We start from the raw sequence: 57671 nt of genomic DNA on the forward strand, positions 1-57671 counted from the left end.
TAAAGTAAATCGTATTATGACTTATGTACTCTCAAGAGGCAGTCCGCAATAGCCTGCAAAAACAAAAAACTGCTAAATCGACTTTCTGAGTAAGAATGCTGACTTTTAAAACAACCTGTAAAAAGAAAAAAAATGCCGATACAAACATTAGAAAATATTAAAAACTGGTTTAGAACTGGTCTAAAACCTACACAAGTACAATTCTGGGATACCTGGGATTCTTTTCGCCATAAAGAAGAAAAAGTTCCTGCAGAAGATGTTGCGGGACTTGATACATTACTCAGTACCAAAACTGACAAATCTGATTTTAAGACTATCAACGGACAAAGTATTTTAGGCCCCGGAGATGTGACCATTCAAGCACCAGCATTAGACGGGGTTTTAGCTTCCGGAAATGACGCTTTTAACAAAACCATGAGTCTGTGGAATGGTTCTGAGCAGGTGACCGGAATGGCAGGAGGAGCAACAAATTACAGTAATATCCCTTTTCAGCGAACAAGCGGTATATCATTTAATGAACTTTATTTCGAGGATTATTACAGTAAAGCTCGTTTCAGCCTGGGCATTAATGGTGAATACAATAGCAGAATTGCTGTTTCAAATACGGATGCAGCTGAAGGTGACTATTTACCATTTAGTAAAGAAACATCATTTGATTTAAAATTAGGAGACAATAAAGTAAATTTTACTCTTAATAGCAGTAACAGACCTGCCGGAACTTATGAAATAGCTACACTGAATGACCTTAGTACCAGCACAGGTTCTCCTGTTTCTGCAACAGAATCCGGTTTCGTAGATAATAGTGCCCTGCAGGAACTGGGAGGGACAGATAAAACAATTAACGGAATCAGAATTGGTAAAGGAAATGGTAATTACGAAAATAATTTAGTAATAGGCCGCAATGGTCTGGCTTCGGTTACCACCGGAAAATATAATGTAGCCATAGGTAATGGCGACGGAGAGGTAGAAGGTCCTTTACAGTATTTAACAACTGCCAATAATAATACTATGATAGGTTCTGATGCCGGGGTTAATATAGTAACCGGCGGCAATAATACCGGAATAGGAGCCGGCTCTTTATTCAGCAACACAACTGCCATCAGTAATACTGCAATAGGAGCATTTGCTTTAGCAGATAACCTGACATCGCCATATAATGTAGCTGTTGGAAGTAATGCACTGGCAAAAATGAAATCAGGACTTGGACAGTCTACCGCTATTGGATCCTACTGTATGTATGATGCCACAGGTACAGACAAAAACGCAGCTATTGGTACCTATGCTTTACGTTACAATACATCTGGTTTTTCCAATACAGCTATTGGTCATACCGCTTTAGGTTTAAATACATCCGGCCACTCCAATAATGCAGTAGGAAATTATTCTTTAGGCGCCGTTACTACAGGAGTCGCCAATACCGGTATTGGAAAATTTGCCGGAAAGCATGTAACCACAGGGAATTTCAACATTTATATTGGCTCTGAAGGACTTCCTGAAGATGCTGCAGCAGACAGTATCATTAATATCGGAAACAGATTCATTGCAAGAGGAGCTAAAATCTCTCTGGCCGGAACTCTAAATGTAGGCACCCCTCCCGTTTATGAAGACAATACTGCTGCTCTAACAGCGGGTTTAATTACCGGAGATGTTTACCGAAGCACTGCCGGAGCCTTAATGGTTGTTTACCCAAACCCTTAACCCTTAACCCTTAACCCTTAACCCTTAACCCTTAACCCTTAACTCTTAATTCTTAATTCTTAATTCTTAAAAACTATAACAAAATGAAAAACATCATGAAAAGCTGGAAAACAACCTTAACCGGGATTATTGTCGGAGGAATCGCAGCAGCAGTGGCTCTGGGCTACATTACAGCAGAAACCGGAGGACAAATAACCACTGTTTGTATTGCTTTAGGTTTAATTATAAGTAAAGATGGCAATCAAACAGGACTGGCAGATTAGATTTCAAGTCCCTGAACTATCAGAATTAATTTTCTGATAGTTCAATTAATTAATAACCCAAAAATCACATAAAAACATGGCTATACAAGCACTAGAAACTATAAAAAACTGGTTTAGGACCGGATTAAAACCTACACAAGTACAATTTTGGGATACATGGGATTCTTTTCGTCATAAAAATGAAAAAATTCCTGCAGGAGATATTGAAAACATTGATCAGTTAATTAAAGAGCAGAGAATCATTCCATCAGGGCAGTTTCTAATTTTTAAAGTTGCTCCTAATACTGCTGAAGAATTAGAGATTGGAGATAGTGTAATAGGCTATTGCGAAGGAAATTTCCTTGCTGAAGCAACTTATTATGGCGGTGACACAAATTTGATGAGCAGTTTTACCAAACCGGACAATCTGGTTGGGAAAATTATATCCTTTACTACCAGCAGTCAATATTCCCATGATGCTATTACTTATAAACTTAATGACGAAGTATTACTAAGATCCTATACCTGTGGTGCTTACAACGGGATCAATCTAAAATATAAAAGACCCGGGGAATCTGATTTTTCAAGTGCATTGCCCACAGGTAATTATCCGGAATTATGGGTAACCTGGCTGGAATTAACTCCGGGCACCATTCTTAAACTGGTGGATACTATCGGCGATCTGGAAGAATCTGAAGAGTTCACAATACCAAGTAAATAAAACATTATCTCTTTCAGGCTGTCATAGCAATGATCTATAAGTATTAAAATCAAACAAAAAAATCGAAACAAAATGGAAAATAAAGTTCCTAAAGAGCCTATACAATATATCAATAAACCGTTACAGTTAAATTCGGTGCCAAAAAGTGAATCTTCTTCAGACAATATTCTGGTACAGGGAGCTGACAAAACTGTAAAATTTATCCCAAGAGAGGAGCTTAATACCCCTCCGCAGGTCAATGCTGACTGGAATTCAAACGGAGGAATGTCTGAAATTTTAAACAAGCCCAATATTGAAGCATTAGCAAGTACATCCTATGTAAATGGACAGAATTCTGCTTTACAGAATCAAATCAATACCAAACAGAACACATTAGTTTCCGGAGTAACTATTAAAACTGTTAATGGAGAAACACTATTAGGCTCCGGTAACGTAACATTATCTTCCGGAGGAACATCAATTAATGGTACCGCCAATTATCTGCCAAAATTTAATGCGACAGGTAATAATATCATTAACAGTAATGCAATATCAAATAATAATGAATTACTAATTCAGGGTGCACCTGGAAAATCAGGGCTTAGATTTTCAAATATGCTCTCTACTGATAAATTCACAGAGACTAAAATAGATATAAGCAAATACTTTCATACACTTAGTGTTAAATGTGGAATCGATAAGAATGGAAACGCTTATTTTCAGGACAATTTGACCATGCAAATTGTTAAGGTCGCACCTGACAAAACAGTAACTCCAATCGCTTTTCATGGGAAATCATACATTTATGCCTGGTGTGCAGACAACTTAGGAAATATTTATTTTACAGCAGCTGATTTTATTCTTTACAAGATTGATGCTGACGGCACATTAACCTCTCCTCCATACGACAAAACAATTCTTCCAAAAGTTACTAAAATTGGTATAGATTCAGCTAATAATATATATTTATGTGAAAGCAGCGGCAATTCAGTTTACAAACTTAACAAATCGTTCGAAGCCTCCTTGTTTATCACATTTCCTGTAACTTTTAATTATTACATGAATAGTAATATTTTATTTGACAGCGAGGACAATTTATACATGGACGTTGGATATAATAATGCTACTTTTTACAAGATAAGCCCTGAAGGTACAATTCTGTACACTGCATTTGGTTCAAATATCTCTTATGGATTACCTTTTTATTTCCTTGATAAGGATACAATTTACATCGTTAATCGAGTTTACCCAAGCAGTCAAAACAATTCAGATTATGCTGTCAGTAAAATATCAGTAACAGGTCAGGTAACACTTATAGCAACAATTGCTGGTAATGACGAGGAAATGAATGCAGTAGAACTATTTGAAGATAATATTTACTATACCAGATATAGTGGATCTGATTTTAGTAAATTGGATTTAACTACAGGGCTTTCTAGTGTTGTATTAAATTTTTCAGAACCTGGCGCAACATTTTCATTAAATCCAAAAGGAGTATTTAATATAATTTTTGGTTCAGGTATTATTAGTATACTGGAGAAACAAAATAGAGGCAGCCGAATCTCTAAAACAGGAGAAGTTATCATGGATGATTTCTATAAATCTGACAGATTGATTCTGGATACACCTCTACAAGTTAATAATAGTCTGAATTTAAATTCACTTAAGAATCCATCCAATTACATGTATACTAAAACTGCGGAATGGAATTTAGGAATTATTAAAAATATTGTTGAAGATTCTTCAGGGAATATTTATGCCCTCGCAGCTAATGAAATTCACAAAATAAATTACAAAGGAGAATTGTCTTTATTTGCTACTGTAGGTATTACTCCATCTATCATGGTTATATCTAATGATGTTTTATATACAGCTAATTCCGGAGATGCATCGGTATCTAAAATTACACTTGATGGCGTTGTAACAACTTTTGCTACCGGAATTCCAAATTGTCGCAATATTGTATTTGATTCTCAGGGAAATTTAATATTGTTAACTGATTCCTATCCCCAAACATTGACGGGAGCACTTTATAAAATTACACCTGCCGGAGTAAAGTCTTTAATTAAATCTCTTTGGAGTGTCCATCCATACCTGGCAATCGACTCATCAGATAATATTTATACAACTTTATTAAACCCTAATAATTCTATACATAAAATCACAATGGAAGGGGTTATGACAAGAATAGGAACAGTGCAAGGCCGGGTTTTTCAGGGGCCTCTTGATTCCTATGTACGTTTCGTTAGAACCTATACGAATACAGCTTACAGGATGAATTCCTCAGGAAGTATTACGGCAGAAGTTATGAATATAAATTATAATATAAGTCCAACTTATTCTAATGGAAAAATCTATTCCTTTACAGGAAAAAAATTCAGACAGGCAAATATAGCAACTGGTCTTTATACAGGTTTAGTTAATGCTTCCGGAGATATAATAACACAGTTGGTTAGTAAAAAAGATACCATTTGGATAGCCGTAGATACCTTTCTTATGAAATACGAAAAACCATATAGCAGGTTATTGACCACAACAGAGACAGGAAACATAACTCAGTTAGATGAAGAAATTTCTCAAAAATGGATAAAGAATAATAAAATAATCGAGAATGTTCCTGTATTTGACAATAACGCTTCTGCTAAAACAGAGCTTCCTAATAATCATCTGTACAGAAACCCTGAAGGAGTGTTAATGATCACTTTTTAAACTCTAAAAAATCAGGAATACTAAAATAATACTGTAAAAAAATAACGTGTTAAAAGCTTTCTGCATTCAAAAAATCTCCTTACCATCTATAAACCGAAACATTCAAAATTAGATAATACATGTTTGGTTCTAATACGAATGTTTCGGCTGTACTTATTTTCCAAAAGAATCGGCTTATTTAAGTTTTTAGTCTGCATTATCTTAAACAGTTACAAAAAAAAACATGTAACCTACCCACCCTCATTTAAACCACTGAAAAAACAACACCTTAACATTATTTAATTGCTTTTTTCAACCGTATTTTTATAATCTCAAAATCCGGCAGATATGCCTGTTAATCAACAAGTAGAAAATATTGATTCAACAAAAAACTACAATTTAATTCAACAACCAATACCACTATATGGCAGTAAACATCAACACTATTTTAGGCTGGTTTAAAACCGGACAAAAACCAACTCAGGATCAATTTTGGAGTGCATGGCAAAGTTTTTGGCATAAAAACGAATCCATTCCGCAAAACAGTATCACTAATTTAACCAGTACCTTAGAAACGAAAGCTGATAAACTGCAATTCGAAGTACATAAAAACGATAAAACGGCTCATAATGCATTGTTTAATGCTAAAGAAGACAAAGATCAGAAAGGTACAGCCAACGGTTATGCCCCTCTAAACAGTTTTGCAAAACTAGCCGGTCAATATCTGGATATTGTTAACAATTTGGTTTCAGGAGGTGCTGCCTCACTTCTTAGCGCTGAACAGGGAGTGGTTCTGCAAAATCAAATTAACAGTATTAATGTACTGCTGACCTCTGATAATATTGATCTTAATTCTATTCAAAAAATTACAGATGCTATTGAAACTATCCAAATTTCATTAAATAGTTTACTTGTAAATGATCTTACCAGCGGCGGTACTCAAAAAGCACTGACCGCTCAGATGGGGAAACAGCTTCAGGATAATAAAGTAAATAAAGCAGCTGGTAAAAGTCTGCTTTTAGATACCGAAATCGAGCGTCTTTCGACACTTTCCAACTATACTCATCCTAACAGCCATTCTCCTGCTATTATTTCTCAGGATTCCGAAAACAGATTTGTAACAGATGCCGAAAAAGCCTCCTGGAATGCTAAGCAGGATTCACTTGGATTTACTCCTGAAAACCTAAACAATAAAAACGTCCCAAACGGATATGCCGGTCTTGGAGCTGACGGAAAATTGATTTCTTCTCAACTGCCTTCCATTACAATTAACGATACTTTTATTGTCGATTCTCAAACTGCAATGCTGGCTTTAACTGCGGAAACGGGAGATATTGCGGTAAGATCTGATTTGAGTAAATCTTTTATTTTAAAAGGTGCTGATCCTGCTTCTACAGAAGACTGGCAGGAACTCCTTACTCCTACTAGTGATGTTACAACTGTTTTTGGCCGCAGCGGAACCATAACAGCTCAGGCTGGCGATTATACGACTGATCAGATTTCAGAAACCGAAACAAGAAAATTTCAATCTGCACAACAACACGCTTTTAATGATGCCACTTCCAGTATTCAGACGCAGTTAAACTCGAAGATTTCTAATGCTTCACATACAGGCGATGCTGTTGGTGATACTACATTAACTGTACAGGGAATCAACGGAACACTGCTTTCACAGCTGCCAACCGGTCTTTTAAAAAATACGACATCTACAGGGGTTCCGGTTATAGCACAAGTGAGAACAGATTATGCAGAACCTACTGCTTCTCTTCCAACTGGTATTTTAAAAAACACCACAGCTACAGGGGCTCACACTATTGCCGTGGCTGATGATTTTCCAATATTGAACCAAAATACAACCGGAACAGCCAATAATGCTGTAAATCTTAACGGAATGCCGTCAACCTATTACGCTGCGATTAATTCGCCCGCTTTTCAGGGAATACCAACTGCTGCAACTGCTGCAGCAGGAACAGCTTCAGGTCAATTGGCAACAACTGCTTTTGTTACCAATTCGATTTCATCATCAGACTTAGAAAATGTAAAAAAAACCGGAAACCAGACAATAAGCGGTAATAAGATCTTCAATAATTTTGTTCAATTAGACTATGGCGCTTTATTTATAAAACAGCCTTCTTCGTCAGCATATAATCAGTTAAACTCATTAGATGATGGAATAATGCTGACTCAAAACTCTAATGGAAACTTTCGAACCGAAATGAACTCCCATGGAATAAAATTTGGAAGAACAATTGTTCAGGCACAACTTAATACAGATAATCTAACAGCTTCCAGAACTTATTCGATGCCTGATCTGGATGGTACCGTAGCACTAAAGGGAGATTTTTTAACTACACCATCCGGTAATACTGTAAGCCCTTCTCTGGTAATCCCAAACGGATATTTAACTACTACTCCCAAGGATGGTGCCATAGAACGTGACTTAAATGGAACCCTATGGGAAACCCATAACGGCGTAAGGGATAAATTAAGTGTTGCCGACGTTCCCTATAAAAGTATTACAAATTTAAACACGCTGTTCTCCAGTTACAGAAGAAGTTCTGTTAACACCTGTCAGGTCAATTATCAGAGTACTTATTCTCCTGACACCTCTCCTTCATGGGGAATAGTAACAAGTTGTAAAACAGATGATGCAGGCGAATACGGAACTCAAACTTATATCTCTATGGGAGAAGTACCCAATACCTATGTTAGAAACTGCAGCAACGGAACGTGGTCTGCGTGGGTAAAATTAAATTAGACTGCGAATAATAAAAGTTTTTTTTCCCAAATAAGTAAAAACATTAAGGTAAATCAGAGAATCCAAATTCTTCCATATACCTTAATGTTTTTTTATTGAAAAAAGCTCAGCTGATCACGTATATCATTCATTATCACAAGTTGTCGCGCATTCAAACAAAACACTATATATCAACAACTTAAAATAAAAAATTTCTACTGAAACTACTGAAAGCAAAGACCTGATTATTCTTTTTTCAGCATCTTATAGTCTACTTTTACATTCTCTAACAACAACTGTCAGAACCCTCAAAAAAGTTTAAACATCGTATACTATAACCATCAGAATATTTCCGGAGGTCAGTGCTTCTATTGTTTAAACTATCCGATAATATAGTAATAATTAAACAGTAAACCTATCATGAATTTTACATCCAAAGATTTAGGTGAAATACCTTCGACACCAGACATGGGCAATTTAAAAAAAACATCGGCACAGCAGCCGGAGAACAGTATTATTATAGAAAATTTCATTATTAGTCCGCTGTATATCGCTGAAAAAAAAGAAAGTATTTCTGAAGCTGTAAAAAAAGAAAGCCGCGACAGCTCTATTTAACATTAAAGCAGTTAAAACTCCTTTCGAATACAATAACAACTTAAAATCTTAAACAATGTTAGACGAAACAGCTATAGAAAAACTAAAAGAAAAATACGGTTCTGTATTAAAACTCACTTCAGATGATCAGGAAACAACTGCTTATTTCAAAAAACCATCCTTTACAGCATTTTTAGAGTACAAAAAAAGATATGAGGATAATCCCTACGAAGCAATCTTATATTTATTTAAAGAATGTGTACTTGATAAACAAGACTATAATGAAGATTTTATGCTTTCTGCTGGAAACGCTATTATCGAAATGATCAAAAAAGACAGTGAATTCAATATCAATCCGACACCACAGAAAGATGAATCCAAAAAATCTGCCGCTATCATTCGACACGCTTTTCAGGTTGATCCTTACAAACTGTCTATCGATGAGTTTTACAAGTTACTCGAAGAAGCGCTCTGGCTTCAAAAACATCATGAGACCCGAATGGAAAATACATTTATAACCGCTTTTTCCAAAACATTTTCAAATTAAAAAATACAGATCCTTATGAAATTCAATTTTAATGTAAACGAAATTTTAGAAACCAAAGACATCGATTATTCCGGTATTAATTATAACGAATCCGAATCCAAAGATTTTATTATAGACAAAACGGGAGGCGAATTTAACCTGAGGGTTTTTGCCCCTCTTGTTTTTGAACCTCTGGTAAAAAACGACCTCAACCTTGCCAGTTTAAGAGTTGATGCTGTTACCGTGAATCTGAGCCGTTCCAAAATCATCAAAAAAGAAGGAATAGAAGGCCGTGATTCTACCATCAAAGAGCATATTACCAATGGTGATTTTAGTATTTCAATTGAAGGACTTATTGCCAATGAAACCGGAGACGAATATCCAAAAGAAAAATTGTTCCTGCTGAAACAGTTCTTAAACGCTCCTTATGCCTTAAGAGTGACCCATGCCATTTTGAACCGGTTTGGTATTTATGAAATCGTAATCGACTCCTACTCTATCCCGTCTATTTCGGGAACTAAAAACATCCAGAAATTTACGGCCAGTGCCACCTCAGACGAAACTGTAGAACTAATAATCAGAGACAATGCTTAAACTCAATGCCAAAATTAAAGTATACGAAACTGTCAGGCTTATTCCTACTCCAAAATTTTATGAATTTACGTATGTAAAAAATGTGGAGATAAACAGTTCGTATAAATCCCTTACCGACACGGCCACTATTGTGATGCCGCAAAAGGTATATACCGATACAAAGGGTTTTGACCAAAACTTGTTTACAGATCCAAGCGGTACAGAAAAAACGATTCATGATTTTTTTAAACTGGAAAACTATATCGAGATTTTCTTAGGATATGACGGCGATTACAAGCCGGCTTTTAGAGGGTATATCACCGGAGTTCAAACCGATATAAATGCCGTAATTACCTGCGAGGACATTATGTATTCCTTAAAAAAAATAAAAGCCGTAAAAGACGATAATGTACAGAGCCCGGATGACACATTCAACATTGTAGCTGTAAATCCAACTGCCAATATTGAAAATTTTAACCCAAAAACCTTCTTTGAAAAGAGAATTAAGGAACTTAATCTGCCCATCAAAATAAATGCTCTCGACGAAGATCTGGGGAATACCATGATCAGTAGGAACCATACGCTGGCACAGGTTTTTGAAATGCTTAAAAACAAAGGTATTTACGCCTATTTTAAAATCGAAGAAGACGGCCCTGTTCTTATTATTACTAATAATCCGCAGCAGCATACCGCGGCCGAATTAGGAAGTTTTATAGACCGCAATTTTATTAAAAGTCCGTTAGCCGGAACACTGGTAAAAAAACTAATCAATCAGGGACTCAATTTACTAAGTTCTCAGTTAAACAAAGCCTCTCAATTGGTTTCCGGAATTTTTCCCGGAAAAGTCAAATTCAGGTTTCGTTATAATATCATCGAAGACCGGTTAGTTGTGGTCAAAGAGTCAGCCAAAAATACCCGTATCAGAATAGAGAAGTATTTCAAAAATTCAAATACTCCGGTTTACATCGAATTAGGTGATCCCAACGGACAACTTATAAAAACGCATATCATTCACAGCGATCAGGAAGAACTGCCCAAAGAACCGGGTGCTTTTGAAAAAGCAGCAACCGAAGCAGCTTCAAAATTGTATCAATATGCTGCGTTTCGTGCTATGGAATCAAAGCCAAGCGGTTTTGAAGGGTATTTCCTGACGTTTGGAGAACCTTTTGTACGTCCTACCGACAAGGTTATTCTGGAAAATGCCAAGGACAAAGAAAAAAACGGAACCTTTCAGGTCGAAAAAGTAGAGCGGACTTTTGGCGAAAATGGCTACCGCCAAAAAATTTATATAGGACGAAGAATAGAAGTATAATAAAGAACAACATGGGAAATATAACCGATTTAATAAAAGATGTCGTCTGCAAAAACAAAATTATTGAAACTTTTGCGGCAAAAGTCATCGAAATAAACAAAGAAGAAACATCCTCTCATAATACAGAAGATGCCTATACCGTAAATGTAATGCGTGCCGATGGTGCCATTATTAAAAATGTACGCCTAAAAGCCTCTATTCAGGATGTGGAACAGGGAATTATTATGATTCCTAAAATAGACAGCTGGGTTTTGGCTACTGTTATTGACGGAGTTGAAACCAGGGCGTTTATTTCGCAGTATTCTGAAATCGAACGAACTTTTATCCGCTTCAAAAACAATGCGGATCAATATCTCGAAATAGATACCAATGTCGATCAGTTTAAAATGGTATTCAAAGAAAAAGAATCTGAAGAAAGCAGCACTTCATCAGTCACAAATCCCACTTATAAAAACATTGCACAATTAGAGTTTTACGGAAGAAAGCCAAACATCAGTGTTTCTTTTTATGATGAAAATGGTAAAACAATATCCAGAAACAATTTTAACAGCAACGGACAGTACATTAGTATTAACGAAGGGAATACCTATTTCAGTCTTCAGGACAAAGAAGCCAGAATAAGCATAAAAGAGGGATTTGAAGCTATAATTTCTGACTCTAAAACGTCATTCAAAAAAGACGATTTAACATTTGAAATGGACAATAGGTTTAAAATTGATGTCGGTGGAAAATCTTTAAAATCGAAACTGGAAGAACTAATTGATGAAATTGGAAAAATTACCGTCACTACACCAGTTGGCCCATCAGGTCCACCAATCAATTTACCCCAGTTAACCTCTATAAAAGCAAAACTTACCGAACTATTAAAATAATCTATTTATGGCTTTAAATACTATCGGATTAAAAGAAGACATTAAATCACTTCTAAATCAGGAAAAAGAAAAAACGGATAATAGTTCATCTATTGACAATATTGCATCTCAACTTGCTGCGGCGATCGAAAAATATGTAAAAACAGGTACCGTGACTACTACCGTAACTACAACAGGCAGTGCCTCGGCACAAACCGGAACAGGAACAGGAAGTATTTCCTGATCTGCTTCAAAATTTAAATCGAAAAAGCCTCTTGTTTATTTAAATCAAGAGGCTTTTTTAGTTTAATGCGAACCGTTTAGAAAAAATAAACTGAGTTTTTTTCAGGGTTTCTTCCGGTTCATAATATTTACTTTCTGGCACCTATAACTGAGTTTTATGTCCACAAATTGGACTTTAGATTATAATCAAAATAATAAATCTGACGATGACCGCTTTCAAAAACTATTTTCAAAACCTTTGAATAATCGAAAACTAAGCATAAGAACTATAAATAGATTTTTTTGTCATAACTTTTCTCTTATTTTTAGCAGAATTAAAATCTAAAACCGCAATTATTAAAACTGCTGATTCATCAGTCTAAAGCACAAGTAAATGAAATCACAAAAAACACTTAGCGTATTGATCTTATTGCTTGTATTTGTAAGCAATGCACAAAATAACAAAACATCACAATCTAAAAACTACAGTTCTGAGAAGACAAATAGTCTAAATTTTAATCTTTCGCAACGCCTTAATTCTTATCCGTTTAATAAATCTTCCCAAATAAAAATTATTGCTTACAACCTGGATTTTGACAGGGGAGATCAAATTATTACCCTGTCTGCTGACACTTTAAAACAAAATCACGAGAGTAAAATGACAGTCCTGGAATATAAAGTTCCTTTTGAACTGCCCAGAAAACATCTGGATTCTCTGTCTTTAAAAAATGCTGGTCAGATAAAAACACTGACAATGCCGCAAATTGAAAAATTAACCGACATCCTGTACAACACTTGTTCCAAATTAAATACCGGCTGCTCAGAAATCATAAGAGGCTGTTACATCCCCAGAAATGCTATTCTTTTCTTTGATGACAATAACAAAATATTTGAATATTTAGAGATCTGCTTTGAATGTAAAACAAAGGAAACTTTTGGAAAAATTGAAAACTTAGATTGGAGTGACAGCATGTTCAAACGTTTAGAAAATTATTTTAATACAATTGGAATTAAAACGAAATACACGTCAACATCAAAATAACTCCCGATTTAAAAACAAAAAGAGAAAATCTTATAATTGAAGATTTTCTCTTTTTGTTTTATATACATCTTTTATTCAAAATCAATTTTAACTTCTTAATTGAGTTTCTTTTTTAAAGTCTCTTCCAGTTCATAATATTTACTTTCTAGATCGTGAATCTTTTCATAAATATTAATAGGGTCCGGCATTTGTCTGGAAGCATACATGCTTGCGTACCAAACCTCAAGTATATCTTCGGCATAAATAGAATACATTGGGTAATTTCCGTCTCTGTTATCTGATTTCAGGATTAATTTTCCGCTTTCCCTGATTCTGTTTAAAACCCTTTTTACTACTACTCCATCATTTTTGCTGACAATAACATAAATTCTTCCGTCTAAAATATCGTCAAAATTGTCTACATATTTTCCAAAAAGATAATCCCCGTCGTGTATCGTAGTAGACATTGAGTTTCCTTTAATTTCAAAACAGCGGTAGGTTCCATTTTTTAACATCGGCATACTAAACGAAGGCAGGTTTTCCATATATTCCGGATCAGCGTAACCATCCAGATAACCGGCACGGGCTTTTACACCAACGAAATTAATATTTTCCTCTCCTTCTTCATTGACCGTGATAATTTTAGGCACATGCAGACTCACTGCATTACTGGATTTATTGACAAAAATTTCTTCGCTGTCACCAAAAAAATATTCTGGGTTAACACTGCAATGTGTAATAATACTCTGAAGAAGATCAAACCCAGGCTTGGTTCTTTTTCTGTCACCCTCTGTTTGTAATCTTCCAATAGTAATACTATCGATAGTAGTACTCGTAACACCTATTAATTTTGCGAATGAATTATTATTTAATTTCAATTCATCTATTATACGTTTTATCTTATCGTGTATTTCCATCTTGCAACTCTTATTTATTATGTAATATGTTTTACTTAAAGCAAAACTTCAAGTATATGTTGCAAATCTACATAATATATGATAAATAACAATATTTATTCTAAAATATTTCAAAAATACTTGATTATCAAGGTCTTTAATTATAATAAATTATGAAATTTCGTATACATTCACAATCAATCAATTAAAACATATTACTGAAACAACTGCGTTTTTATCCCAAATATGTTTGCAAAATCAAAACATATGTTTTAAATTTGCTTAAAAATAATCCAACATATGATCCTAAGAGACTTTTATAATGAAAAGAAAAATGCCGTTACAGCTGAGTTCAGTTCGTCTGCATTAAAAGTACAGCTTTTTAGTGATGCTGTTTTTAAAACCACTTTAGAAGAACCAACAGTAATGTTCAAATATGACACTATTACCTGGACAACTTCTTCCGAAAAAAACTATAAAGCCGATGTATCATTCTGCCTGTACATTGCCCTTCCAATTGACACCGTTTCTTCAACCAGCTATGAGGACGTTTTCGAAATCGCACAACGTATAGACAAAGTAATACTATCCGGAAACAGCAGCAATGCACTTATTGACACTAATTCAACCTTTAAAGTAAAAGAAAGACAGTATAGTAACGAAGAAGTATACTGGAACAAAAACGATTACTTTATCTGGGAGATTACCTACAAAACCACCTTAATTGAGAACACCTTAAAAAAGAAGTACATTCTCTTTAATAATGGTTTAAGCAATAAACAACTGGAAGAACTGGGATATAATCTAACATCTGATATAATAGAAATAAACCCAAATCAACTTGAAGGAAGCATTGATTTAGATACGATTTAAAAAATTATCTCTTAATAAGTCCACAAAAATTCCCCAATACTTTTAATCCTTACAAACATATGAGAAGAAGCAGAACATTATTAGAAAAAAGAAGAGATTATGTTATCAATTATCTTAACACCAATCAGGCAAAACAGATGAAAGTAGTTGTAGCCGAACTTTCTGACACTCTGTTCCTTACAGAGCGTACTATTTACACCATCATAAACGAAGGACTTGCTACAGAAGCCAAAGCCTGAAACACTGAAACTACTGGTTTTGAACGTCAAAAAAATTGAAAAAATCAATCATGAGACTTAAATTTGTACTCACAAAATACAAAGCCAGACTATTGGTTATCTAAGATCAAATCACAATAAAAAAAGCCGTTTTTAAGGTGATCTCAAAACATTCTCTTTTGAATCCCTGAATTACCCGCACTTTTAAAAAATAAACCATCAAAAATAACAGATTTTTAAATCTGTTACAGACCTCTTTTTGCCCTATCCCAAGCAAAAAACAAAATTATAAACAATTAAAAACAATTATATTATGAGTACATTAAACAATGTAGTGATCAACAAACTATCTGGCGGATTAGGAAGAAGAAATCCGGAGCAGGACATGGTTTCAGGATTACTTTTTAACGGAGCAGGAACTGACAAGCTTGAAATCGACAAATTAGAAAGACTGGCTTCACTGGAAGATGCTGAAGCTCTGGAAATCACAAAAGACTATGATCGAGACGGACAATCCGCTTATTATCAAATTCAGCAGTACTTCAGAATGAATCCTTCCGGTGATCTTTACATCATGGCTGTCGAGGCAGATTCTTATGAAGCAACAGTAACAAAAGCAATGGATATGCAGGAAAAAGCAGATGGAAACATTCGTCAAATGGCCATCATTTATTCCGGATCAACCACATTTTCGCAGACTCAGGAGGCGGTACAAACAGCCCAATCTCAGGCCGATCTTGCTTATGCCGATTATATGCCTTTTGAAATTATTCTGGAGGGGAAAAGCTTTAATGCCAGTACAGCTCCTTCTTTAGTTGGCCTGGCATCAGAAAACGTATCGGTTGTAGTGGCAATGGATGCCGAAAAAACAACTGTTTATCCAAATAGTGCCGCAGTTGGGCTAGTTTTAGGAGCCGTATCTAAAGCCAAAGTTTCTGAAAACATTGCCTGGATCGAAAAATTCAATCTTGCAGGAGAAGGTTTTTCAAAACCGGCTTTTGTAGGCGGGCAGGAAATCAAAACTCAGGGAACTTTAACACAATTAAATGACAAAAGATACATTTTCACACAGACTCACACTGGTTTAGCGGGTATCTATTTTAATGACAGTCACACCTCTACAGCCGGCACTTCAGACTTTGCTTATATCGAAAACAACCGCACCATCAACAAAGCTACCCGTTTATTACGTACCGCTTTACTGCCAAAACTGGCTTCTCCGGTTTTAGTAGATATTGATGGTAAATTACCACAGTCTGTATCTAAAAGTTTTGAAGACTTATGCAGAAGCGCTTTGGAAGGAATGATTGCTAATCAGGAAGTATCTTCTTTTGATGTGTATGTTGATCCTAAACAAAACATTCTGGCTACGTCAGAATTAAAAGTAAAAGCTGAGATCACTCCAATTGGGACAGCCCGTAAAATTACTGTCGACTTAGGATTCAAAAATCCATTTGGAATCGATAAAGCCTAATTTTTCAGCCCTGCTTTTACAAGCTATACAAACTTAATCAATTCTATCACTACGAAGTGATAGTTATTGAACGTTATTCACGATCATTAAAACAAACTAAAGCTACCTATGAACAAATTACCCTTAATTAACGGACAACAACACAGCTGGTCATCAATCGAAGTAAGCATTGCAGGAAATATCGTTACCGGTATTACTGCTGTAAACTACAGTGACTCTGTATCTAAAGAAAACCATTATGGAGCCGGAGACATGCCGGTGCACAGAGGAAGAGGAAAATACGAAGCCAAAGCTTCTCTCACTTTATACAATTATGAAGTAGAAGCCATCCTGGCCGCTTTACCAAAAGGACAAAGATTACAGGATATTAATCCTTTCAGCATCATCGTAAGTTACTTAGACGACAGCAACGAAGTAATTACACATACTGTCAGAAACTGTGAATTCAACTCAAACAGCAGAGGAATCAGCCAGGGAGATACTAAAATTGCGGTTTCTTTTGACCTGATCTGCTCGCATATTGAGTGGAATTAATCCCTACAAAACATTTCTAACCCTAAACCTGGCTAAAACCGGCACAAAGAGAAAACGAGGACACAAAGCGTTACGCAGAAAAGAAGTTCAATGCAGCATGATTTCTGCATGCAAATCATTCTAAATAGCTCTTAGTCTGCCCGTTTTAGCAGGTTATCTACTTTCCGGGCTGTCCGGATATTTTCGGCCTGAAAACTCCGGACAGCCTTATTCTTAGCACTATAAAGAAAACAGTTTACCTAATCCCATTATCCTTTTTAAAATGGAAATAATTCAATCTAATACGGCAGATGTTCTTGACGGAAATATTACACAAGCTCAATTGAACCAATGGAAATACAAACATAAAAAAGTAGTCAAGCTTACCATTAAAGATGATGACGATACTGCTCTTTTTGCTTATTTTAAAAAACCGGACATGAGTATTCGCGCCGCTGTATTACAGGCTTCCAAAATGGACGAATTTAAAGCTCTTGAAGTCCTTTTTAAAAACTGTTATCTGGGCGGCGATGCCAGAATCGAGCAGGAAGACGACCTGCGTCTTAACATCACTACCGCGTTTTCAGATCATATCCAGCCCAAACCTGTCAAAATAGAAGTTTTGTAATCAGAATACTGTTTCCTAATTAAATTCCTGTTTCCATGAATATTAAAAACCATAAAATAATACTGCGAGATACCAGCGATTCCGAAATGGCCCGTTTCAGGCAGTTTATGCTTTCGATTTGGCGTCAGCAGATTGAGGATGAAAAAAATGCTGCTGAACTCAGTATTCAAAATAAACACAAAATTTCCAAGCCTGCTCCCAAAAAAACTATTACAGCTGCTAAAGTTAAACCAATCGACAATATTGTATTTATTAATGGTCATTTTTATAATGAAAACGGAACTTTTGAAGGAAAAGTAAACGAACCGGAAAACATAGGAAATGTTCAGGATGTGTATCTGTGTAAAAGTAAGTCTGTCCAAAAAGGTAAAAACGGAAAAGATGTAATGACTTATAACGATATTGAATCATTACAGATACAAAATGAAGTATTACTTCGAATAGCAGGTCTGGCTTATTCTGAATCCGGATTTTCAACAGAAGTAATAAAAAGAATCCCATTTATCATTATAAACCATCATAAACAGTTAGTCACTTCTAAAGTAAAAAAATACAAAAACAGCTGGTTTCTAAATGATACCTTGATCAAAATGAGAAACAAATGGGATGATAAAACCTATGCTCATACATTTCATTACGGAGCACAAGGAAATCCGGCATTTAGGAAGTTTTTAAATATTAAACTAAATGAAACGGTTAATTATGATAAAAACGGGACAGGAAGAAACAGTGATTCGAAAATGAAAACGGCTATTGAATATACTATAAAAGCAATTCGATATTTTAACAATGGATATATTGGCACAGATTATTCAGATGGAGGAATTGGCTGGCAGGGAGCAGATATCCTTACTAATAAAAATTGGAAAAAGTGGTTGTTCATACATGAAAGCCACAAAAAAAATGCTTTCAAAAACTGGTCTAATTCTCATACTCTGAAAGAATCGATATTTGAATCAGCAGGGGTTTTCAAAGGAGATTTTGGTACTACTATTATCTATAAATCAACTGCATCGAGTTTTAAAAACAGCACAACCGGCAACCTGTAAAAAAATATTCTAATAATTTCTTCCCTTCAAAGTGTTCTTCATAAAATGGAGTTATTATTCTGTATCGTTTTACATCTGTTCTAATTGTAATTAAAGATAAAACCGTTTTTAAACCAGGTATATTACAACTGAATACATTTATTTCTACTTTTTAACATTAGAAAAAAAACATTTTACACCCGTTTTCTAAAACCAGAAAAACGGGTATTTTTTTATTTATTTTCTGATCACAGACCTCAAAAACTAAACTGTAAAAAAGCAGAAACTTCAACTGAAACTACTGATTTACAAAGTCGTATTATTTTAAAAACAACGCATTTCGGCGTATTTTTACAGCATGATTAAAACCCTTCATTTTTCCTGAATACGGATATAAAAAGAGAACTTTCTCGGCATTTATTTCTTCTTGTTTCACTTAAAATAGATTCTGAAACACAAAATTTTATCTACTGGTTAGTATCGTGATTGTTTTTCAAACAATCAGAATGGGATTTTTATTCTTTATACCTGAAATCATTAATAAATATAAATATGGATCAAACGACAAAAAAACACATCGATCTGCTTCATCCTTCGGTCAGGGAAGAAGTTACTCAAATTATCGAAGAATGTGATCTTGCTCTCACCGGACGAGCAAAAGTACGCATTACGCAAGGCCTCAGAACTTTTCAGGAACAAGAAGATCTTTATGCTTTTGGCAGAACCAAGCCGGGAAAGAAAGTAACCAATGCCAAAGGCGGGCAGTCTATTCATAATTATGGGTTTGCAGTAGACATCTGCCTTATTATTGATGGTAAAACGGCTTCCTGGGACACAGCAAAAGACTGGGATGATGACCAGGTTTCGGACTGGCAGGAATGCGTAGAAATCTTCAAAAAACACGGCTGGAACTGGGGCGGAGACTGGAAAACTTTCAAAGATCTTCCACACTTTGACAAAAAGGGATACGATGACTGGAAAGTCCTCAGCAAGCTCAAAAGAGATAAAAAAAACTATGTAATCTTATATAAATAACAAATGAAACATTTTAAAATCAGGCACTTTACATTTCTACTAATTCTATCTATTTCAATTGTTTCCTGCAACTCTGTACGAACAGCATTATTTGATCAGTATTCGTATGAAAAAATGATAGAGCTGAAAGTCGAAACCGCCAACTTAATGAGCAAGGCCAGTACTCCTTATTCCGTAAATAAAAAAGAAATAGAAAGCCTTTTTCTTGACATTGAAAAACTCATTGAATACGAAAAAAACAAACCAGATAATGAGATCACTTTTAAAATGTGGCAAATACTCAATGACAGAGAGAAAAATCTTCTGGCCGGTTTTTTCCAACAGTGGCAAACAAAAGAAACAGTATCAGGCCCTTTTATAGAGGAGTCACAAAAGCAAATCCTGGAAGCCTTTGATTTAATCATTCAGTATGAATTAAAAAAAGACAAAGAATCAAAAGACGGACTTTTAAATTTAATTAACCTCAACATTTAAAAATGGATAAAGAAAAATTAATAGAAACTTTAAAAACGGAATTAAAAGTAATTATAGCTAAAAACTATAAAGACATTCAGTCGCAGCTGGAAAAAGATCTTCACTTTTTTTTGGAAGTCTCTAACGAAAAACTGGAGCGCTGGATTATTTTGTACTCATCCGGCAATGTAACAAAAGAAGAATTTGAATGGCTTTTAAAAAGTCAGCTGGACTTAACTGTACTGCAGGCTTTACAGACAGCCGGAATATCCAAAATCAGACTGAATACTATTAAAAACAATATTATTCAAATGATTTTCAAAATCATTTCTGAGATGATTTTACCTCTTATTAAATAAATTTTTGAGAGTCGAAAAACTCCAAAAAAAAACGTCACTCAGAACTTACTGAAACTACTGATTACAAAGCCCTAAAACCTTGATCAAAGCATAAACATGGCGTATTTTTACAGTATTATTCACCCTTTTTGTAATAACAATAAACCCAAAATATGAAGGATTTTATAATCGAAGAAGACCTGTTAATTAACAATGGCGATTTTGCCCTTAAAGAAGCAGACCAGCAAAACTTAGAACATTTACTTCTAACACAAAAAGGAAGCTATAAAGAGTTTCCCATTCTTGGTGTAGGAATCGAAAAATACATAAACAGTCCGGATGCTACCTCCAGGCTGAGATTAGAAAACGAAATAGACAAACAATTATCGTATGACAAGTTTCATTTAAAAACACTTGATGTCAACGATTTGCAAAACATTAAAATCGATGGAAACTATTAAACCTCAGCAAAACCAAAACATTTTTGACATCTCTCTGCAAGAATACGGCAGTATAGAAAAAGTATTTGATCTTTTAGAAGACAATGACAGATTTGACCTTACAGAAGATCTTTCTGTTTACGAAGAATTAAAAGTAGGCAGAGAAGCCTTTAAAAAAGACATTGTAGAATATTACAATTCCAGAAATCTAAAACCGGCCACTTCTATTAGTGAAGAAGAGCAATATTTACTGGACAATTTCTCCGGTATCGACTATATGATTATTGAAGATGATTTTATTATCTATTAATAAACAGCAGTTCCTTTAAAACACAAAATTTCTTCTTTTAGAAATCCCTAAACACAAAACTGCTTCTGGCAGTATCCACACAAACATTTTAAACGCTGTCTATAAGCATAGTACCTATGTCTTACAGGCTAAACTATATCTAAAAACTATTATATGGCACGAACAATTGCTGAAATACAGAATGAAATTCTGGATGAAAAAGAAAAGCAGGCCTCCTTAAAAGGGCTTACAGAATCCAAGACCAGTATCTGGAGACTTTGGGTAAATATTGTGGCTACCGCTATCTGGGTCCACGAAAAAATAGTCGAAAAAAATGCCCTGATATCCAGGCCCCATACGTTAAACTGGTATCGGGACCAGGCATTAAATTTTCATTACGGAGTACCTCTTACACCGGAATCAAGCAACAGTATGTCGCTGATCTGGAAAGATGGTTCGTATCAGTTTGATACTACCGATCTTACAGAGGATGAAATCGAAAATTCAAAAATAATAAAACACTGTGCTGTAAGTGAAATTGACCTGGAAACAGTGCTTAAGCCTGAAAGAAAAATTGAAGAAATTTTTTCTGACTATTTTCATAATAAAGTCGGTGTTGTCTTTATAAAAGTGGCTACTGTAATTGGAGATAAAATTTCAAGAATTGATGTTCCAAATGAACTTTTTGCCTTTAAAGAATACATTGCCAAAATTAAGGACGCAGGAAATCAGGTTTACATCACTTCTGATGACGGGGATATCCTGAAATTAAACCTGAATGTATACATTGATCCGTTAAGTATTTACATCAATCCTAAGGATATTGAATATTATCAGTTAAAAAGTTTAAACAGGGAATTAACCCAGGAAGAATCTGTTAAACTGGCTGGTTATGGTGAAAACTACGAACCAGATACAACAAACGGCTCTCTTATATTAGAAAAAAACATTTTCCCTGTTCTCGATGCTGTTAAAGAGCATTTAAAAAATATTGAATTTAATGGTGCTTTCGTAAAAACTTACTTAATTGATGCCATACAAAAAGCCCAGGGAATTAAAATTCCAATATTGAGTAAAGTTCAGACTTCTACAGCTAAAAATCTCAATGATAGTGAAGATCCTGAATTAATTGATACCAGCAATATCGAATATTTCATTCCGCAAGCCGGCTATTTTGATTTGGACAGCTTAACCATTCAGGTCAACTATATCCCTTACACATTCTATCGAGACCAACAATAGTCAAATACATTTACAATGAATAAATTCACCATTTTAAAGTGGGAAACGCTGCTGCTGTGGCTCGTTCCTCCTATTCTCAGAAAAAAAACACATGTTAACTGGCTGAACATTCTGCTTACACCCCTTCACAATCTGTATGAAGATATTCTCTATCAAATGCAGCATACCGGACAGGTTATTTATCTGGAAAAAGTACTTAACGATGCGTTTAATCCAGTTAAAAAATACAATCCTAATTTAAGTACGGAGCAAAAAAGACAGGAAGCATTAATTTATATCGACGAATCGGTAAAACCTTCATTACAGTATCTGTATCTGCATAAGGAATATTACGAACCGGATAAAACTTTACCTGACGGCACTGTTGTAAAAGGCATTTTGAGACTGCCATTGTTAAAAATTTTCAGCCATGAAGAGTACAAAAACAGAAATAACAAACCTGTTTACCTTGCTCATCGTCAAGATTACACCACGATTGCTTATGCTAATTTCAGAGTATTCATACCCGAAAGCTTAACAACAAACGGAACTTTAATTATAGAACCTAAAAAAGACAGCAGCTCCCAGCAAACAGAAGCGGTTACTGTTGCCAATACAGACTATCATAATCTGCTTAACTTCTACAAACTGGCTGGTAAAAGTTATGAAAGCTATACTTATTCTGCAGAAAATTTAGTCTAAAACCAAAATAAAAAATAACCTACATTTAAATAGATAAAAAATGAAACAAGTAAATTTTAGTCATCCGGGAGGATTTCCGCTTGAGCAGGAAACTTTAGAAAGACTTCAGACAGCCTATCGAACAGAACTCTATGGCGCTTTGAAAAGACATTTAAGCATTAAATCAGATAAAAACTATATCATTGCTCCTGCAACAGCTGAATTAGCAGGTTGGGCCGTTATCAACAAGGATCAGAATGGTGCCGACATTCCGGGAATTTTATATCCTATCAAAGAAGGTCAGGATACCGGATATCTAAAAACGACAAGAACCGGCACAAGTTTAATATACGGAACCGGAACATCACAAACGGCTTATTTTGATTATGAAGCGGTTTATATTGAACTTTCGGAGTATGTAAATCGTCCTTCAGCTCCTCAAAATACAGATGCTATAGCCGAAAACTATTACGATTTAAGAAATTTCGTAATTGTAAAAGACCTTCAGAAAATTGAAGAAATTATGCAGGAAACAAAAGACAGAGTTTCTGCTGCAGAACAAAACATTAACGCAATTGAAGCCAATATTGACACCATTGAAGCAGATATAGCTTTAATTAATCAATCTTACCTTCCTCTTAACGGATCTAAAGCCATGCAGGGAGATTTAGATTTGGGAATTTATCATTTATCAAAATTAGACACACTTGAAAACTTTGTCGCAAATGTACGATCTGCTGATTTTAAATTTGGCTCTGAACAAAGAAGAGGACAGTTACATCCTGAGGATTGTTTAGGAAGAGCATTGGTAGACAGCAGTGATTCAACTAAAACAAATCTTACTTTAAATCATGCTTCAGATTGGCAGAATACCACCATTGGAGGAAACCTGTATTTTGACAATTTAAATACCAGTACCGAAGATTTTACAGATTCTGAAAGTTCTGTAAATTCCTTGCTTCTAATGGATAATGCCAATCAGATCCTTAAGAGCAATAACCTCCTCAATTCATTACTTAAAAGAATTTCTAAGCTAGAATCACAACCTGCTACTGCTGTGCCAATCGGAATGGTAGCAATTTGGGGAAAACCGGCACCATTTCCGGAAGGCTGGGAAGAATATGTGCCTCTGCAGGGACGAATGCCTGTAGGGGTTTACAATCCTACCCCGGAAATACGAACCGTAGAATTTGGTCAAAGAAACTACTATCAGGATCTGACTTTTTACAATAACAACGGAACGATGACCTGGCCTTTTGACACCTTAGGAAATGCCGGAGGTAAAGTCGCTAAAAGTCTAAGCATAGACGAAATGCCGGAACATGATCATAGTTTACCTACAGATGGCGCAGGAAACAGCGATATTCAAACAATAACCAATACTGCCAACTCAGACGAAGGATACTCTGTAAACAACAGAACAGGTAAAACCGGAAGAGGTGACTCCTTCCCTCTTATGAGTCCATACAGAGTAGTTCATTTCATAGAGTATACCGGACGTCCAAGTGATACAACAGCACCAACAAAACCAACCAATTTACAGGTTACCAATATTGGCAATAACAATGTAACTTTAAGCTGGAATGCATCAAGCGATGAATTTGGTGTTACAAATTACCAGGTTTATGTGAATGACAACTTATTTGCTACATTAGGAAATGTACTTTCCTATAATGTTACCGGATTATCTCCGGGAACACCGTACAATTTTCAAATTGTGGCAAAGGATGCAGCAGGAAACGGTTCTGCACCTAGTGACAAGGTTAATGCAACAACAACTATTGTTGATACCATTGCACCAACAGCACCATCATTTATTGACTGCTATCTGACAGGCACTAATCAGGTAACTGTTGAGTGGGGAATGTCAACTGATAATATAGCGGTTACCCGCTATGAAGTACACAGGAGAACTTTTAGCGGAATTTATGAATTATTGCTAACCACAGAACATCCGGTAACTACCTTCACGATATCAGGTATACCAAATACTTTTTACTATTTTAAAGTAAGAGCAAGAGATGCTGCCGGAAACTTTTCTCCTTTTGTGGAAACCTCAATCACGATGGGACCCGAACCAACCTGTTTTGATGTAGAATCTTTGGTAACAATGGCTTCCGGAAAATCTAAAAAACTTAAAAACATAGCAATTGGAGATAAACTTCAGGGATTCTCTTTCCCTAATGAAATTGATGCTTCTGAGGGAGATTATATGTTATGGAATGGAAAATTAAATGAAGCGGTAAAAACTGAGGTAACGGTCGTAAATAAGAAGACAAGTACACAGTCTAATTATTACGAAATTACAACATCCGACTCTATTATTAAAGTCACCGCAGAACATCCTTTATTAGTTAGTGAGGATGGTGAGAATGTGAAGTGGATTACGGTAAAAAATATTGCATCCGGTATGTTTCTTATTGATAAAACTGGTAAAACAAAAGTTATTGAATCTATCATTTTAAAAGACGAACCATTAGAGGTCGCTTCACTGGATGTAGAGACAGTCGATAATTATATTATTTCGGGAATTGTCGCTCATAATAAAGAAGTTGAGCCTTACGACCCTGTATAATAAACAGTAAAAACAAGTTGCTATTTTGGGGTATTAACCCCAAAATAGCAACTCTTTAAAATCACAAATAAGCGATAAAAACAAAAAAAAGCAATGATGCAGAAAATTTCAGAATATGCAAATGAACTAAAACTACTATTGTACGCTATTTTTATTTACTTAGAAATGGATACAGGAATTGTAAAAGTGTTGTTTTACTTAATGATAATGGACACTTTTCTGGGCATTATCAAAACCATAGTATTAGGCAATCTTTTTAGTTTCAAAAAACTGGCTGTAGGATTTGTGTCCAAACTGGCCGTTTTGTTAATTCCAACAGCTTTGGCACTAATGAGCATAGGACTCAACTATAATTTTAAATGGTTTGTAACCGTAGTGATGGACTTACTTATTGTAAGCGACGGCATTTCTATTATCAGTAACATTATAGCAATAAAAACCAGAAAAGAAGTCGAAAACTTTGACGCTATGACTCTGATTCTTAAATCCGTACGAAATGGCCTGATACAGCTGTTCAAAAGACTGTTACATACCATTGATCCTAAACTTCATATAGAAAAATAGATTCGCAGCTTTAGAAGATAATATCAGTAATCCTATCCAAAAAACAATTAAATTTGGTGACCTTAAATCACCTAATTTATTATGAATTCAAAAAGAAATTCTTATCTATCCGCCCTGGTCATGATGCTTCTGTTCGCATCCTTCTCTTATGCTCAGACGGCTGCGCCTAAAGCCGAAAACAAGTCTAAGTTATTTGAAGATACCACAACCGACAGCGACTATCTTACCTCTATTGAAAAAGCCGGAGATGTACTCGAATCAGCGGCCAATGATGCTGAATTTGAAGGGAACACTTTTCATTTGTTTGGAGAAATCAAAAGAACCGAAAGCAAACTGGACCTGATACTGGCCAGTTTAAAAGGGGCGAATCCAAATGCGCGGAACCAGCAGATGTACCGTATTGTTTTAAAAGAAATCGAACAGGAATTAAACGAGCAGAATACAGCTATTAATTCGCGTAATGCCAATCTTGAAAAAATCAAAAACAGAATTATTGACCTGCGTAAAGACAAAACCTTATTTACACTTATAAAAGATACCACTCTGAGAAAACGATTCAAAACCGAATTGACCAATCTCAGAAAAAGATACAAGAAAACCGATAGTCTCATGACTAAAAATCAGGAGATTTTAAACAACAAAAAAAGACTGACAGTCGAACACAAAATTGCGGTTTCGAATGCTTTGATGAACGTAGAAACCAAACTGGAAAAATCGGGCATCAGCATTCTTAAAAAAGAATATCCGTCGTTATGGAGCAGTGATACGACTTCTAAAAAGGCCGCTACCCAAAACATCAAAGCCAAGATCATTATAGAAGAAAAAGTCGCCGAATATTATTCCGGTTACAAAGCGGGAGGCTTACTTACTTTGTTCTTTTTTATGGGGCTGCTGGGCTGGTATATTTTTAGAAATTTAAAATACCTGAAAACCAACGGCCATATCGAAAACCTGGATACATTTAACTTTAAATACCTGAACAGAGGTGTTATTTTACCTGTCGCCGTAATTGGTTTAAATATAGCCGTAGTAAGTAATTTGTATGCTCCTGCCCTCTTTTTAGAATTACTTCATCTGGCTTTATTAGCGGTTCTGAGCATCATTTTTAAGAATCAATGGACCAGCGTTTCAATGCGAAACTGGTTATGGCTTTTAGGATTATTTTTTGCGCTCTGTTTCCTTGACTTGTTTATTGGTGTTGGACTATTACAGCGCTGCTCTTTCATTGCTATTAATGTTTTGGGAATCCGGTATGGTTTTGCCCAGATCAAAAGTTTAAAAGACCAGTTGTATATCAAAGGATTTTTTAAATGGGCCAGTATTATTTTTATCGGTCTTAACATCCTTTCTGTACTTTATAATCTTTTTGGCAGGGTTTCACTTTCTAATATGCTGAGTTTAACTGCTTTTATTTCGCTTACACAGATTGTTGCCTTAAGCGTTCTGCTGAAAATTATTCTGGAAATCATCCTTTTACAAATTTATACGACAAGGGTAAAACGGGGTATTGAAAAGATTTTCGATTACGAAAATTTATCTGACACCTTAAAAAAACCTTTTATCATTATCATCAGTTATATGTGGCTGGTGGTTATTGCCTCTAATTTAAACATCTGGGAATCTTTGCGTTCTTCTCTGGGTGCTTTACTCAGCCGTCCCAATACAGTAGGAAGTATAACTTTTACTCTGGGCAATATTGTATTGTTTTTTATTATTGTCTGGGCCGCTCATTTACTGCAGAATTATGTAGCGTACTTTTTTGGCGAAATCGAAGATGAAAACGAAGAAAATATCGATAAAAGACAGCATTCTAAATTACTCATCACAAGACTTATTGTTTTAATTGTGGGGTATCTTCTGGCTGTGGCTGCTTCGGGCATGCCTCTGGATAAACTAAGCATTCTTTTAGGTGCTTTAGGTGTTGGTGTCGGACTTGGTCTGCAAAACGTCGTGAACAATTTTGTTTCGGGTATTATTTTGATTTTTGACAAACCTATCCAAATTGGCGATGTGGTAGATATCAGTTCAGAATCCGGGCGTGTAAAATCGATGGGGCTGCGTACTACTAAAATCAATGCACCAAATGGTGCCGAAATCATTATCCCGAATGGTAATTTACTGTCGCAGAACATTACCAACTGGACGTATACGGATAATTTTAAACTCGTAGATGTTGCTATCGAAATCAGCGGCGATGCTATGCCCGAAGATATTAATGCTGTTATTTTAACTTCTCTCGAAAATCTGCCATTGGTAAACAATACCAGAACACCTCAGATTTATTACAGTTCTATTTCTGACGGAAAATTCAAAATACAGATTAAATTCTGGTGCAGTATTTACAGAACCGAAGAAACGATCAGCACAGCCAAACAAGTTTTATTCAGTAATTTTAAAGCTAAAGGACTGACTTTTTCGACTTAATTTTTCTCTATTTGATTTTTATAAAAAGGGCAAAATCGTAATGATTCTGCCCTTTTATAGTTCTGGAAAGTTAAACATCAAATGATTGAAAAACTTTTATTTTAAAAAAACACCAAAATGAGGTTTCCCGTAAAGAAAAACGAATATAAAGGTTAATATTTACACTCAAATCTGACCTTTTCTCAACTTCAGGAGACCCAAACCTTTGATGGTCTCATTTATAATCACTACAAAAAAAACATAATCATTTAATAATAAAACAGTTAAAAAAATGTAAGTTTTTCTTTCAAATTTTATTTTTATTTAGTCTAATTTATTGTTTATTTGTATTAATAATACCCACTTAAAACTGAATATTCCAAATCTTAACAAATCTCTATGAAAAGAAAATTACCTTTTTTGTTTATCCTCTTGTTGAGCAATTATATTTTAAAAGCCCAAGATAATTATCCTAGAGAAACGCCACTATCAAGCAATAATGCTGTAGCACTTAAAAATGCAGGAGACATTCCTGTTAATCTCTTTACTGGACAAGCAAATATCAACATTCCATTAACAAAAATACAAAATGGCCCTATAGAGGTAGATGTAAGTCTAAACTATGAAAGTTCCGGAGCCAAAGTAAATTCAAAACCTACCTGGGTTGGCCTAAACTGGTATCTTATGGCTGGAGGGGTCATCAACAGAAATGAGAATGTAAAATTCGATGAATACAATTTTAAAGGATATTTGGATAAATACACTACTTTATCTCCTTCTAACTGGAATACACCAGCTTTCCTAAGTACTTTGAAGAACACAGCAATTGCAAATGAGGTAGCTCCGGATGAATTCAGTTTTAATTTTAATGGTATGTCAGGAAGTTTTTTTTTAAATCATGAGGGCAGATGGATTGTAAAATCGAAATCTGATTATAATTTTAGGATTTCACATGTTGTAACGACTAATTATGAAATTACTGCCAATAATTCAAAAACTTACAATCTAGCCAGAACTATAACATCCTTCACTATAATTGCTGACGACGGAACAAAATATATTTTTGGACAATCTGCAAATGCAATAGAATTCTCATATGGACAAACAACGATAGTTTTAAGTGATCGTGTACAACCTCAGTACCAAATACAAACTTCGGCCTGGCATCTTACTCAAATTATTGCCCCTACTGGACAAGAAATCAGCTTCAATTATAGTAAATTTTGGGAGTCCAATACTGTTTCTTCTTCTTCTATTAGTGATCCTGTTCTTATATCAGGTACCTTCCCTGTTTTAACTGATATAAATTATCCAAGAAGAATAGCAATATCCTCTTCTATCCTGGATAATATTATCTGTAACAACGGAGTATCCTGTTATTTTAATAGATCTGTTAATTCAATGTATTTGCCGCAAGGCCCTACTATACCTGCACCAGCTGTACCTCAGGGAACTTCTATGGGAACTTCTCCTGTTTTCGAAAATTATCAATTTTTCCATCTTGATGGCATACAATTAAAATATAACAATTCAATAGTCAATAATATTAGCCTCTCTTACCTAAAACAAACCGGAATAAGAAATAAACTTCAAAAAGTTTCTTTTATCTCCCCGGATGGATTAACAACTTTAGGAGAATATTCATTTGAATATAATTCCAAAACTCTTCCGGCAATTACTTCAATGTTAGAAGATCATTGGGGGTATTATAATGGTAAACGCTATTGGGATATATTTTATTCTGGTTACGCCTCTAAACCATTACCCGATGAAGCTCAATATTATCAATCACGCGAACCTGATGGAAATTTTATGGATGCAGAAATTTTACAACGAATAAAATATCCGTCAGGAGGATACAATGATTTTTTATTTGAACCAAATGAATATTCTAAGTTAATAAAGCTAAACGAAGCCTCACTTACAACAACTACACCACAACTTTTAATTGAAAATCAAGTTTCTAACAAACTTGGAAGCGGACTAAGAATCAAAAAAATTTCTACATATGAATCAGCTGGAAGCATACCAATTGTTAAAGAATATTTTTACAATACAAATTCGATAAATGGTGGAGCTGTCTCAAGTGGAGTTTTAAATATGAAACCCGACTATATGTTTAATAATTTAAACTATACCTTTTTTAATAGTAAAGCTTTTAATATTGTTAACAATCAAAGTCCTGTTACTTATAGTGAGGTTATGGAAAAAACAGGAACAGGATACACCATAAGTACTTATTCGAACCATGACAATGGATATCTAGATAAGCCTGCAACAACTACTGTTACATTAAACACTTTAAATCCCTGGTATGTGTATAGAATGTTTTCGACATTGGATTTAGAAAGGGGGTTGCTTTTAAATCAAAAAATATATGGCACTTCAAAGACTATTGTAAAAGAGATAAATAATGAGTACAATTCAGATCCAAATCGTTATAATACCTGTGTAAGAAATGTTATTGATGTTCTCTATGATAAATTCACGGCTGTTCCAATCTATACTTTTTTCCCTTACTTAAAAAAGAGTGTAGAAACAGATTATTACAGCCAAGGGTCTGTAACAAATTTAACAGAATATCAGTATGATCCTAACTACAGACTTTTAATAAGCAAAAAAGACACCTATGCTGACGGACAAATAAAAGAACGTCGTTTTCAATATCCAATAAATGTCTATTTAGGTCAAAATCAAGAAGAAGATTCTGAACTAGATGACCTACTCTACATGGTTAACAATAATGTTATTTCGAAACCAACTGAAATTATAGATTTAATCTACAAAAATGGAGTACAATATGTCATTGGAGGGAAGCTATTTTTCTATGAAAACCTTTTACCAGAAAAAACTTTTGATTTAGCCTTATCAACACAAACTCCTTTAACAAATTTTGCATCTTCTTATGGAGATTTTCTTGGGTTTCATTATAGCAACAAATATAAACTTACGAATAGTTTTTTATATGATAACAGAGGGAATCTAATAGAAGAAAAACCAAGAACAGGTCCGGTTACAAGTTATGTATGGGGATATAACAAGCAATATCAAATAGCTAAAATTGTTAATGCAACTTATCAGGAAGTTACTAACACATTGGGAGCAGTAGATTTAAAATACCTAAATGATGGATATCGCTATGTTGTTGTGCCGCCTAATCCACAATTGCAATTTAAAGCATTCACTGATGCTGAAATTAGAGATATGTTAAATCCTCTTAAAACAGGATTACCAAAATCACAAGTGACAATCCAAACCTTTGCACCACTTATAGGTCGAACAAGTGTTACAGATACAAAAGGAGATATGGAAACTTACATATATGATGATCTTAACAGATTAAAAATAACAAAAGATAAAAATCAGAATATTTTATCTGAAAATGAGTATCATAATAAAAACTAATTCAAAAAATAATGAAAAAATTAAGCTTACTGATATTTATATTGTTTCCTATTTTTCTTTTAAGCCAAACTCAGACAGAAAATTATATCAAAACTACCATATATAAAAAACCAAGTACATCAACAACCATAAACCTGTCCAATCCCTCAGATGCCAAAATAACTGTAAATTATTATGATGGTTTAAATCGCCTTGTTCAGAAAGTTGAAAATAAAAAATCCTCATCAGAAAAAGATATTGTTACTTTGATAGGATATGATGTTTACGGCCGTGAAGAAAAAGAATACCTTCCTTATGTCCCGACAGATGGTACATCCTTAAATTATAAAAACAATGCTTACTCAGAAGTAGAAACTTTTTATAACACAGCTAAATACGAAAATACAACGAATCCATATTCTCAACAAGAATATGATTCTTCACCTTTAAACTTAATATCGAGAAAAGCATCGCCAGGAAATGATTGGAAAATGAATAATGGTCATGAAATTAGATTTGAGTACCAAACCAATACAAATACTGATCAAGTAAGAAATTTTAAAGTATCTTTTATTTCAGGTGACAAAGAAAGTCCTAAGCTGGAAAATGACAGTTTCTATGGTCCTGGTCAATTATTTAAAACAGTTACTAAAAATGAAAACTGGCAGGCAAATCAGACAGACATTAATAATAATACTGTTCAGGAATTTACTGATAGCGAAGGACGCTTAATACTAAAAAGAACTTTTGGAACCGTAGGTAATGGTGCTTCTACTGAAAGATATGACACTTATTACGTATATGATGATTTTGGTAACCTAACTTTTGTAATCCCTCCCAAGGCAGCTGACCTTATTGTAAATAGTACTGCAAATGTTCAAGCAGATATAACTTCTACTATCACAGTAACATCCGCAAGTCCTGCTTTAAATTTGACCGCTACAAAATCTATTCTTCTTTCACCTGGGTTTAATGCCCAGTTGGGCAGTACTTTTACTGCTAAAATTGTTCTGAGCATCCAAAGTATTTTAGATGATTTATGCTACCAATATAAATATGATTATCTAGACAGACTTGTTGAAAAAAAATTACCTGGTAAACAATGGGAATATATGATATATGATAAATTAGACAGGCTGATAGCAACAGGCCCCGCTAATTCTCCTTTCAATAATTTAACTTCAACTGGATGGTTAATAACTAAATATGATGTTTTCAACCGAGCTATATTAACTGGATGGATATCTAACACTACAAATTCAAGCACTCGAAAAACAATACAAGAGACTCAGAATAATTTAGAAGGAAGTGCAAACGAAACTAAAATTGATACTAATGTAAATACTACAATTCCTTCAAGTATGGGGGTACCCTTCCGATATACAAATTTAGTCTGGCCAACCTCAGATTATCACATACTAACAGTTAATTATTATGATGATTATAATTTTCCTAATGCCCCTATAATTCCGACTACTGTAGCTGATGGAACCCAAGATGTATATTACAACACTTCTGTAAAGCCAAAAGGTTTACCAACAGGAAGTTGGGTACGTGTTTTAGAAAGCAGTACGGCATATCGAAATGAGCAGACCTATATCTTATACGACAGTAAAGCAAGACCTATTCGCAGCTATACTAAAAACTTCTTAGGCGGGTATACTTATGTTGACAGTTACATTGACTCTTTTTCAGGACGATTGGAAAATACAATTACAACACATAAAAGACTTCCTGAAGATATCAACGAGTTTAAAACAGCCGAAATTTATACCTATACAGAGCAAGATAGGCTTTTAACGAAAGCTCACTATATTTACGGAATGCAGGTACCTGAACTACTGGCGAGCTACACATATGATGAACTAGGACAATTAATCTCAAAAAAAACAGGTAACGATATTCAAAACATTAATTATACATATAATATTAGGGGATGGCTAACAGAAATAAACGATATAACTTCCCTAACAAAAGCTGGTGATCCTAAAGATTTATTTGCCTTTAAAATAAACTATAACAATCTAAGTGCAGGTATATCAGGAGCAAATCCTTCATATAATGGCAGTATTTCTGAAACACTCTGGAATTCAATATCAGATGGAGCTTCAACCACAAGAGCTTACGCATACCAATACGATACTGTAGATCGTTTAAAAAATGCTATTTATCAAAAGAAAGTTAATAATTCTATTGTAACTGATAGCTATACAGAAAGAATAAGCTACGATAAAAATGGAAATATTTTAACATTAGCACGTAATGGAAATTCAGATTCAGCTGTTCAGCAAATTGATAATTTAGTATACTCTTATAAAAATGGAAATAATTCCAACCAATTAAGCAAGGTATCAGATGCTGCCCCAACAGCTTACAAAGATTATGGATTCGTTGACGGAATAAACTCCGATGATGATTATTCTTACGACTCATCTGGAAACATGACTATTGATAAAAATAAGGGAATAATCAATGGAAGTTCAAATGCCATTATTTATAATCATCTTAATCTTCCTACTAAGATATTTTTTGAAGCAAAAGGGAGTATTATTTATATTTATAATGCTCTGGGACAAAAATTACAAAAAGAAGTCACTCACATTTCTCCTTCTAATACAATCACTACTGAATATTTAGAAGGATATCAATATGAAAACGGTATTCTCAAATTTTTTCCAACAGCAGAAGGCTATGCAGAGCCATCTGGAAGTTCTTACCGATATATTTATCAATATAAAGATCATGCAGGCAATATTCGTTTAAGTTATACCAAAAATAACACAACAGGAACTTTGGATATTCTTGATGAAAATCATTATTATCCTTTTGGTTTAAAACAAACAGGATACGGAGCTCCCATAGTAAGTTCCAGTTATAAATACAAATACAGCGGAAAAGAATTTCAAGATGAGCTAGGCCTGAGCTTCTATGATTTTCAAGCCAGAAATTATGATCCATCTCTTGGTCGCTGGATGAATATGGATCCTGCTTCTGAATATCTTTATGAATTTTCTCCCTATACCTACGCTTTTAATGATCCATTAAATTTTGTAGACAATGATGGTGAATTTCCAGGACCTACAGGTGCAGTTATTGGAATTTTAGCTGATTATATAGGACAAGTTGGTGCCAATTATTTTTTCGGAGATAAAACAAGATTTAATCTTTTTGACTCAATGACTACTAATATAAATTGGTACTCAATTGGTATTTCTGGAATTACAGGTGCTGCAACTGGAGGAATAGATTCTTTAAAAAATGTTTTAACTAGTGGTGTAGGTAAACCTATAGCTCAAAAAATGATTAATCACGGTATTGATATTTTAGTTAATACTATAGGAACGGTTGCTGCTGATTATCTAAACAAGGATAATAAAACAGAAAAATACGACTTTTGGAAGTCTCTTACCGGAGGATTAATATCAGCAAGTTTAGAGAAGGTTATTCCTGCAAAATATGTTGACAAACTTGAACAAAAACTATTTAGAAAAATGAAGGTCAATGCAAATAAAATGGCTGAAATTAAAAACAAGCTTCCTAACCTGACAAGAAAAAAGACTATTCGAAAATGGACAAATAAACTTAATCAGGTTACTGAAAAATATAAAAATTACAGAGATGCGTGGGCTGGTGTTAAAACAGTGAACGATAGCTATAAAAAACTAGGGGCAAGTGCGTTAACAAACACTACACTATATTTATTAGACAACAATAAATCAAAAAGCACGGTTGAGGTCAATAACATATCTGAAGGAAAAATACTGCATGAAGACTAAAGTTTATACAAAAAATCAAATTTATATAATTGCTATCATTTTATTTGGGCTACTATACTCTACCTTTTCATCTATACAATATGAAAAAAGTATTAGAAATGGAGTTCTAGTACAGAAACTTATAATAGGTCACAGTTGTAAGCCATTTACTAAACTTGCTTCAAGCATAATGATAAAAGAAGGTAATAAAAAATATAATATTCACTTAGATTATGAATATTGCATTAAATACTCAGTAAATGATAAAATAAAACTTATATATGATAAAAAGAGAGATATTTTCATTTATCCTGTTAGGTCTCCAATTTATGCCAATACCTATTTTTTAGGTATTACATTCCTAATTTCATTAATTCCTTGGTGGTACTTAATTAATCGATTAATAAAAAACTATAATATATAATTTAGTTAAAAATTCAAAAAACAAATCATTTAATACTAATATAAAAACAGGCCAAATAGCCTGTTTTTTTTTAAATTGTCTTTTTCTACAATGTCTAAAAGTAACTTTTTTATTTATTACATCTGCTTTAATAGTAATATTCATTAAATTTAAATCTTAACGGAAACGAATGCTTAATTGGATAGTAAAGTAATCCCTGTACCTTAATTATTATCGGATCTCAAATAGAGCTAAATGCAGAAGACCGCATGATAATCAAAAGAAAAAAAATATCTCAGGCTCTTTCTCTTTTCAAAAATCTTCTGACGGAAAATTCAAAATACAGATTAAATTCTGGTGCAGTATTTACAGAACCGAAGAAACGATCAGCACAGCCAAACAAGTTTTATTCAGTAATTTTAAAACTAAAGGACTGACTTTTTCGACTTAATTTTTCTCTATTTGATTTTTATAAAAAGGGCAAAATCGTAATGATTCTGCCCTTTTATAGTTCTGGAAAGTTAAACATCAAGTGATTGAAATACTTTTTATAAAAAAAAATACACCAAATGAGGTTTCCCGTAAAGAAAAATGAATATAAAGGTTAATATTTGTATAGTTTAAAAATTTTTAAGAAGAATTTCTTTAAAATTTAATCTAATAAAACATAAATATCAGTAAATAAGACAATTACAAGAACAAAAAAGAATAATACATATCTTACTAAATTAACATCAAATTAATTACTTTTGTTAAAATTATCCTAAGAAACAAAAATGAAAAAAATGCCTTTGTATGCTGCGGGTCTCGCAGTACTTTTAAGTATTATCGCAATCTATTTTGCAAAATCAAGTTCCGAATTAGTTTATGTAGATGTAAACAAATTAATTACCGGATACAGTAAAACAAAAGTAGCTAAAGCTGAGTTTGACAAAAAAGCAGCTCTAATGAAAGCCAATGTTGACTCTTTGATCAGTAATTGGCAGAATGAACTCAAAAACTACGAAAAAGAAAGAACTTCTCTCTCTCCTAAAGAATTAAAATTAAAACAGGAACTATTATCCAACAAACAGCAGCAGATTAATGGTTACCAGGAAGCTATCCAGAAAAAGATTGAAGAAGAAGACAAAAAAGTAACCCAGACCGTAATCAATGATATTAACGATTATATCAAAGAATATGGAAAAGACCATAACTATAAAATCATATTTGGTGCCAGCGGCGGCGGAAACATTATGTATGCCGACGAATCTACCGACCTTACCGAAGAAGTATTAAAAGGCCTTAATGCTGAATATGATAAAAAATAAATTTTTACTATTTCTTTTGCTGCTATTCATTTCCTCCTGTAACAAGTCATTTGATACACCAGAGGAAATGAATACGTATATACAGGAAGAAGACAACGGCTACCTCTACAAAAAAACGATAGCCGGTGTTGATTATGTTTTACAATACCGTCCAACCGATTTATTAGTAAAACAGGAACTGGGAGATAAAACGGATCCGGCACAAATAGAAAAGTTCAGACAGCAGTACAATAAGTATATGTATTTCAATCTTTCTATGTCAAAAAACAATCAGGAACTATTAAACGGAGTTGTGCAGGATAAAGCCAGATTTGGACAAATGGTCAACGAACTGGCTTTTGGAATGGAAGAAAAACTGCATGTATACACCCCCGCAAAAGACACCCTTGCCCTAACCGATTTTATTTATCCCCGAATGTATGGGATGAGCAGCTCTACCTCTATTATGATTGTATATCCCCGTGACGAAAAATACCTCAAACAGGAATACCTGAATTTTGTAATCGAAGATTTAGGACTCGAAACCGGAGATGTAAAGTTTAAACTCAATACCAAATCCTTAATAAACGAACCAAAATTAGCTTTTTAAACCCAAAAACTATGATCCAATACCGTAAACGTCATCGTATTATTGCTACTTTTTTTCTGTTGGTATTTTTTCCGACATTATTACCTAATAATTTATTTGCTTCTAATAATGGGCCACTCGCTCCGGAAGCTGCCAGTTTTGAACCTGTTGATGCTACTGATATGGTTAACCTGGCAACTGGAGATATGTCATATGTGCTGCCATTATTGAATGTACCAAGCCCTGAAGGAGGCTATCCTTTGGCTTTATCATATCATGCAGGTATTGCTATGGATCAGGAAGCATCCTGGGTTGGTTTAGGATGGAACTTAAATCCAGGTGCTATAAATAGAAATATCAATAACACTCCTGATGATTGGAATAATGGAAAAAGCATAAATTTTGCTTATTCCAATTTAGGAAAACAAGAAGCAATTTCTATTGGGGTTGGTGTCAATTATAAAATGTTTAATCTAGGATTAGATTATACTTTTATAAATGGTAAAGCAAAAGGAGGTATTGTATCATTTGGAGTTGGTGATTCAAATTTTGGACTAACTCAGGGTATCGGTTTTGGTTCATATTCAGGCGACTATACAACAAGTTTAACTTCCAGCGGAGTCACTCTCTCGGCTTCTGGTGAAGGTGTTGGAGTATCTGTAATGGGACTCCCTGGCATATCACTTAAGATGAAATCTCAGGGTGTATCTTTTCAAGCAGGGTCTAACAGCTTAAATATAGGAGCACTAGGGGTTGGTTACTCTCAAACTAATTCAACAAACCCACACGGGGTTAATTCAGTAAGCAGCTCATTTAACCTGGCATTACCAATAACAAATATTTTTCAAGTAAGGTTTAGATTCTCTAAAAATGAGTATTCGATGCTTGATTCGCAAACATGTAACATTAATGGTGTCTTATATTTAAAAGATTCATACAAAATTTTAAATTCCACTACAAAAGAAAACTATAAAAATGATTATATGGATGCCAATAGTATTTCATTGTACTTTAAACATAAAACCGACTCAAGAAACGGAGGCGTCAAATTTTCGGCCCCAACACCAAGTTATGACCAATATAATGTATCGGCACAAGGATTAATTCAAAATATTCAGCCTTTGCTATTAGATAGTAAAACATTAATATTAAACTCTGAACAGCAAAATTCTTATTGTACTGATGATTACTGTTCTGCAGGTATTAAAGACAGACATCACATTGGAGAAATGTTTTCAACGAAATTTATGGAACAACAAAATATCGAAGAAAATAAAATTCATTTTTACCCGTTGAACACGAGTTCATCTTACATTGATAAAAAATTTGGTGACTGGACAATAAGTAATAGCACTTTTAATGACATTACAAATATTACAAATTCAGAAATAGTAAATTCTACAATAAGTGAGGGTTCAGAGGCCTATTCTAATTATAACAACTTAAAAAACAGGCTAAAAAAAGAAAGCTTCACAGAGTGTTATACAAATGAACAAATTAAAAACAACCCTAGTTTAATAATCGAAGCTAGTAATTTTAACAGAAATAATGCTTCAAATTTTGCTCCCAAAGGTATAGGAGCTTTTAAAATTACAGCGGTGGATGGGAAAGTTTACCACTATTCACTTCCTGTTTATAATTTTGAAACTATTATTAGAAGTTACAAAACAACAAGTGGAGAAGATAACAGTTTTATTGAAAAAATCGATACTCAGCCATATGCAACCAATTGGTTATTAACTGCAATAACAGGTCCCGACTATATTGATGTTAATTCCAATGGCAAAGTAGATGATGCCGACTATGGATATTGGGTTGATTTTTCATATGGAAAGTGGAGTGATGGATATCTTTGGAAAAGAGAATCTGTTAATGATAAAGAAATTAGTACTTCTGTCACTCGCAGAGCTTATTGTACAGAGTCTTCAAATGCAAATACAACTTCAAGAGCAATCGGTGTTAAGCAACTATATTATTTAAATTCAATAAGTACACGTACTAATAAAGCCTTATTCATAAAAAGCGAAAGAACAGACGATATAGGAAATTCAATAACAAAATCAAATACCTTTAATGATGTCGAAAGTGCTGTTGTTTATAATTCACAATATGCAACTGGTATATATTTCACAGAAACCAAATACAACTATAATGTAAATATTACGGGGAACTTTAAAAGTTTAAAATTGGACCGAATAGTTTTGATAAATAAAAGAGATGAAAACTTATTCCCATTAACACCTCAAGAATCACCTGAAAACCAAACAACTAACAGTGTAAACTTCAAAACCATAGCTCAACAATCAAATATTCTAGGACAAAATTTAGGAACAACTGAAGTCGTTTTACATCAAAGAAACTGGATTGGAGGTACATACAGTAATAATGTATATTTAACAAAAAACGCAAATTTATCTCTTCTTGAGTCAAAATCGATAAAAACTTTTGAATTTAATTATGATAATTCTTTAGGCAAAAAGAATAATATTGGTAAATTATCATTAAAATCATTAGCAAGCTATGGAAAAAATCATGTTGCGGTATCTCCCCCATATTATTTTGACTATTATATAAATCGTGATTTCAATAAAGATAATTATGATTTATGGGGGTATGATAAAGATTTCCCCTTTAATTATAGCCTAAAAACCATTAAAACACCGTTAGGAAGTTCAATTGGCATCGAATACGAAAAAGATGACTTTAGTGCTGTATTAAACAATTTCAATACTAATGTTTCTTACAATCCTATAGCTAAAAATTTTGTACGTACTAATAATGGGTACAATGGAACTATAGAAGTACAATGGCAAAACCCCTGTTACACAGTTGGACAAATTTATAAATGCCTAAATCCCGGAAATCAGATTAGCGTAACTTTAAGCAAAGATAGTTACACTCCATTTACAACTACAGCAACAGTTAATAGTGTCGCAAACAACGTTGTATACTTAACCTTTAGCTCTCAAGTTCCTAGTTATTATACTGGTGACTTTTATTGTCCCCCAAATAGAAGAACTGGGGCAGGAAATTCTTATGGTGCTGAAATTAATGTAAGTAATTGTGATATACAAGATGAGTTAATTGGAAGATGTAATGATTCCAGAGGAGGAATCAGAGTGAAAAATATAGATGTAATTGACAATAATAAAAAAACAACTACTTCTTACGCATACAACAAACCTAACTCAACGATATCATCAGGAGTTACTGCTTCAACGCCATATGTAAAAAATGATTTTAGTACTTTTTTCTCAAATGGAGTTGTTTATGAAACCGTTACCGTTACTTCAAAAGATAATGACAATACTATTCGTGAAAAAAATATTTTTCAATTTAATGTATTAAAACCAAATAATGATTATACACTTGATGGAAGTAATGGTGAAAATCAAGTTGGTAATTTCGAAGCATCAGTAACAGCAACTTATGGAGATTTTTTACAAATAAATTCTAATGAAAAAATAAGAGCCTTAGATATTCTGGCAGATAATTCGGGTTCATATAACTATATAGCCAAGACAGCTATTACAAAAACTTCAATTATAGATAATACTTCTAAGATTGGCGAGTTACTTTCAATAACCAAGTTAAATTCAAAGGATCAAGTTTTAAGTAAAGAAACTTTCCAATATTCAAATCCATTCAATGACACCTTTGGGACTTATGGCGAGGCCTTTAAATCTTACAGATCTCATAAAGTTATTCCTGGAGTATCTCCCGGAGGGAATCCTGTAGGGTCAACATCTTATGAGTATTTTGTAAATGCTTTAAATTACAAATCAATCCCTTCAATATTATTGTCAACATCAAAAACAGATCATAATAGAACTGTAACTACAAATTATACCAAACGCGACTTTCTTACAGGTCAGGTATTGGAAACCACAACCAAAACAAGTGATGGTCAAAATGTAAAAACAAAAATGATACCTGCATATCAAAAATATTCAGGGATGGGATCTAAAGTAGACAATCTTAATAACAAAAATATGCTTTCGCAAATTACTGCTAACTACAACTATATTTTTGATAAAAATGATGTAAACAAACCATGGAAAGAAACTGGCGTAGGCATTACGACCTGGAGCAATGTGTGGGCTTATAAAGATATGGCCGGAGCAACACAAGAAGCAACAGGAATCAATGAAAAGATTTTTAGAAAACATAAAACTTATACCTGGAACGGCGAAAGAGAAGCACAGGGGACCCTTAAACAATATAACAGTATAAACGATGATGGCTTTATATGGGATCTTCCTTCTGCTGCTGGGAATGATGTCGTGCAATCTGCAAAATGGAAGCAGCTCTCTGAAATTATGTTGTATGATCATTTTTCTACACCCCTTCAAACAAAAGATATTAATGGTAATTACTCATCGACGAAAATGGGGGATAACAATACCAAAATAACTGCGGTTGGAAATGCAGGGTATAACGAAATATTCTATGCTGGCGGTGAAAGTGCGCTAATGACAGGTTTTACTAATTTTATAGAGCCAGAAGTGATAATGAACAATGCTTCAATAACCCCTGCTTATTCTCATACAGGTAAAAAATCGATTGCTGTAACATCAGGTTCTCAATTTGGAGTGGCTATGAGAAGCGGCCAGCATAGAGCTGGCAGATATAAAGTATCCGTTTGGGTTGAAAAATCAAATGCTTCAAAAGCCAGAATAAATAATAACAATTCTATTATAGATTTTACCGAATCATATCCTGCCGGAAACTGGGTATTAAAATCTGGTTATGTAAATGTAACAGCAGGGGTACATTCCATCTATTTAGTTTCGGCAGATACTTCTATAGTATATTTTGATGACCTTATGATCCGTCCTGTGGCTTCCTCAATGACCGGATATGTTTATAATGAATGGGATGAACTCATCTCCCTTATTGGAAATAATGGCTTAGCGACACGATATGAATATGATGCGTCCGGAAGATTAATTAGAACTTACGCGGAAGTTTTAGACGACACAGCAAACAATGTGGGCGGAGGTTTCAAACTGGTTAAATCAAACACTTATAACAATAGATATTCAAACTAATACAGTAATAATATGAAGACAAATTTATATAAACTATTGTATTTAATAGTTTTATTCAGCTATTTTAACGGTTACTCTCAAGAAAATTCAAAACCAGCAGTAACTCAACGAATCATTGAGCCCATAGATCCTGATTGCGAGGAATATGAAAAATATCCCTGGTTTTATGATAATGATAATGATGGGGCCGGAGATCCCAATTATTCTCAAATGGCCTGCCAAAAACCGTCCGGTAAATGGGTAAGTAACAACAATGATTGCAATGACAATAATCCAAATATAACTTACTATGTTTGGTATTATGATAAAGACAAAGATGGATTTGGTGATCCTAGCTATCCGGCTTATGGTTGTACCCAGCCTTTGAACTATGTTTCCAATAATTTAGACTGCAACGATAACAATTCTCAAATTAATCCCAATACAAAATGGTATCTTGATACTAATGGAGATGGAATTGTCTCTGAACTTGATACTAATTATATTGTAAGCTGTACAAAACCAAATGGAAATTATGTTTCTTCTGCCACAGATTCAAGCTCACATTGGATTCATAATGTCAGTTTCGACAGCAAAGGAAATATTGTCGATGTTAATCGATCATACTTCGATGACTTAGGGAAACCTGGTGTGAGCTTATTCAGAGATTATGTGACCAATAAAATTTGGGGAACAGAAACCACTTACGACAATTTTAACAGACCGGATAAAACATCTTTCATCGCCCCCTCTCCACTTAATACTTTTGAAAAAACCAATTTTCTAAAAAGCAGCAGCGAAGCAGCAGCTTCTTCTTCACCTCCTACTCTTTCATTAAATAATATTGCATCAAGTGGCACCTATAAGGCTTCACAATCAATCACTGCTACAGGAGCCGTAGGTTCGGGCTTAAATGTAACTCTGATTGCACCAACTATAACATTAAGTAATAGCAACAGTTTTATTATTACTGCCACTACAGGAAGCAGTTTTGTAATTACTGCCGCAAATCTGCCTGACGCTTCAGCAAATCCTAGTTTGGCAAATTACTATAGTGATGCCAATACTGATGAACCATATCAAGCCACGGCCACACATCCTTTTACTCAAAATAATTATGATTCCCTTAATCCTGAGAATATAATAAATATTGTAGGCGGAAATAAAATAAATGGAGAATGGAAAACAGGATACTCCTATACTGTTCCTGCAGCACAGGAAATGTATTATGTATATGGATCAGATTATTATGATGGAGCCATTTCTGGAGGAAGAGAAGAAGTAATTACTAAATTCTACAAATCTGTGAGCGTCGATGCCAACGGTAATGAAAATGTTTCTTTTATTGATGGCGAAGGCAAATTACTGGCCTCTGCAAGATCAGGTTCAGAAGGTGGTGTTTCTTATCCAGTGGTTTCGCTGATAGGGACTCAGGGATTTGTAGATGTACACATTCCCAAAGGTATTACATCGGGAAGCTTAATAGGAAACCCGGGCTTATATAATATCTATGACCTAAAAACAGGATTAATTACTTCAAATCTAACGGGTGGAAATGCCTACAGAATAGAAGCTAAAACACCACCTGCGGCAGACCCAAAGGTTTATATTGCCTCTGGAGGACCAACATATGATAATGGCTCATTAGGAATAACTTATAATGTTAACTATTATGAGTACGCAGTAAATATCTATAACAAAACAGGTCAGTTAATAAAATCAATACAGCCTAAAGGATATACAAATAATACAAGCATAACAGCGAGCCCCGCTCATATGACCTCTGCTAATTTTGCCACAACTTATACCTATAATGGATTAGGCCAATTGACCGAATCATCAAGTCCGGATCAGGGAACCAGTAAATTTGCTTATCGAAATGATGGACAGCTAAGATATTCCCAAAGTGCACTTCAGTCAGATACAAAAGTATCCTATACAAATTATGATAGATTAGGCAGACCTATAGAAAGTGGTATTATCACAGGTAGTAACGGAATATGGGCTACAGCTGCACTAGCTGCCAACAATAGTCAATTAATAACAGGGACCATTTCTGAAAGAACCTTTTCTGTTTATGATTTTACCGAAAATACGGTAAACGTTGACAATTCGTTACCAACACCATACTCACTAACGATACCTTCAAACCAAAATCTTGCTACATTGGTTCCGGGACTAAGCAATTCGCAAAATAATCTCTCAGGAAATGTCGCTGTGACTTATAAAGCCGATTCGGCAAATACAATAAATGCGATTACCTGGTACAGTTATGACTTATATGGAAGAACAGAATGGATTGCACAATACAATGATGGGATTGGAGCTAAAACCATTCATTATGAATATGATCATAAAGGAAATGTAAAAAAAGTTATACTTCAAAAAGATAAGGGAACTGAATTATTTGTCCACCAGTATACTTATAATGCAAATAATGCATTGACAAAAGTTGAAACTTCGACAACAAATGCTCCTGGAAGTTTTATAACTCATGCCGATTATACCTACTATAAAACCGGAGAGCTAAAAAGAACTAATATCGGACAGGGAATTCAGGGTCTTGATTACGTATATACATTGGGAGGACAATTAAAAAGTATTAACCATCCTAGTTTAGAGAGTGCAAAAGATCCCGGAGGGGACGGACTTACCGGTTCTACAAATGCAGCAGTTACTGCTGATATATTTGGTTTAACATTAGATTATTATAATGGTGATTATTTACGCACCGGACGAAACATTACTTCTTCTCCAACTGCTGGAGCAGATTATAACGGAAACATAAAAGCAGCACGTTGGGCAAATAAAGCCATAACGGGAGATTATTCCGGAGGTACAGCCAATCAAAAAGCATATTTATACAATTATAATCGCAACAATTGGTTAACAGGAGCTACATTTGGAAATGCAAATACAAGCAGTGCTATAATTACAACATCATCTATTTTGGGTGAAGGCGGTTTAACTTACGATCCAAATGGTAATATAAAAACACTGGCAAGAACCGATAATTCAGGTCGCGTTATTGATAATTTAACATATAATTACAGTACAAATAACCAATTAAATAGTATTACTGACTCTGGTATTGTGGATAATAGCTTGAATGATATTAGAAATCAGACTTATCAGTATAATGCTATAGGACAGCTCACAGATAATTTTTCTGAAAATTTAAACTATATTTACAACGCACAGGGGTTGGTAACAGAAGTAAAGAAAAATAATACATCCTTAGTAAAGTTCTTTTATAATGAAAGAGGACAGCGTGTCAGAAAAGAAAGCTATGGTCCTTTCCCTGGAACCACTTATTATATACTTGATTTATCGGGAAATACCTTAGCGATATACACACAGTCTGCAGGCGGAAGTATAACCCAATCTGAACTGCCAATTTATGGTGCAAGCAGATTAGGTATTACCAATAGATCAAATATAACAAACTATGAAATTACGGATCATCTAGGAAACGTAAGGGCGGTAGTACAGCGAGAAAACGGAAGTACAGTTACAAAATCGTATGCTGATTATTATCCATTTGGAGAAGTATTATACGGACGCAATTCATTCGACAAATATCGCTACGCTTTTCAAGGGCAGGAATTGGATCAGGATACACAAATGGAGGCTTTTCAATTACGTCTTTGGGATGGAAGGATAGGAAGATGGTTAACCACTGATCCCTATGGTCAATATGCTTCTCCTTATTTAGGGATGGGAAATAATCCGATTGGAATGATAGATCCTGACGGTGGATTTTCTTGGTTTGGAGCTCGTTTAAGATGGGCATTAGGAGGTTTTGAAGGAACACTTACAGGAAAAAGCAGTACAGGTGAGTATGGTATAAATTATGGGCAAACTTCATCATATGACTCGGAAGGAGTATATATGACTAACAATATCAAATGGCGTGATGAAGCATCTGATTTTTTTGACAGCGTTGAATTTACATCAGACGTTCAAGCAAAATTTACTGTAGGTTTTCAAGCTGGTGTTAAAATTAATAATGCAGTTAAACTTGAAGGAGGCCTGATGACATCGCAAATTGGAGGTTTCAATTTAGGTACAAGTGGTAATTACACTTTTGGTGAAGATGAAGAAGAATTAATGCATAATTTTATAGGAGGAGAAATTGGAGGAGTAAAATTAGGAGGTCTAGATCTTGGTATTGGGGCAAAATACGATTATACTTTTTCAAACAAAAGTTATGGTGGCGGAATTAGACCCGTAGCAGGATCAGGAAAACATAACTGGGAGTACAACATTCTCCTTGCAAAATCTTCTAAGGGATTTGATGTCGTAAAAGAGAGAATAAGATTAAGCCCTAGCCTTAAATATAAAGAAATTCATAAGGATAAAACATTCCAAGGTTTAGATTTAGGGGCCTCAGCTAAATTAATACTCGGTGTCGATGTAAATGCAAGAATAGGGATCTCTTACTAATTATTATAAAATGGAAAATACTTATTATATAGATCAAAGTTATCATAATATAACGATTTTAGACAGCGAAAATAAAAGTGTAATATATGCGGAAAGATATGCAAATTGGTTTGGGAAAGTTTCTACTAGTGTACAATTAGATACTGGTGAAATTATTGGAACATTTTATAGCAATATATTTTATAAAGGTTTTAAAATAATCAAAAACACAACTTTGTATACGATATATTTTAAAAAAAAATCAAAAAAACTAATCGTTGATGATTGTATTATAGAGGAAAAAAATGATTTAGCTTTAAGAGTTAGTTCTTCCATATTAGTGAACGGCACACTAGTTTTAAAAATATATCCAGTAAATATTCTTTCTACAAACTATAAATTAAAAATAGAAGTGATTCATAATAATAAAAATGATATTTACCTTGCTCTTATTTATATATTGCTAACGCTAGATATTTTAATTTCTTGAATAAATTAGTTTTATACGTTTACTAATATCTTATCAAAGCAACCCTTAAAATAAATATTGAATGAAAAAAAAGTATCAATTATTTCTTTTACTATGTTTTATATCTTGTAATAAAGCAACTAATACAGACATAGAAATTAATGCTGTTCAACAAGTTTTAAATTTTTACAATGGAATCTGCAAAAAAAGTAAAGGATACGAGATAAAAGATGGAGTAGAAAAACAATACTTTGAATTAGAAATAAGTGAAAGTGATTTACTACAAAACAGTATTCATAACGTTAAATCACATGCAGGTAATATCGCTTATCTATTTTATTCTAATTTAAAAAATGAAAAATCAAATTATGATGAAATAAGAGTAAAAATAAACTTTAAAAAAACTGAAAGTAAAGAGTTTAATTTTCCTGCTAAAGTATTAGAAGAAATAGAAAATTTACAATCAAAAATTAGTCTAATAAATAACAACATATTATCAAAAGATTATAAAAGCTTATCCAATAAATTTAGCACTTTAGCTAATATTAATGAAAAAAGTATTGAGAATTTATTCACATTGATTGAAAGTAAATATGGAGTTCTAAAAAAAATTCAGCTTCAAGGTTTTAGCTTTGCAAAAACTGATTACGGAGACGTAATAATTTTTAACGAAGCACTTTGTTTAGAAAAAATTAATGGCGAAATTAATATAATTATAAAAAGAGAAACTAAAGAGTTGATCTCAATTGAAATACCTTAGATTTTAACTCAAAAAAGACAAAAGAGACCGATGGTCTCTTTTTTATTAGGTAGTGTCTCACTAACTGTGTAATTAAAAATAATGGGGTTTTAAAACCCCATTATTTTTTTGGACACTGTCCTAAAAAGTGTCCGTCTTTTTAGATACAGACTAAAAATCGTATCTTTTTTGTTACTTTAATATTCAGCAAAATTATTTCTCTCTCAACAGCTTCTCCAAATACCCTATTTTCTCTTTTTCAGACTCTAGCAATCGTTCATAGAGCTTCCAGTTTTCATCTACCATTTCCATCATTTTATCCAAAGGATCAAAGTAGCAACTATTCCCGTTTATAAAAGTTGCTCAAAAAATAGTTCAAAAAACGATTACAACAAAACACGTATTATTCGGGAAGTTTTAAGATATAAGTACTGATTTTTCCACTTTAAAAAAATCAATACCTGTCATTTTTAAACAAGGATAAAATCATTTCGCTTTTTTTTCCTTCTATAACTACAGGAATTTAAACACTGAAATACAATTAATTACAGCTATAAATAAAGTTTTCTGTAAATAAAATTCAGTGAAAATCTTAATATTTATAAGTGTTCTTAATTTGAAAAAAAAATATCTCCGCTATTAAAATCATAAACACCAACAAATCAAATACTTAACAACAAAACTTGTAAAAAATAATAAATATCCTACATTAATAAATAAAAATTATCTATTATTGTAAAGTTATACCAACAAAAAATGAAAAATATATCTTTATTTTCTGCAGTTTTTGCAGTACTCTTAAGTAGTATCGCAATCTATTTTGCAAAATCAGGTTCCCAATTAGTTTATGTAGATGTAAACAAATTAATTACCGGATACAGTAAAACAAAAGTGGCTAAAGCTGAGTTTGACAAAAAAGCAGCTCTAATGAAAGCCAATGTTGACTCTTTGATCAGTAATTGGCAGAATGAACTCAAAAACTACGAAAAAGAAAGAACTTCTCTCTCTCCTAAAGAATTAAAATTAAAACAGGAATTGCTGTCTAACAAACAGCAGCAGATAAATGGTTACCAGGAAGCTATTCAGAAAAAGATTGAAGAAGAAGACAAAAAGGTAACCCAGACCGTAATCAATGATATTAACGATTATATCAAAGAATACGGAAAAGACCATAACTACAAAATCATATTTGGTGCCAGTGGAGGTGGTAACATTATGTATGCTGAAGAATCTACTGACCTGACCGAAGAAGTTTTAAAAGGACTCAATGCTGAATATGATAAAAAATAATTTTTTACTATTTCTTTTACTTGCATTCATTTCCTCCTGCAGCAAATCATTTGATACACCAGAGGAAATGAATACGCATATACAAGACGAAGACAACGGCTACCTTTATAAAAAAACGATAGCAGGTGTTGATTATGTTTTACAATACCGTCCAACCGATTTGTTAGTAAAACAGGAACTGGGAGATAAAACGGATCCGGCACAAATAGAAAAATTCAGACAGCAGTACAATAAGTATATGTATTTTAATCTTTCTATGTCAAAAAACAATCAGGAACTATTAAACGGAGTTGCACAGGATAAAGCCAGATTTGGACAGATGGTCAACGAACTCGCTTTTGGGATGGAAGAAAAACTGCATGTTTATACGCCAGCAAAAGATACCCTAGCCCTAACCGATTTTATTTATCCCCGAATGTATGGCATGAGCAGCTCCACTTCTATCATGATTGTATATCCCCGTGACGAAAAATACCTCAAACAAAAATACCTGAATTTTGTCATTGAAGATTTAGGACTCGAAACCGGAGACGTAAAATTTAAACTCAATACCAAAGCCTTATTAAACGAACCAAAATTAGCATTTTAAAACCAAAACCATGATTCAATACCGTAAACGCCATCGTATTATTGCTGTTTTTTTCTGTTGGTATTTTTTCCAACAATATTCCCTAATTATTTGTTTGCTTCTAATAATGGCCCCAATTCATATGAAGCGGCAAATTTTGAACCTGTAGACGCTGCAGATATGGTTAACCTGGCAACTGGAGATATGTCATACGTGCTGCCATTATTAAATATACCGAGCCCGGAAGGTGGTTATCCATTAGCTTTATCTTATCATGCAGGTATAGCCATGGATCAGGAAGCTTCCTGGACAGGACTGGGATGGAGTTTAACTCCGGGAGCAATCAATAGAAACATAAATGGCTATCCTGACGATATTGACAAAGGAGATGATTACTCTTTTATTTATGATCAGGGTGGACAATTAAATTATTATAGTATTGGAATTGGTGCGGATTTTAATGGAATCAAGGTAGGTGTAGGTGCCTATTGGGGCTCTAATAAAACGCTGGGAGGAACCGTTGCCCTTGGGTATGGCCCATTATCAGCATCTCTGACAATGGGAACTTTTGGTACTTCAATTGGTATAGGTGCTGAATATTATGGAAGTGCTGAGCATTTATCATCTACATTCTCAAATGACATTTCTTTTAGTTCCATAAGAAACCTTGGAAGCAGTCTGCCTTCAGGAACAGGGTTAACTGCCGGCTCTGCAAATTTTTCACAAAATGGACTAGATATACAATCTTCCTATAAAGGTGTGTCAGTGGGAGCCTATGGTTTTTATGCTAGTTACGAGCATCGAAAAATAAAATATAGTTTTTTTCAGGAACAATTATCCAGTTACAATGGAATTCTATACTCTAATGTAAATCCAGATTTCACAAACCCTATAAAATACGATACCAATAAACTTGCAATTTATGAAGAAGGAGTGACCAACATTGACAATGTGATAAATTTATCTAAAAATTATCTTTGTGATAACGTTTTACTTCCTAACTATGATAATTATAAGGTACAGGCACAAGGTCTTTCGGGCAGCATTACACCAACTTTTACAAACGAAGCTCAATTAGGCCACGAAGATATAATATCTGATCTCTTTAATGTTTCAAGCACAAATTTTGGTGTTCAAAATGGATATTATGACCGTAACATAGGTTATGGTACCGTTTACAATACTGCCGATGTTGACCTTAAATTAAACAATAAGTTATTTTTTGATTTTGAAAATACAAATTCTTCATTTTTAAGGGTAGACCGAACAAAAATTACAAGTACTCTGCAACCTCCCGGATCATATGAATCATTTCTTGCTGCCAAGACAAATAAAAGCAATAATTTTAACGAAACAACGTCAAATGATAATATTCCTTTAAAAAATAATTATAGAAAAAGAGCAGGAAGACATATTGAAGCCTTTACCAATGAGCAAATTAGATCAGGCAGTGCAAAATTAATAAATGGCTTTATTGAAGCACTTAATTTGAATAGAAGTCAACTGGATGTTTATAGACCTGAATCTATAGGCGGATACCAGATAACCGACATTGATGGCAAAACATACCACTATTCATTACCTGTAATCAATCATGAAATTTGGTATAAAAATTTTAGTAATCAAACCAATGAGGATGCTAATTTTCTGGAAAGAGAACTTAATACCCCTTATGCTACCGACTGGCTGTTAACAGCTGTAACAGGTCCTGATTATGTAGATAAGAATGATAATGGTAAGGTTGACAAAGACGATTACGGTTACTGGATAGAGTTTGATTATGGCAAATGGTCTGATGGTTATATCTGGAACACCAGCTCGGGAAAAAATAACGTTATAAAAGGAAATGGCAGTGAAGCCGATCGTTATGAATATTACAGAGGCAGAAAACAAATCTATTATCTTGATGCAGCCAGAACAAGAACACATACTGCTTATTTTATAAAAAGTGTAAGACAGGATGCCACAGCGGATGCCTTAGCAAAATATAATGCCAAATCAACTAATGGTGTTTCTTCTTTTAATAGCACCAGCAATCCAAAAACATTTACTTCAGCGCTTACAAGTTTTGATCTTAACAATAAATTAAAATATCAAAACATACCAAATTATCCAACGGTTGCATATGGATGGAAATTTTACATAAATGGATATCAACGGGTTCATACTTATGCAGATTTTCCTGTACAATACTCCCTAAAACTAGATAAAATAATATTGGTAAAAAATAACGCTTTAATTCTTGAAAAAACAAAAGGGTCCCAATTGTTAACAGACAAAGGATATTTGTATAAAAACCGCTCATTTGAAATCACACTTGCCCGACTTCAAAAATTAGATTACTCTAACCACACAGATAAAAATGAATTTAAGGGGATTTATTATTCAAATACAAACTTAAGTTTAAAAGAGATAGCCATACATCAAAGTAAAAATGTTCTGGATACCGGTGACATTAATGGTATAGACATTGACTCAAAGGCTGAAAAAATTATTACTTTCCAGCACGATTATTCCCTAATGCCCACTTCCTTTCATTCACTGGCATCGAACCAAGGAAAATTAACATTAAATAATATTCAGTTTTTAGGTCATAAAGGTGCCGCTTATTTTCCAAAATATAAATTTAAGTATAATAATAACGTAACTCCTTATATTTTAAATAATCAGGACGCTTGGGGGTATCACAAAAATGCACCTTATACCTGGAGTCTTAATGAAATTACCACACCTATGGGGGCTAAGATGACCATTGATTATGAATCTGATGATTACGGAATAATTGCAACAAGCACCTCAAGTTATGGCAAAGGAGGCGGAATAAGAGTTAAACAATTAAATACTTTTGAAAACGGAAATTTAGTTTCACGATCAAATTATTACTATAATAAAATTGGCACTAACAAAGATGTATCTAACATTAATTATAAATCATCAGGGGTAATATCTTATGTCCCTTCTAACAATTTAAAACTGCCCTATTCTTCTGAGATACCGCCTCCTATAGTAATGTATGGTAATGTTTCTGTTGAAGAAACAACCGGTAATGATGAATTAGCATCCAGAACAGAGTATAATTTTGAGACCTTACCTGAATATAGTAATGATGCTGCTTCAGTTTACAACCTGGGGAAACATTTTGTAGTTGAGAAAATTCAAAATGAAACTTTTAATTCATCGCTGCCTGTAAATTATACAAAATACAATATAAAAAGCAGCTTAAATAATCTCGGCAGACTTTTATCTGTTAAGAATTACAATTCAAAAAACCAAATACAATATTCTTTAAAAAATGAATATGCAGCAGCTGTTGATCAGCAAGATGCACTGGGTACCAAACAGGAATCATTTTTATCTAAATCTGCCAAAAAAGAACCGGATCCAAGCACTGCCAACCCAGATCCTAATACAGGAGTGGTAACGTATGGTGCCTATTTTGTAAATGGTTTTTATGCAAATTCTGTCAGCAAAACCTGGTATCCAAATAAATTAATAAAAACTACTATCAGCAATCAGGGATATACCAGCAGCACTACTTATGATAAATTTGATTTTTTAACCGGAAATGTCGTCGAAAGTACAACTACGACCAGTAATGGACAATCCATAAAAAATAAGGTAAAACCAGCTTATACTTATACGCAATATGCTCAAATGGGTTCTAAAGCAGATAATAAAAATAATAAAAATATGCTGTCACAAATTGCGGCCGATTATTCCTATATTTTTGATAAAAACGACCCTGTCAAACCATGGAAAGAAACTGGTGTTGGTATCACAACATGGAGCAACATCTGGGGATACAAAGATATTGCTGGAAACAAAACAGAAGCTTCCAATGAAAAAGAGAAAATCTGGAGAAAACACAAGTCGTATGTTTGGAATGGAAGTAAAGAGGCAAATGGCACCTTTTTGAATTATACTGACACACAAACAACCAAAGATGATGGTTTTAACCGGGCACTGCCTTCCGGTGTTGGTTTAGATGTGACACAGCCATCTCAATGGAAACAAATTTCAGAAATAACATTGTACGATCATTATTCATCTATTCTCGAAACAAAAGATATAAATAAAAATTACAGGAGTAGTAAAATGGGAGATAATGAAACTAAAACAACCGTTAGTGGTAATGCAGGTTATGATGAAATGTTCTTTACAGGGGGTGAAAATGAAAAAACTATAAATGGTACAACCTGGCTGGAACCTGGAATATCTTTAAGCAGCGGGGCGTATATAAGCGAAAATTACCCCCATACCGGTAAAAAATCAATTGCCGTTACTAATGGAACTCAATGTGGCGTAACAATGAAAAGCGGGCAGCACAGAGCAGGCAGATATAAAGTTTCGGTCTGGGTTTCTCTATGGAATGGCTATCAGGCAAGAATAAAAGCTAATGGAAATACCTATGATTTTTCCGAAAATTACGAAGCAGGAAGCTGGATCTTAAAGGTAGCCTATGTAGATGTTACCTCAGGTGAATTTCCTATATACATTACTTCAAATGGCGGAACCGTTTATTTTGACGATCTGATGATTCGCCCTTTAGCCTCTTCTATAAATGGGTATGTGTACAACGAACGGGACGAACTAACGGCGATTATTGGAAACAACGGATTAGGTACAAAATTCGAATATGATGAGGCAGGAAGACTGATTAAAACTTATACAGAGGTAATTAACGATCGTGTTAACGGACCTTTGGGCGGGTTTAAACTGATCAGGGCAAACAAATTGAACAATAAATATTTATAGTTCAGTTCCCTCAAAATAAAGAGATGTTTTTTATAATTTTTTAATGCATAGAAAAATGATATACAATAAAAATATACGCCGTTCCTTTCGCTTTCCAATTCTTCTGGTAGTTTTCATTATTAACACTACTATTAATGCCCAGTCTATTAATATTGATACCCAAGATACCAGTGTAACCCTGGGAGGTACGGGAATATATTATCTGGATATGGACCCTGCAAGTAATTTTACCAATTTCAGGTGGGAAATTTCCCCTTATGATGCTGGTCAGTATGTGAATGGATCGCCTACAAATCAATCTACTTCTGTCCAGCTGTTTTGGATGAAACCTGGTGTACACCAAATCAGGGTTACCTATTTTAACAAAGGAGCCGTAAGAGATGAGTTACTGTCTTATAATATATATGTCTCTGAAAATCCTGACATAAGTAATGCTATTACAATAGTCAGTAACTGTAAAAATGTAGTCTTACAACGAAAAGATCCTCCGGACGGTATCACTTATTTTTGGCAGAGCATTAACAATGGCATCAGTACAGAGAATTCTACAAAGACAATAACTCTCAATAATGGAACAGAGTATTTTTTAAGGGCCAGAGCTAATTCCAGTGGTACATGGAGCTCAGCTTCTGAAAGAGTTCAATTTCAAATTAACCCGGATGCTTACTTAACATGGTATCTTGATGCAGATCAGGACGGATTAGGGAATCCTGATTATTATATACAACAATGTTCAGACCCTAGTACACACTATGTAAAATATGTACTGAATAATAATGATACCGACGATGGTGAAGCTAACTTTACCATTGATGATTCTATTTTACCAAATTCAGATAACGAATTTCATTGGACGCATCAAATTTCTTATGATATAGCGGGAAGAGTAACTGGTATTTCCAGAACTTATTTTGACGATTTGGGCAGAGCCGATATATCCTTATCAAAAAATATCGTTTCCAAAAAAGTCTGGGGCACAGAGACAACCTATGATCATTTTGGAAGAATTGACAAATCTTCCTTTATATCACCTTCAAATCTGGCAACACTCAACAAAGTCTATTTTTTGAGTTCCAAGTATCAGGCTCCTCCCAGCAGCATCCCTGTAGATAAAACAGTTGGAGCGATCACTACAAGTCAAACTATTCAGGTGAGTAATTCCCTGATCGCTAACGGAGCTATAAGTCCCGGATTAAATGTTTCTTTTACAGGCAGCAGTATCTCTCTAAAAGCTGGCTTTAGTGTTAAAGGAACTTCAGGAGGAGTTTTTAATGCTACGGCCAAAGCAGCAGCTGCCGAGACGCGTACTTCTTTGGCCAATTATTATTCTGACAACAACAGCCTTGAACCTTATCAGGCCACTGCCACACACCCGTTTACTCAAAATAATTATGATTCTTTGAACCCTGGCAATGTAATAAACATTATAGGTGGTAACAAAATAAATGGAGAATGGAAAACCGGATACTCCTATACCGTTCCTGCAGCACAGGAAATGTACTATGTATATGGATCTGATTATTATGACGGTCCTGTCTCCGGAGGGAAAGAAGAAGTAATTACTAAATTCTACAAAACCGTAAGTGTGGATGCTAATGGTAACGAAAATGTTGCTTTTACTGATGGAGAAGGAAAATTACTGGCTTCTGCCCGTTCCGGAGGTTCTGCCTCCTATCCGGTAGTTTCTCTTATTGGTACTCAGGGATTTGTAGATGTCCATATTCCCGCAGGAATAACATCCGGAATTTCTTTAATAGGCGGGGCTGGATTGTATAAAGTATACGATTTAAAAACAGGTTTAATTACTTCAAGCCTCACTGGCGGAAATGCGTATAGAATCGAAGCTGTAACACCTCCTGCAGCAGACCCGAAAGTGTATATCACTTCCGGAGCGCCAACATACAATGCCGGTTCACTGGGTATTACTTATAAAGTTAATTATTATGATTATGCCGTAAATGTATACAACAATACCGGGCAGTTAATAAAATCAATACAGCCTAATGGTTATGTAAACAATACCACAATTACAGCCAGTCCTGCCCATATGACTTCTGCAAACTTTGTAACAACTTATAAATATAATACATTAGATCAGCTCATTGAAGTATCCAGCCCGGATGAAGGCATTAGTAAATTTGCTTATAGAAATGACGGACAGATTAGATATTCACAAAGTGCC

41 protein-coding genes (1 of these 41 cut by a window edge) are annotated in these 57671 nt (G+C 34.2%); 40 read left to right on the forward strand and 1 reads right to left on the reverse strand.

The features are described from left to right. Window positions 1-132 precede the first annotated feature (132 nt). The 12 genes from ACODST_RS07440 to ACODST_RS07495 all read left to right on the forward strand — a co-directional run bounded on the left by ACODST_RS07440 (window position 133) and on the right by ACODST_RS07495 (window position 13185). Window positions 133-1698 (forward strand): hypothetical protein, encoded by a 1566-nt coding sequence (locus tag ACODST_RS07440; protein ID WP_488931484.1) that lies wholly within the window; start codon window positions 133-135, stop codon window positions 1696-1698. Window positions 1699-1781: 83 nt separating this feature from the next. After that, window positions 1782-1961 carry a hypothetical protein gene (locus tag ACODST_RS07445; protein WP_488931485.1) on the forward strand — a complete coding sequence of 60 codons (180 nt, stop codon included), beginning with the start codon at window positions 1782-1784 and terminating at the stop codon, window positions 1959-1961. A 76-nt stretch (window positions 1962-2037) separates the two neighbouring features. After that, complete coding sequence (locus ACODST_RS07450) at window positions 2038-2661, forward strand: hypothetical protein (protein WP_488931486.1); 624 nt, start codon at window positions 2038-2040, stop codon at window positions 2659-2661. Between the two features lie 72 nt (window positions 2662-2733). After that, on the forward strand, window positions 2734-5349 hold the full coding sequence (locus tag ACODST_RS07455; protein WP_488931487.1) for a hypothetical protein: 2616 nt from the start codon (window positions 2734-2736) through the stop codon (window positions 5347-5349). A gap of 403 nt (window positions 5350-5752) precedes the next feature. Beyond that, the gene (locus ACODST_RS07460; RefSeq protein ID WP_488931488.1) at window positions 5753-8086 is read left to right on the forward strand and encodes a pyocin knob domain-containing protein; all 2334 of its coding nucleotides are present in this window, start codon (window positions 5753-5755) and stop codon (window positions 8084-8086) included. A 399-nt stretch (window positions 8087-8485) separates the two neighbouring features. Beyond that, window positions 8486-8680 carry a hypothetical protein gene (locus tag ACODST_RS07465; RefSeq protein ID WP_488931489.1) on the forward strand — a complete coding sequence of 65 codons (195 nt, stop codon included), beginning with the start codon at window positions 8486-8488 and terminating at the stop codon, window positions 8678-8680. Between the two features lie 55 nt (window positions 8681-8735). Further along, window positions 8736-9206 carry a hypothetical protein gene (locus ACODST_RS07470; protein WP_488931490.1) on the forward strand — a complete coding sequence of 157 codons (471 nt, stop codon included), beginning with the start codon at window positions 8736-8738 and terminating at the stop codon, window positions 9204-9206. A gap of 15 nt (window positions 9207-9221) precedes the next feature. Then, entirely contained in the window at window positions 9222-9779 is a 558-nt protein-coding gene (locus ACODST_RS07475; RefSeq protein WP_488931491.1) for a DUF6046 domain-containing protein, read from the forward strand. After that, window positions 9772-11070 carry a hypothetical protein gene (locus tag ACODST_RS07480; protein ID WP_488931492.1) on the forward strand — a complete coding sequence of 433 codons (1299 nt, stop codon included), beginning with the start codon at window positions 9772-9774 and terminating at the stop codon, window positions 11068-11070. The genes ACODST_RS07475 and ACODST_RS07480 overlap by 8 nt, the downstream gene beginning before the upstream one ends. Before the next feature lie 11 nt (window positions 11071-11081). Further along, window positions 11082-11942: a hypothetical protein gene (locus tag ACODST_RS07485; RefSeq protein WP_488931493.1), complete on the forward strand. Its 861-nt coding sequence runs from the start codon at window positions 11082-11084 to the stop codon at window positions 11940-11942. Between the two features lie 7 nt (window positions 11943-11949). Next, window positions 11950-12165 carry a hypothetical protein gene (locus tag ACODST_RS07490; RefSeq protein ID WP_488931494.1) on the forward strand — a complete coding sequence of 72 codons (216 nt, stop codon included), beginning with the start codon at window positions 11950-11952 and terminating at the stop codon, window positions 12163-12165. 372 nt (window positions 12166-12537) lie between these two features. Continuing rightward, window positions 12538-13185, forward strand: coding sequence for a hypothetical protein (locus tag ACODST_RS07495; protein ID WP_488931495.1), 648 nt, complete (start codon window positions 12538-12540; stop codon window positions 13183-13185). Window positions 13186-13280: 95 nt separating this feature from the next. On the opposite strand, the gene ACODST_RS07500 is transcribed toward ACODST_RS07495, so the two are convergent. Continuing rightward, entirely contained in the window at window positions 13281-14081 is an 801-nt protein-coding gene (locus tag ACODST_RS07500; protein ID WP_488931496.1) for a S24 family peptidase, read from the reverse strand. A gap of 279 nt (window positions 14082-14360) precedes the next feature. On the opposite strand from ACODST_RS07500, the gene ACODST_RS07505 reads away from it, so the two are divergent. The 28 genes from ACODST_RS07505 to ACODST_RS07640 all read left to right on the forward strand — a co-directional run. Then, window positions 14361-14933 carry a hypothetical protein gene (locus ACODST_RS07505; protein ID WP_488931497.1) on the forward strand — a complete coding sequence of 191 codons (573 nt, stop codon included), beginning with the start codon at window positions 14361-14363 and terminating at the stop codon, window positions 14931-14933. Window positions 14934-14992: 59 nt separating this feature from the next. Next, complete coding sequence (locus tag ACODST_RS07510) at window positions 14993-15172, forward strand: hypothetical protein (RefSeq protein ID WP_488931498.1); 180 nt, start codon at window positions 14993-14995, stop codon at window positions 15170-15172. 292 nt (window positions 15173-15464) lie between these two features. Beyond that, window positions 15465-16625, forward strand: coding sequence for a DUF2586 domain-containing protein (locus tag ACODST_RS07515; RefSeq protein WP_488931499.1), 1161 nt, complete (start codon window positions 15465-15467; stop codon window positions 16623-16625). A gap of 108 nt (window positions 16626-16733) precedes the next feature. Continuing rightward, the gene (locus tag ACODST_RS07520) at window positions 16734-17159 is read left to right on the forward strand and encodes a hypothetical protein (RefSeq protein ID WP_248729710.1); all 426 of its coding nucleotides are present in this window, start codon (window positions 16734-16736) and stop codon (window positions 17157-17159) included. 262 nt (window positions 17160-17421) lie between these two features. Beyond that, complete coding sequence (locus ACODST_RS07525) at window positions 17422-17766, forward strand: hypothetical protein (RefSeq protein ID WP_488931500.1); 345 nt, start codon at window positions 17422-17424, stop codon at window positions 17764-17766. A 35-nt stretch (window positions 17767-17801) separates the two neighbouring features. Beyond that, window positions 17802-18815, forward strand: a complete 1014-nt coding sequence (locus ACODST_RS07530) for a hypothetical protein (protein ID WP_488931501.1) — start codon at window positions 17802-17804, stop codon at window positions 18813-18815. 531 nt (window positions 18816-19346) lie between these two features. After that, complete coding sequence (locus ACODST_RS07535) at window positions 19347-19829, forward strand: M15 family metallopeptidase (RefSeq protein WP_488931502.1); 483 nt, start codon at window positions 19347-19349, stop codon at window positions 19827-19829. 3 nt (window positions 19830-19832) lie between these two features. Continuing rightward, on the forward strand, window positions 19833-20303 hold the full coding sequence (locus ACODST_RS07540; protein WP_488931503.1) for a hypothetical protein: 471 nt from the start codon (window positions 19833-19835) through the stop codon (window positions 20301-20303). Window positions 20304-20305: 2 nt separating this feature from the next. Further along, complete coding sequence (locus tag ACODST_RS07545) at window positions 20306-20641, forward strand: hypothetical protein (RefSeq protein WP_488931504.1); 336 nt, start codon at window positions 20306-20308, stop codon at window positions 20639-20641. Between the two features lie 152 nt (window positions 20642-20793). Beyond that, window positions 20794-21081, forward strand: a complete 288-nt coding sequence (locus ACODST_RS07550) for a hypothetical protein (protein WP_488931505.1) — start codon at window positions 20794-20796, stop codon at window positions 21079-21081. Beyond that, window positions 21068-21370, forward strand: coding sequence for a hypothetical protein (locus ACODST_RS07555; protein WP_488931506.1), 303 nt, complete (start codon window positions 21068-21070; stop codon window positions 21368-21370). The genes ACODST_RS07550 and ACODST_RS07555 overlap by 14 nt, the downstream gene beginning before the upstream one ends. Window positions 21371-21523: 153 nt before the next feature. Then, window positions 21524-22591 carry a hypothetical protein gene (locus tag ACODST_RS07560; RefSeq protein WP_488931507.1) on the forward strand — a complete coding sequence of 356 codons (1068 nt, stop codon included), beginning with the start codon at window positions 21524-21526 and terminating at the stop codon, window positions 22589-22591. A gap of 15 nt (window positions 22592-22606) precedes the next feature. After that, window positions 22607-23272, forward strand: coding sequence for a hypothetical protein (locus ACODST_RS07565; RefSeq protein WP_488931508.1), 666 nt, complete (start codon window positions 22607-22609; stop codon window positions 23270-23272). Between the two features lie 40 nt (window positions 23273-23312). Continuing rightward, a complete protein-coding gene (locus tag ACODST_RS07570) occupies window positions 23313-25826 on the forward strand; it encodes a fibronectin type III domain-containing protein (RefSeq protein WP_488931509.1) in 2514 nt (837 codons plus the stop codon). 93 nt (window positions 25827-25919) lie between these two features. Then, window positions 25920-26390, forward strand: coding sequence for a phage holin family protein (locus ACODST_RS07575; RefSeq protein WP_488931510.1), 471 nt, complete (start codon window positions 25920-25922; stop codon window positions 26388-26390). An 81-nt stretch (window positions 26391-26471) separates the two neighbouring features. Next, window positions 26472-28814 (forward strand): mechanosensitive ion channel family protein, encoded by a 2343-nt coding sequence (locus tag ACODST_RS07580; protein WP_488931511.1) that lies wholly within the window; start codon window positions 26472-26474, stop codon window positions 28812-28814. A gap of 378 nt (window positions 28815-29192) precedes the next feature. Then, complete coding sequence (locus ACODST_RS07585) at window positions 29193-32198, forward strand: hypothetical protein (protein ID WP_488931512.1); 3006 nt, start codon at window positions 29193-29195, stop codon at window positions 32196-32198. A gap of 11 nt (window positions 32199-32209) precedes the next feature. Beyond that, window positions 32210-35953, forward strand: coding sequence for a DUF6443 domain-containing protein (locus tag ACODST_RS07590; RefSeq protein ID WP_488931513.1), 3744 nt, complete (start codon window positions 32210-32212; stop codon window positions 35951-35953). Between the two features lie 1158 nt (window positions 35954-37111). Then, window positions 37112-37645: an OmpH/Skp family outer membrane protein gene (locus ACODST_RS07595; protein WP_488931514.1), complete on the forward strand. Its 534-nt coding sequence runs from the start codon at window positions 37112-37114 to the stop codon at window positions 37643-37645. A gap of 67 nt (window positions 37646-37712) precedes the next feature. Next, entirely contained in the window at window positions 37713-38234 is a 522-nt protein-coding gene (locus ACODST_RS07600) for a hypothetical protein (protein ID WP_488931515.1), read from the forward strand. An 11-nt stretch (window positions 38235-38245) separates the two neighbouring features. Next, window positions 38246-43264: an RHS repeat domain-containing protein gene (locus tag ACODST_RS07605; RefSeq protein WP_488931516.1), complete on the forward strand. Its 5019-nt coding sequence runs from the start codon at window positions 38246-38248 to the stop codon at window positions 43262-43264. A 12-nt stretch (window positions 43265-43276) separates the two neighbouring features. Continuing rightward, window positions 43277-47689: an RHS repeat domain-containing protein gene (locus tag ACODST_RS07610; RefSeq protein WP_488931517.1), complete on the forward strand. Its 4413-nt coding sequence runs from the start codon at window positions 43277-43279 to the stop codon at window positions 47687-47689. Window positions 47690-47699: 10 nt separating this feature from the next. Next, entirely contained in the window at window positions 47700-48158 is a 459-nt protein-coding gene (locus ACODST_RS07615; protein WP_488931518.1) for a hypothetical protein, read from the forward strand. A 61-nt stretch (window positions 48159-48219) separates the two neighbouring features. Beyond that, entirely contained in the window at window positions 48220-48897 is a 678-nt protein-coding gene (locus ACODST_RS07620) for a hypothetical protein (RefSeq protein ID WP_488931519.1), read from the forward strand. 735 nt (window positions 48898-49632) lie between these two features. Beyond that, window positions 49633-50166 (forward strand): OmpH/Skp family outer membrane protein, encoded by a 534-nt coding sequence (locus ACODST_RS07625; protein WP_488931520.1) that lies wholly within the window; start codon window positions 49633-49635, stop codon window positions 50164-50166. Window positions 50167-50233: 67 nt separating this feature from the next. Next, a complete protein-coding gene (locus tag ACODST_RS07630; RefSeq protein ID WP_488931521.1) occupies window positions 50234-50755 on the forward strand; it encodes a hypothetical protein in 522 nt (173 codons plus the stop codon). A gap of 90 nt (window positions 50756-50845) precedes the next feature. Next, window positions 50846-55489, forward strand: a complete 4644-nt coding sequence (locus ACODST_RS07635) for a hypothetical protein (RefSeq protein WP_488931522.1) — start codon at window positions 50846-50848, stop codon at window positions 55487-55489. A gap of 55 nt (window positions 55490-55544) precedes the next feature. Next, window positions 55545-57671 carry the 5' end (the start) of an RHS repeat domain-containing protein gene (locus ACODST_RS07640; protein ID WP_488931523.1) on the forward strand. It continues 2490 nt past the right edge of the window, so the window shows 2127 of its 4617 coding nt (coding positions 1-2127); its start codon is at window positions 55545-55547; the stop codon falls past the right edge of the window.

It is taken from the genome of Flavobacterium sp. FG19 (genome assembly GCF_057809475.1).

What these genes read in the sequence shown, in the direction of transcription:
- ACODST_RS07555 (WP_488931506.1), top strand. Translation starts at nt 21,068, where the DNA reads ATGGAAACTATTAAACCTCAGCAAAACCAAAACATTTTTGACATCTCT.
- ACODST_RS07465 (WP_488931489.1), top strand. Translation starts at nt 8,486, where the DNA reads ATGAATTTTACATCCAAAGATTTAGGTGAAATACCTTCGACACCAGAC.
- ACODST_RS07545 (WP_488931504.1), top strand. Translation starts at nt 20,306, where the DNA reads ATGGATAAAGAAAAATTAATAGAAACTTTAAAAACGGAATTAAAAGTA.
- ACODST_RS07485 (WP_488931493.1), top strand. Translation starts at nt 11,082, where the DNA reads ATGGGAAATATAACCGATTTAATAAAAGATGTCGTCTGCAAAAACAAA.
- ACODST_RS07525 (WP_488931500.1), top strand. Translation starts at nt 17,422, where the DNA reads ATGGAAATAATTCAATCTAATACGGCAGATGTTCTTGACGGAAATATT.
- ACODST_RS07460 (WP_488931488.1), top strand. Translation starts at nt 5,753, where the DNA reads ATGGCAGTAAACATCAACACTATTTTAGGCTGGTTTAAAACCGGACAA.
- ACODST_RS07550 (WP_488931505.1), top strand. Translation starts at nt 20,794, where the DNA reads ATGAAGGATTTTATAATCGAAGAAGACCTGTTAATTAACAATGGCGAT.
- ACODST_RS07480 (WP_488931492.1), top strand. Translation starts at nt 9,772, where the DNA reads ATGCTTAAACTCAATGCCAAAATTAAAGTATACGAAACTGTCAGGCTT.
- ACODST_RS07490 (WP_488931494.1), top strand. Translation starts at nt 11,950, where the DNA reads ATGGCTTTAAATACTATCGGATTAAAAGAAGACATTAAATCACTTCTA.
- ACODST_RS07515 (WP_488931499.1), top strand. Translation starts at nt 15,465, where the DNA reads ATGAGTACATTAAACAATGTAGTGATCAACAAACTATCTGGCGGATTA.
- ACODST_RS07470 (WP_488931490.1), top strand. Translation starts at nt 8,736, where the DNA reads ATGTTAGACGAAACAGCTATAGAAAAACTAAAAGAAAAATACGGTTCT.
- ACODST_RS07565 (WP_488931508.1), top strand. Translation starts at nt 22,607, where the DNA reads ATGAATAAATTCACCATTTTAAAGTGGGAAACGCTGCTGCTGTGGCTC.
- ACODST_RS07630 (WP_488931521.1), top strand. Translation starts at nt 50,234, where the DNA reads ATGAATACGCATATACAAGACGAAGACAACGGCTACCTTTATAAAAAA.
- ACODST_RS07495 (WP_488931495.1), top strand. Translation starts at nt 12,538, where the DNA reads ATGAAATCACAAAAAACACTTAGCGTATTGATCTTATTGCTTGTATTT.
- ACODST_RS07535 (WP_488931502.1), top strand. Translation starts at nt 19,347, where the DNA reads ATGGATCAAACGACAAAAAAACACATCGATCTGCTTCATCCTTCGGTC.
- ACODST_RS07570 (WP_488931509.1), top strand. Translation starts at nt 23,313, where the DNA reads ATGAAACAAGTAAATTTTAGTCATCCGGGAGGATTTCCGCTTGAGCAG.
- ACODST_RS07590 (WP_488931513.1), top strand. Translation starts at nt 32,210, where the DNA reads ATGAAAAAATTAAGCTTACTGATATTTATATTGTTTCCTATTTTTCTT.
- ACODST_RS07585 (WP_488931512.1), top strand. Translation starts at nt 29,193, where the DNA reads ATGAAAAGAAAATTACCTTTTTTGTTTATCCTCTTGTTGAGCAATTAT.
- ACODST_RS07595 (WP_488931514.1), top strand. Translation starts at nt 37,112, where the DNA reads ATGAAAAAAATGCCTTTGTATGCTGCGGGTCTCGCAGTACTTTTAAGT.
- ACODST_RS07575 (WP_488931510.1), top strand. Translation starts at nt 25,920, where the DNA reads ATGATGCAGAAAATTTCAGAATATGCAAATGAACTAAAACTACTATTG.
- ACODST_RS07510 (WP_488931498.1), top strand. Translation starts at nt 14,993, where the DNA reads ATGAGAAGAAGCAGAACATTATTAGAAAAAAGAAGAGATTATGTTATC.
- ACODST_RS07440 (WP_488931484.1), top strand. Translation starts at nt 133, where the DNA reads ATGCCGATACAAACATTAGAAAATATTAAAAACTGGTTTAGAACTGGT.
- ACODST_RS07625 (WP_488931520.1), top strand. Translation starts at nt 49,633, where the DNA reads ATGAAAAATATATCTTTATTTTCTGCAGTTTTTGCAGTACTCTTAAGT.
- ACODST_RS07600 (WP_488931515.1), top strand. Translation starts at nt 37,713, where the DNA reads ATGAATACGTATATACAGGAAGAAGACAACGGCTACCTCTACAAAAAA.
- ACODST_RS07450 (WP_488931486.1), top strand. Translation starts at nt 2,038, where the DNA reads ATGGCTATACAAGCACTAGAAACTATAAAAAACTGGTTTAGGACCGGA.
- ACODST_RS07620 (WP_488931519.1), top strand. Translation starts at nt 48,220, where the DNA reads ATGAAAAAAAAGTATCAATTATTTCTTTTACTATGTTTTATATCTTGT.
- ACODST_RS07605 (WP_488931516.1), top strand. Translation starts at nt 38,246, where the DNA reads ATGATCCAATACCGTAAACGTCATCGTATTATTGCTACTTTTTTTCTG.
- ACODST_RS07520 (WP_248729710.1), top strand. Translation starts at nt 16,734, where the DNA reads ATGAACAAATTACCCTTAATTAACGGACAACAACACAGCTGGTCATCA.
- ACODST_RS07475 (WP_488931491.1), top strand. Translation starts at nt 9,222, where the DNA reads ATGAAATTCAATTTTAATGTAAACGAAATTTTAGAAACCAAAGACATC.
- ACODST_RS07445 (WP_488931485.1), top strand. Translation starts at nt 1,782, where the DNA reads ATGAAAAACATCATGAAAAGCTGGAAAACAACCTTAACCGGGATTATT.
- ACODST_RS07500 (WP_488931496.1), bottom strand. Translation starts at nt 14,081, where the DNA reads ATGGAAATACACGATAAGATAAAACGTATAATAGATGAATTGAAATTA.
- ACODST_RS07560 (WP_488931507.1), top strand. Translation starts at nt 21,524, where the DNA reads ATGGCACGAACAATTGCTGAAATACAGAATGAAATTCTGGATGAAAAA.
- ACODST_RS07540 (WP_488931503.1), top strand. Translation starts at nt 19,833, where the DNA reads ATGAAACATTTTAAAATCAGGCACTTTACATTTCTACTAATTCTATCT.
- ACODST_RS07610 (WP_488931517.1), top strand. Translation starts at nt 43,277, where the DNA reads ATGAAGACAAATTTATATAAACTATTGTATTTAATAGTTTTATTCAGC.
- ACODST_RS07505 (WP_488931497.1), top strand. Translation starts at nt 14,361, where the DNA reads ATGATCCTAAGAGACTTTTATAATGAAAAGAAAAATGCCGTTACAGCT.
- ACODST_RS07615 (WP_488931518.1), top strand. Translation starts at nt 47,700, where the DNA reads ATGGAAAATACTTATTATATAGATCAAAGTTATCATAATATAACGATT.
- ACODST_RS07580 (WP_488931511.1), top strand. Translation starts at nt 26,472, where the DNA reads ATGAATTCAAAAAGAAATTCTTATCTATCCGCCCTGGTCATGATGCTT.
- ACODST_RS07455 (WP_488931487.1), top strand. Translation starts at nt 2,734, where the DNA reads ATGGAAAATAAAGTTCCTAAAGAGCCTATACAATATATCAATAAACCG.
- ACODST_RS07530 (WP_488931501.1), top strand. Translation starts at nt 17,802, where the DNA reads ATGAATATTAAAAACCATAAAATAATACTGCGAGATACCAGCGATTCC.